Source organism: Burkholderia guangdongensis (assembly GCF_013403875.1).
Taxonomy (GTDB): domain Bacteria; phylum Pseudomonadota; class Gammaproteobacteria; order Burkholderiales; family Burkholderiaceae; genus Burkholderia; species Burkholderia guangdongensis.
On record NZ_JACBNX010000023.1, the window covers coordinates 1 to 56619 of the forward strand.

Annotated in this window: 53 protein-coding genes (1 of these 53 only partly in view); 20 read left to right on the plus strand and 33 right to left on the minus strand. The window is 67.9% G+C overall.

Annotated elements, in window-relative coordinates; genetic code table 11:
- Window positions 1–229: 229 nt before the first annotated feature.
- Window positions 230–943 carry a phosphonate utilization associated transcriptional regulator gene (locus HZI36_RS20865; protein WP_179404566.1) on the minus strand — a complete coding sequence of 238 codons (714 nt, stop codon included), beginning with the start codon at window positions 941–943 and terminating at the stop codon, window positions 230–232.
- 85 nt (window positions 944–1028) lie between these two features.
- Window positions 1029–1811, minus strand: a complete 783-nt coding sequence (locus HZI36_RS20870) for a DeoR/GlpR family DNA-binding transcription regulator (protein ID WP_179404567.1) — start codon at window positions 1809–1811, stop codon at window positions 1029–1031.
- 325 nt (window positions 1812–2136) lie between these two features.
- On the opposite strand from HZI36_RS20870, the gene HZI36_RS20875 reads away from it, so the two are divergent.
- Window positions 2137–4614 (plus strand): GcvT family protein, encoded by a 2478-nt coding sequence (locus HZI36_RS20875; RefSeq protein WP_179404568.1) that lies wholly within the window; start codon window positions 2137–2139, stop codon window positions 4612–4614.
- On the opposite strand, the gene HZI36_RS20880 is transcribed toward HZI36_RS20875, so the two are convergent.
- The 11 genes from HZI36_RS20880 to HZI36_RS20930 form a co-directional block, all read right to left on the minus strand.
- Window positions 4615–6270 carry a Na/Pi symporter gene (locus HZI36_RS20880; protein ID WP_179404569.1) on the minus strand — a complete coding sequence of 552 codons (1656 nt, stop codon included), beginning with the start codon at window positions 6268–6270 and terminating at the stop codon, window positions 4615–4617. It abuts the gene before it with no gap.
- Between the two features lie 49 nt (window positions 6271–6319).
- Window positions 6320–7120, minus strand: coding sequence for an ABC transporter permease subunit (locus tag HZI36_RS20885; protein WP_179404570.1), 801 nt, complete (start codon window positions 7118–7120; stop codon window positions 6320–6322).
- Window positions 7104–7988: a 2-aminoethylphosphonate ABC transporter permease subunit gene (locus HZI36_RS20890; RefSeq protein WP_179404571.1), complete on the minus strand. Its 885-nt coding sequence runs from the start codon at window positions 7986–7988 to the stop codon at window positions 7104–7106. The genes HZI36_RS20885 and HZI36_RS20890 overlap by 17 nt, the downstream gene beginning before the upstream one ends.
- Window positions 7981–9135, minus strand: a complete 1155-nt coding sequence (locus tag HZI36_RS20895) for an ABC transporter ATP-binding protein (protein WP_179404572.1) — start codon at window positions 9133–9135, stop codon at window positions 7981–7983. Before HZI36_RS20895 ends, HZI36_RS20890 begins: the two co-directional genes overlap by 8 nt.
- The gene (locus HZI36_RS20900; RefSeq protein WP_179404573.1) at window positions 9135–10166 is read right to left on the minus strand and encodes a 2-aminoethylphosphonate ABC transporter substrate-binding protein; all 1032 of its coding nucleotides are present in this window, start codon (window positions 10164–10166) and stop codon (window positions 9135–9137) included. Before HZI36_RS20900 ends, HZI36_RS20895 begins: the two co-directional genes overlap by 1 nt.
- 87 nt (window positions 10167–10253) lie before the next feature.
- Entirely contained in the window at window positions 10254–11702 is a 1449-nt protein-coding gene (gene phnY, locus HZI36_RS20905; protein WP_218884141.1) for a phosphonoacetaldehyde dehydrogenase, read from the minus strand.
- 81 nt (window positions 11703–11783) lie between these two features.
- Window positions 11784–13055, minus strand: a complete 1272-nt coding sequence (gene phnA / locus HZI36_RS20910; RefSeq protein ID WP_179404575.1) for a phosphonoacetate hydrolase — start codon at window positions 13053–13055, stop codon at window positions 11784–11786.
- A gap of 11 nt (window positions 13056–13066) precedes the next feature.
- Window positions 13067–14224 (minus strand): 2-aminoethylphosphonate--pyruvate transaminase, encoded by a 1158-nt coding sequence (locus HZI36_RS20915; RefSeq protein ID WP_179404576.1) that lies wholly within the window; start codon window positions 14222–14224, stop codon window positions 13067–13069.
- Between the two features lie 160 nt (window positions 14225–14384).
- A complete protein-coding gene (locus HZI36_RS20920) occupies window positions 14385–15230 on the minus strand; it encodes an EamA family transporter (RefSeq protein ID WP_179404577.1) in 846 nt (281 codons plus the stop codon).
- 7 nt (window positions 15231–15237) lie between these two features.
- A complete protein-coding gene (locus HZI36_RS20925) occupies window positions 15238–16020 on the minus strand; it encodes a DeoR/GlpR family DNA-binding transcription regulator (RefSeq protein ID WP_179404578.1) in 783 nt (260 codons plus the stop codon).
- Between the two features lie 139 nt (window positions 16021–16159).
- Window positions 16160–16489, minus strand: coding sequence for an H-NS family nucleoid-associated regulatory protein (locus tag HZI36_RS20930; RefSeq protein ID WP_179404579.1), 330 nt, complete (start codon window positions 16487–16489; stop codon window positions 16160–16162).
- A gap of 231 nt (window positions 16490–16720) precedes the next feature.
- On the opposite strand from HZI36_RS20930, the gene HZI36_RS20935 reads away from it, so the two are divergent.
- Together HZI36_RS20935 and HZI36_RS20940 are read left to right on the plus strand one after the other, a co-directional pair.
- Window positions 16721–17503, plus strand: a complete 783-nt coding sequence (locus HZI36_RS20935) for a 2-keto-4-pentenoate hydratase (protein WP_179404580.1) — start codon at window positions 16721–16723, stop codon at window positions 17501–17503.
- Between the two features lie 173 nt (window positions 17504–17676).
- Entirely contained in the window at window positions 17677–19065 is a 1389-nt protein-coding gene (locus HZI36_RS20940) for a fimbrial protein (RefSeq protein ID WP_179404581.1), read from the plus strand.
- A 67-nt stretch (window positions 19066–19132) separates the two neighbouring features.
- Here the strand turns inward: HZI36_RS20940 and HZI36_RS20945 are convergent, their stop codons facing one another.
- Together HZI36_RS20945 and HZI36_RS20950 are read right to left on the minus strand one after the other, a co-directional pair.
- Window positions 19133–19621, minus strand: a complete 489-nt coding sequence (locus HZI36_RS20945) for an aminoacyl-tRNA deacylase (RefSeq protein ID WP_179404582.1) — start codon at window positions 19619–19621, stop codon at window positions 19133–19135.
- Window positions 19622–19721: 100 nt separating this feature from the next.
- On the minus strand, window positions 19722–20696 hold the full coding sequence (locus tag HZI36_RS20950; protein WP_179404583.1) for a cysteine synthase A: 975 nt from the start codon (window positions 20694–20696) through the stop codon (window positions 19722–19724).
- Window positions 20697–21009: 313 nt separating this feature from the next.
- Between HZI36_RS20950 and HZI36_RS20955 the strand changes: the two genes are divergently transcribed.
- Both HZI36_RS20955 and HZI36_RS20960 read left to right on the plus strand, forming a co-directional pair.
- Window positions 21010–21495, plus strand: coding sequence for an adenosine-specific kinase (locus HZI36_RS20955; protein WP_179404584.1), 486 nt, complete (start codon window positions 21010–21012; stop codon window positions 21493–21495).
- 223 nt (window positions 21496–21718) lie between these two features.
- Entirely contained in the window at window positions 21719–22006 is a 288-nt protein-coding gene (locus tag HZI36_RS20960) for a YciI-like protein (protein ID WP_179404585.1), read from the plus strand.
- Window positions 22007–22024: 18 nt separating this feature from the next.
- On the opposite strand, the gene corA is transcribed toward HZI36_RS20960, so the two are convergent.
- Complete coding sequence (corA, locus tag HZI36_RS20965; RefSeq protein ID WP_179404586.1) at window positions 22025–23002, minus strand: magnesium/cobalt transporter CorA; 978 nt, start codon at window positions 23000–23002, stop codon at window positions 22025–22027.
- Window positions 23003–23156: 154 nt separating this feature from the next.
- Between corA and cydX the strand changes: the two genes are divergently transcribed.
- Window positions 23157–23306, plus strand: a complete 150-nt coding sequence (gene cydX / locus HZI36_RS20970) for a cytochrome bd-I oxidase subunit CydX (protein ID WP_179404730.1) — start codon at window positions 23157–23159, stop codon at window positions 23304–23306.
- Entirely contained in the window at window positions 23303–23917 is a 615-nt protein-coding gene (locus tag HZI36_RS20975) for an AAA family ATPase (protein ID WP_179404587.1), read from the plus strand. Before cydX ends, HZI36_RS20975 begins: the two co-directional genes overlap by 4 nt.
- 135 nt (window positions 23918–24052) lie before the next feature.
- Here the strand turns inward: HZI36_RS20975 and HZI36_RS20980 are convergent, their stop codons facing one another.
- Complete coding sequence (locus HZI36_RS20980) at window positions 24053–25153, minus strand: saccharopine dehydrogenase family protein (RefSeq protein ID WP_179404588.1); 1101 nt, start codon at window positions 25151–25153, stop codon at window positions 24053–24055.
- Between the two features lie 247 nt (window positions 25154–25400).
- Between HZI36_RS20980 and HZI36_RS20985 the strand changes: the two genes are divergently transcribed.
- The 4 genes from HZI36_RS20985 to HZI36_RS21000 all read left to right on the plus strand — a co-directional run bounded on the left by HZI36_RS20985 (window position 25401) and on the right by HZI36_RS21000 (window position 28914).
- Complete coding sequence (locus HZI36_RS20985) at window positions 25401–26183, plus strand: COG4705 family protein (protein ID WP_179404589.1); 783 nt, start codon at window positions 25401–25403, stop codon at window positions 26181–26183.
- A 53-nt stretch (window positions 26184–26236) separates the two neighbouring features.
- Window positions 26237–26734: a hypothetical protein gene (locus HZI36_RS20990; protein ID WP_246327164.1), complete on the plus strand. Its 498-nt coding sequence runs from the start codon at window positions 26237–26239 to the stop codon at window positions 26732–26734.
- Between the two features lie 78 nt (window positions 26735–26812).
- On the plus strand, window positions 26813–27478 hold the full coding sequence (locus tag HZI36_RS20995; RefSeq protein WP_179404590.1) for a response regulator transcription factor: 666 nt from the start codon (window positions 26813–26815) through the stop codon (window positions 27476–27478).
- Window positions 27454–28914, plus strand: coding sequence for a sensor histidine kinase (locus HZI36_RS21000; protein WP_179404591.1), 1461 nt, complete (start codon window positions 27454–27456; stop codon window positions 28912–28914). The genes HZI36_RS20995 and HZI36_RS21000 overlap by 25 nt, the downstream gene beginning before the upstream one ends.
- 88 nt (window positions 28915–29002) lie before the next feature.
- Here the strand turns inward: HZI36_RS21000 and HZI36_RS21005 are convergent, their stop codons facing one another.
- The gene (locus tag HZI36_RS21005) at window positions 29003–29467 is read right to left on the minus strand and encodes an Lrp/AsnC family transcriptional regulator (RefSeq protein ID WP_179404732.1); all 465 of its coding nucleotides are present in this window, start codon (window positions 29465–29467) and stop codon (window positions 29003–29005) included.
- A 295-nt stretch (window positions 29468–29762) separates the two neighbouring features.
- Between HZI36_RS21005 and HZI36_RS21010 the strand changes: the two genes are divergently transcribed.
- Both HZI36_RS21010 and HZI36_RS21015 read left to right on the plus strand, forming a co-directional pair.
- A complete protein-coding gene (locus tag HZI36_RS21010) occupies window positions 29763–30296 on the plus strand; it encodes a Spy/CpxP family protein refolding chaperone (protein ID WP_179404592.1) in 534 nt (177 codons plus the stop codon).
- Window positions 30297–30466: 170 nt separating this feature from the next.
- Window positions 30467–30901: a PGDYG domain-containing protein gene (locus HZI36_RS21015; RefSeq protein WP_179404593.1), complete on the plus strand. Its 435-nt coding sequence runs from the start codon at window positions 30467–30469 to the stop codon at window positions 30899–30901.
- A 24-nt stretch (window positions 30902–30925) separates the two neighbouring features.
- Here the strand turns inward: HZI36_RS21015 and HZI36_RS21020 are convergent, their stop codons facing one another.
- The 8 genes from HZI36_RS21020 to HZI36_RS21055 form a co-directional block, all read right to left on the minus strand.
- Window positions 30926–31288, minus strand: coding sequence for a DUF3022 domain-containing protein (locus tag HZI36_RS21020; RefSeq protein ID WP_179404594.1), 363 nt, complete (start codon window positions 31286–31288; stop codon window positions 30926–30928).
- 13 nt (window positions 31289–31301) lie between these two features.
- Complete coding sequence (locus HZI36_RS21025) at window positions 31302–32090, minus strand: YhfC family intramembrane metalloprotease (RefSeq protein WP_179404595.1); 789 nt, start codon at window positions 32088–32090, stop codon at window positions 31302–31304.
- A 54-nt stretch (window positions 32091–32144) separates the two neighbouring features.
- Window positions 32145–33188 carry a substrate-binding domain-containing protein gene (locus HZI36_RS21030; RefSeq protein ID WP_179404596.1) on the minus strand — a complete coding sequence of 348 codons (1044 nt, stop codon included), beginning with the start codon at window positions 33186–33188 and terminating at the stop codon, window positions 32145–32147.
- A gap of 212 nt (window positions 33189–33400) precedes the next feature.
- Window positions 33401–34372: a 2-hydroxyacid dehydrogenase gene (locus tag HZI36_RS21035; protein WP_179404597.1), complete on the minus strand. Its 972-nt coding sequence runs from the start codon at window positions 34370–34372 to the stop codon at window positions 33401–33403.
- Between the two features lie 3 nt (window positions 34373–34375).
- Window positions 34376–35656, minus strand: a complete 1281-nt coding sequence (locus tag HZI36_RS21040) for an MFS transporter (protein WP_179404598.1) — start codon at window positions 35654–35656, stop codon at window positions 34376–34378.
- 32 nt (window positions 35657–35688) lie between these two features.
- Window positions 35689–36687 carry a sugar kinase gene (locus HZI36_RS21045; protein WP_179404599.1) on the minus strand — a complete coding sequence of 333 codons (999 nt, stop codon included), beginning with the start codon at window positions 36685–36687 and terminating at the stop codon, window positions 35689–35691.
- 89 nt (window positions 36688–36776) lie between these two features.
- The gene (locus HZI36_RS21050; protein WP_179404600.1) at window positions 36777–37541 is read right to left on the minus strand and encodes a TIM barrel protein; all 765 of its coding nucleotides are present in this window, start codon (window positions 37539–37541) and stop codon (window positions 36777–36779) included.
- 193 nt (window positions 37542–37734) lie between these two features.
- Entirely contained in the window at window positions 37735–38628 is an 894-nt protein-coding gene (locus HZI36_RS21055) for a LysR family transcriptional regulator (RefSeq protein WP_179404601.1), read from the minus strand.
- 112 nt (window positions 38629–38740) lie between these two features.
- Here HZI36_RS21055 and HZI36_RS21060 point away from each other — a divergent pair, with 112 nt between their 5' ends.
- Both HZI36_RS21060 and HZI36_RS21065 read left to right on the plus strand, forming a co-directional pair.
- Window positions 38741–39802: a YeiH family protein gene (locus tag HZI36_RS21060; protein ID WP_179404602.1), complete on the plus strand. Its 1062-nt coding sequence runs from the start codon at window positions 38741–38743 to the stop codon at window positions 39800–39802.
- Window positions 39803–39908: 106 nt separating this feature from the next.
- Window positions 39909–41642: a ClcB-like voltage-gated chloride channel protein gene (locus HZI36_RS21065; RefSeq protein WP_179404603.1), complete on the plus strand. Its 1734-nt coding sequence runs from the start codon at window positions 39909–39911 to the stop codon at window positions 41640–41642.
- A 38-nt stretch (window positions 41643–41680) separates the two neighbouring features.
- Here HZI36_RS21065 and HZI36_RS21070 read toward each other — a convergent pair whose 3' ends face one another.
- The gene (locus tag HZI36_RS21070) at window positions 41681–42301 is read right to left on the minus strand and encodes a TetR/AcrR family transcriptional regulator (protein ID WP_179404604.1); all 621 of its coding nucleotides are present in this window, start codon (window positions 42299–42301) and stop codon (window positions 41681–41683) included.
- A gap of 179 nt (window positions 42302–42480) precedes the next feature.
- Between HZI36_RS21070 and HZI36_RS21075 the strand changes: the two genes are divergently transcribed.
- Genes HZI36_RS21075 through HZI36_RS21085 form a run of 3 tightly spaced genes read left to right on the plus strand, consistent with a single transcriptional unit; the run spans window position 42481 to window position 48202 of the window.
- The gene (locus HZI36_RS21075; RefSeq protein WP_179404605.1) at window positions 42481–43608 is read left to right on the plus strand and encodes an efflux RND transporter periplasmic adaptor subunit; all 1128 of its coding nucleotides are present in this window, start codon (window positions 42481–42483) and stop codon (window positions 43606–43608) included.
- A complete protein-coding gene (locus HZI36_RS21080) occupies window positions 43605–46712 on the plus strand; it encodes an efflux RND transporter permease subunit (RefSeq protein WP_179404606.1) in 3108 nt (1035 codons plus the stop codon). The genes HZI36_RS21075 and HZI36_RS21080 overlap by 4 nt, the downstream gene beginning before the upstream one ends.
- 2 nt (window positions 46713–46714) lie before the next feature.
- Window positions 46715–48202 (plus strand): efflux transporter outer membrane subunit, encoded by a 1488-nt coding sequence (locus tag HZI36_RS21085; RefSeq protein WP_179404607.1) that lies wholly within the window; start codon window positions 46715–46717, stop codon window positions 48200–48202.
- A 7-nt stretch (window positions 48203–48209) separates the two neighbouring features.
- On the opposite strand, the gene HZI36_RS21090 is transcribed toward HZI36_RS21085, so the two are convergent.
- Together HZI36_RS21090 and HZI36_RS21095 are read right to left on the minus strand one after the other, a co-directional pair.
- A complete protein-coding gene (locus HZI36_RS21090; protein ID WP_179404608.1) occupies window positions 48210–49403 on the minus strand; it encodes an ABC transporter ATP-binding protein in 1194 nt (397 codons plus the stop codon).
- Between the two features lie 95 nt (window positions 49404–49498).
- Complete coding sequence (locus tag HZI36_RS21095) at window positions 49499–50602, minus strand: polyamine ABC transporter substrate-binding protein (RefSeq protein ID WP_179404609.1); 1104 nt, start codon at window positions 50600–50602, stop codon at window positions 49499–49501.
- Between the two features lie 252 nt (window positions 50603–50854).
- Between HZI36_RS21095 and HZI36_RS21100 the strand changes: the two genes are divergently transcribed.
- On the plus strand, window positions 50855–51058 hold the full coding sequence (locus HZI36_RS21100; protein ID WP_179404610.1) for a DUF1289 domain-containing protein: 204 nt from the start codon (window positions 50855–50857) through the stop codon (window positions 51056–51058).
- A gap of 71 nt (window positions 51059–51129) precedes the next feature.
- Here HZI36_RS21100 and HZI36_RS21105 read toward each other — a convergent pair whose 3' ends face one another.
- Entirely contained in the window at window positions 51130–51711 is a 582-nt protein-coding gene (locus HZI36_RS21105) for an OmpW/AlkL family protein (protein ID WP_425485281.1), read from the minus strand.
- Between the two features lie 266 nt (window positions 51712–51977).
- Window positions 51978–53414, minus strand: coding sequence for an aldehyde dehydrogenase family protein (locus HZI36_RS21110; protein ID WP_179404733.1), 1437 nt, complete (start codon window positions 53412–53414; stop codon window positions 51978–51980).
- 420 nt (window positions 53415–53834) lie between these two features.
- Here HZI36_RS21110 and HZI36_RS21115 point away from each other — a divergent pair, with 420 nt between their 5' ends.
- A complete protein-coding gene (locus HZI36_RS21115; protein ID WP_179404612.1) occupies window positions 53835–54200 on the plus strand; it encodes a hypothetical protein in 366 nt (121 codons plus the stop codon).
- A gap of 89 nt (window positions 54201–54289) precedes the next feature.
- Here the strand turns inward: HZI36_RS21115 and HZI36_RS21120 are convergent, their stop codons facing one another.
- Both HZI36_RS21120 and HZI36_RS21125 read right to left on the minus strand, forming a co-directional pair.
- Window positions 54290–55882: an ABC-F family ATPase gene (locus HZI36_RS21120; protein WP_179404613.1), complete on the minus strand. Its 1593-nt coding sequence runs from the start codon at window positions 55880–55882 to the stop codon at window positions 54290–54292.
- A 76-nt stretch (window positions 55883–55958) separates the two neighbouring features.
- Window positions 55959–56619, minus strand: partial view of an AsmA family protein gene (locus HZI36_RS21125; RefSeq protein ID WP_179404614.1) — the 3' end only. It continues 1553 nt past the right edge of the window; 661 of the gene's 2214 nt are visible here — the last part of the coding sequence; its start codon lies off the right edge, out of view; its stop codon occupies window positions 55959–55961.

Below are 56619 nucleotides of genomic sequence, written 5' to 3' on the forward strand. Positions count from 1 at the left end.
ACTTCATGCATCGTCATCGTGATCGTCCCAGTCGCGTTCATCGCCGGCGCTCCCTGAGGGGTGTCGGCGATCAACCTACAGGCCAAAACACGACATTTTTATTTAGCGGAAACGCGACATCTGAACTTGGGACCTACACACAAAACGTCCATAATTGGGATTATGTAAAATCAACCAGCCACGCGAAAACCAACGGAAAGCTCGCCGCGCCCAACGCGCGTCACGCACGCTACGCGCGCGCGACCTGCTCCGTTGCCGGCAACCCGTGCTCGTGCGCGCGACGCATCCGTGCGAGCCCATGCGTGACGTGCTCACGCACCAACTCGACCGCGCGCTCCGCGTCGCCGTTCGCGAGCGCCTGCACGATCTTCTCGTGCTCGCCGACGGAGATCGACAACGCATCCTTCTCGGACTCGATCGCGGCCTGACGCAGCAGCCCGAGCTGCCGCACGAGGCGCCGGTACGTGTCGGTCAGATGCGTGTTGCCGACGCCAACGACCATCGCGTCATGGAACTGCACGTTGAGCTCGGTATAGCGCGTGACGTCATGCGCCTTCGCGGCCGCCTTCATCGACTGGATGACGCCCTTGAGCACCTTCAGCGTATCCGGTGAGATCCGCTGAGCGAGCGCGCGCGCGACCGATTCGTCGAGCATCGCCCGGACTTCGTAGATCTCCTCGGCCTCGCGCAGCGGCACGACACGCACGGTCACGCCGCGATTCTTCTCATTGCGCAGCAGACCCGCCTGCTCGAGCGCCCGGAATGCCTCGCGCACCGGCCCGCGCGACACGTTCAGCTTCGTCGCGATCTCGACTTCGTTCAGCTTCTCGCCAGGCGTATATTCGCCGGACACGATCGCGCGTTCGAGCATGTCCTGCACGATCATCGCGAGCGACTGGCTTTGCAGGAGTTCGATGGCGTTCAGCGCGTTCGAGGCAGTCATAGTCGGACAGGCAGCAGCGCTGCGGTCAAATTGAAAGGCGCCAGATCGGCAGTTCAACGAGATATACGCTCGCCCAAACAGATTGTCAACAGTTTTCAGTCATCAAAAATCGAGGGAGACGCACGTCGAGACCCGCAGCCGCGAAAATCTGGCCAAGCGCCGGCGTGGGCGCCTGATCGGTGATCAGCAAATCGAACGCATCCGCTCCAAACGCATGGACCAGTGCACTGTGTCCGAACTTGGCATGATCCGCCGCCACGATCCGCTGCTCTGCCTGCGCAAACGCCGCGAGCGAATACGCGACATCCGCGGGTAAAGAATCCATGAAGCGCCCGTCGGCATCGATCGCGGTGACCGAGACGATCGCGAAGCGCACATGGAACTGGCGGATAAAGGCCAACGCGCTTTCGCCGACCGAGGCGGAGTCATCCGGACGCAGTTCACCGCCGGCCAGAAATACGCGGTTGTCGCTGCAAGGCGCCAGGATGCGCGCGATTTCAGCCGAATTGGTCACGACGGTCAGCCGCGAGTGCGACCTCAGCGCCTCGGCGATATGCACGCAGGTACTGCCGCCGTCGAGGATCAGCGAATCCCCCTCCTTCACGAGCTCGACGACACACGACGCGATCGCCTGTTTCGCGTCGCGGTTGTGCATCATGCGCCGCTGAAACGGCGCCTCGTCGAGACGGTCCGGCAGCATGATGCCGCCATGAACTTTGACGAGCAGTCCGTCGGCGATCAACGGCCTGATATTGCGACGAATCGTTTCATCGGAGACAGCGAACGTCTCGGCCAATTCGGAGATCGTGCAAGTCTGATTCGCTCGCACAATGCGCAAGATTTCAGCTTGCCGTTGTACAGAGAACATGAAGACGCACAAACATGGCTGAGATACGCGGAGTGTATCAAACGCGCACGCCGCATATGGCATCCATCCCCTCAAATTCCACACATTAAACGGCGCTATTTCGTTAGTTTATGTGGATTTGCATCTGCACCATGACCGGAGAACGCCGAATCCGGCGCCAGGCACCCTCACCTTCCCAGCCTTCTTTTTGCCATCGAGCACTACGGCGACGTGATCCACCGCGTCATCCCGGTCTCAGACGATCGATGTTGTATTATGTTGTTTTGTGTTGCAGACTGACTGAATAGCCTCGCACATCAACACGAATCCACACGGAGATTGTCATATGCCCCCCATTCCACAACATGCTCGAGTGGTGATCATCGGCGGCGGGATCGTCGGCTGCTCCGTGGCGTATCACCTGACCAAGATGGGCTGGTCTGACGTCGTCCTGCTCGAACAGGGGCAACTTTCGTGTGGCACGACGTGGCACGCGGCGGGCCTCGTCGGTCAACTGCGCGCCCAGGAAAGCATGACGAAGCTGATCCGGTATTCCACGTCCCTCTACGCGGAACTCGAGCGCGACACGGGGCTGGCCACCGGCTGGAAACCGTGCGGGTCGTTGTCGGTCGCGCGAACGGCGGAGCGCATGACCCAGCTCAAGCGCACCGCCGCGGTCGCGCGAGCGTATGGCGTCGCCTGCGACGTGATTGGTCCCCATGAAGCCGGCGAGCTGTGGCCGATCATGCGGACCGACGACTTGCTCGGTGCCGTCTGGCTGCCGGGAGACGGCAAAGCCAACCCGACCGATCTGACGCAGGCACTCGCGCGCGGCGCACGGATGCGTGGCGCGCGCATCGTGGAGAACAGCCGCGTGACGGCGATACAGACGCGGCAGACACCGGCCGGGCGCGAGGTAACCGGGCTGAACTGGCGTAACAAGGCCGGGGAAGAAGGCGCCATCCACGCGGAAATCGTCGTCAATTGCGCCGGCCAGTGGGCGAAAGCGGTCGGACGGATGGGCGGCGTGACGGTGCCGCTGCATTCCGCCGAGCACTATTACATCGTGACCGAACGCATCGCCGGCGTGCATCCCGATCTGCCGGTCATGCGCGATCCGGACGGCTATATCTACTTCAAGGAGGAAGTCGGCGGGTTGGTCATGGGCGGCTTCGAACCCAACGCCAAGCCGTGGGGCATGAACGGCATTCCCGAGAATTTCGAGTTCCAGCTGTTGCCCGACGACTGGGATCAATTCGAAATCCTGATGGAAAATGCGCTGCAGCGCGTGCCCGCGCTCGAGACCGCGCAAGTGCGGCAGTTCTACAATGGTCCGGAATCGTTCACCCCGGACAACAATTTCATTCTCGGTGAGGCGCCGGAGCTGCGGCGCTTCTTCGTCGGTGCAGGCTTCAATTCGATGGGCATCGCGTCGGCCGGGGGCGCCGGCATGGCGCTCGCCGAATGGATCGTCAACGGCGAACCGACGATGGACCTGTGGCCGGTCGACATTCGCCGCTTCGCGCGATTCAACGGCAACGACACCTGGCTGCACGATCGCGTGAAGGAGACGCTCGGCCTGCACTACGCGATGCCCTGGCCCAATCGGGAGCTCGATACCGCCCGCCCGTTCCGCCGCTCGCCGCTGTATGCGCTGCTGCGCGACGACGGTGCGTCATTCGGCAGCAAGATGGGTTGGGAACGCGCGAATTTCTTCGCGCCGAGCGGCTCCGCGGCGCGCATCGACTATGCGTTCGGCCAGCAGAACTGGCTGCCATGGAGCGGCGACGAGCATCGTGCGTGCCGCGAACGCGTGGCGCTGTTCGACATGACGTCGTTCTCCAAATTTCTCGTCAAGGGACGCGATGCCGAACACGTGTTGCAGCGTATCGTCGCCAACGACGTCGCGGTCGAACCCGGCACGACCGTCTATACCGGCATGCTCAACGAGCGCGGCACCTACGAATCCGACTTCACGGTGACGCGAATCGCCGCGCACGAATATCTGATCGTGACCGGCTCCGCCCAAACCGTTCGGGATTTCGACACGATCGAAAAACAGATTCCGACCGACAGGCACTGCACGCTGGTCGACGTCACGGGTCAGTACGCGGTACTCGCCGTGATGGGCCCGCGTGCACGCGACTTGCTGCAAAGCGTGTCGAAAGCCGACTGGAGTCACACCGCCTTTCCATTCGGCCAAAGCCGCGAGGTCGACATCGGTTACGCGACCGTGCGTGCAACACGCATGACCTACGTCGGCGAGCTTGGATGGGAACTCTACGTGCCGGTCGAGTTCGCCGTCGGCGTGTACGAAACATTGCATGGCGCGGGCGCCCGGTTCAGTCTCGTCAACGCGGGCTATTACGCGATCGAGTCGCTGCGCATCGAAAAGGGCTATCGCGCATGGGGCCGGGAGCTCACCCCGGACTGCAACCCGTTCGAAGCCGGCCTCGCGTTCGCGTGCAAACTCGACCAGGACATTCCGTTCCGCGGCCGTGACGCATTGCTGAAGCTGCGTGACACGCCCATCACGCGACGCATGGTGATCCTCACCGCGGAAGGCGCGCCCCACGCGATGCTGTGGGGCGGCGAAGCGATCCTGCGCGATGGGAAGCCCGTGGGCTTCGTCACGTCGGCGGCATACGGGCACACGCTGGGCTGTCCGGTGGCCATGGGCTACGTGGCCTGCCCCGACGGCGCCGCGGACGCGGCGTACCTGCGCGCCGGTCGTTACGAAATCGATCTGGCGGGCGAGTTGCTGCCCGCTACCGTTCACCTGAAAGCGCCGTACGACCCGCTGTCCGAACGTGTCAGGAACTGATCACCTGCCCCGGCTCGCGACCGGCTCGCCCTCCTCGCTGCCCGTGCCGTATTCGAGCAGCGGATAAGCGAGCGCACAGATATGCGACTGGATCCGCACGAGGTCGCGCAGCACATCGAGATGCAGCGAGCTCGACGCGATGCTGTCGGGCTTGCCCTCACGCAGCCGTTCGAGGTGGCGGTCGCGCGCGCGGCGCTCCATGCTCCGCAACGCCTGTTTGTCCGCAATCAACTGCGACGCGGTTTGCCGGCGGCCCGACAACAGCAGCGTCTGGGCCCGGTGGTAGCTGTCCATCACCGACTGGTGCATCGCGCGCAGTTCCTCGACCCCCTCGTCCGAAAAACTCACCTGCGCCTTGATCTTCCGCTGCGCGAGATCCATGAGATTCTTGTCGACGATGTCGCCGATATGTTCGAGGTTGATCACCCAGGTCATGGTCACCGATGCCCAGTGCCGCTCGCCCTCCGAAAGCGGCTCGCGGGTCACCTGGGTCACGTAACGCTTGATCTCGTCGTGCAGCGTGTCCACGGCATCGTCGCGACCGGCGATATCGCTCGCCGCGCGGCGGTCGTTCGCGAGCAGCACCGGCACGCTGGTGCGCAGCATCATCTCGACGATCTCGCCCATCCGGATCACCTCGCGCGTCGCACACGCGAGCGCTTGCGACGGCTCATGCAGCACGGCTTCGTCGAGATAGCGCGGCGCGTTGGCGTCGTCCGCCACGGCGGGCGCGGGCAACAGGCGTTCGAGCAGGCGCGCGACCGGCTCCAGCACGCCGATGAAAAGCATCGCGATCGCCACGTTCAGCCCCGTATGGAAGTCGGCGATCGCGCGCCCCGGGTCATCGTAGAAGCCGCTGAGCAGCCGCGCGAGCGGCCCGCACAGCGCCAGCAGCGCAACGCACACGCCTCCGCGCATCAGCAGGTTGCCGGCCGGCAGGCGCCGGCGGCTGCGATCGTCGCCCCGGGCCGCCTCGAAGTACGGATTGAGCGCGCTGCCGACGTTTGCGCCGAGCACCATCGCGACCGCCGTATCCATCGGCACGGTATGCAGGTTCGCGAGCGACATCACGAACAGCACGACCGGAATGCTCGAATGGGCCGCCCATGTCAGCACGCACGCGAGCGCCGCGTTGAGCACGGGCTCGCCGGACAGCGCGCCGAGCACCGTGCGCAGCGCGGGCGCCGTTTCCGCCGGCTGCACGGTCGCGACGAGCAGCGTGAGCGCGAGCAGCATCAGGCCGAGCCCGATCGATGCGCGACCGACATCGCGGTTGCGCGATCCCTTGCCCTTCTCGAACAGCACCAGGCCGGTCAGCAGGCAGACCGGCGAGATCCAGCTCAGGTCGAGCGAGAACGCCTGCACGATCAGCGTCGAGCCGACATTCGCGCCCAGCATCAACGCGAGCCCCGTGACGGGCCGCATCAGCCCGCGCGCGGCGAACGACGACGTGATCATGCCGGTTGCCGTGCTGCTTTGCAGCGCGCCGGTGATCGCGAGCCCGGCGCAGAACGCGTTGAAGCGACTGCCGAGACTCCTGGCCATGAAGCGCCGCAGCGACGCGCCGAACGCGCGCATCAGCCCCGACTCGACCATATGCAGGCCCCAGGTGAGCAGCGCGACGCCGCCTGCGAGATGAAGCGCAATCAGAACCACCGGTCCCTCCGTTCAGATCCCGTCGCCGGCGCGCGCCCGCGCGCGGCGCTCAACCTCGTACCATCGCGCGGGTGGAAATGCGCGAGAGCCCCATCAGCACCACGAGCGTGCCGGCGCCGAGCACCATCGTGAGCGTCGCCGCGTCGAAGATCGCGCCGCGGTCCGACAGCGCGAAGATGCCGACCGGCAGCGTGACCCAGCCCGGCGGGTAGATCATCAGCGTGGCGCCGAGCTCGCCCATCGACATCGCGAAGCTCAGGCTGAACGACGCGATCAGGTAGGGTGCGACGAGCGGCAGCGTCACCCGGGTCAGTTCGTAGAACGGCCGCGCGCCGAGGCTCTCGGCCACCTCGCCGTATTCGGGCGCGACGCGCGCGAGCCCCGCGGCCACGTTGCCGTAGGTGAACGCCGAGATGAGCAGGAAGTGAGCGACGAACACGATCGTCGCGGTGCCGTTGAGCAGCAGCGGCGGCTGGCTGAACGCCACGAGCAGCCCGAGCCCGATCGACACCGACGGCACCGCGCTCGGCACGAAGAAGATCACGTCCAGCACGCGGCGCCGCAGCCCCCTCATCCGTCGCAGCGCGAGCGCCGCCCACGTGCCGCTCACGAGCGCCGCGGCGCTCGCGGCCACGCCCGTCATCACGCTCACGCGCATCTGGCTCGCCGAATCGGCGTGCAGCACGCGCGCATAGTGCTCGAGCGTCAGGTGGCTCGGCAGAATGCCGTTCCACTGCCCGCTGATGCTCGCGAGCGCGATCATCGCGATCGGCAGCCCATAGACCACGCAGAACAGCACGGCCGTGCCGCCCCACGTCAGCATGCGTCCCCATCTAGCCCAGACCAGCACGGCGACCTCCGCAAAATGACACGACCATCCGGTAGCAGGCGTAGAGCCCGAGGGACAGCGCGATGTTGACGACGGCGATCACGCAGGCCGTGGTGTAGTCGAACTCCTGGATCGCCTTGTCGTAGATCAGCAGCGGCAGCGTGATCACGTCCTTCGCGCCGATGAACAGCACGATGCCGAACTCGTTGACGGTCAGCAGCAGGCACAGGCTGCCGCCCGCCAGCAGCGCGGGCAGCGCGGCCGGCAGGATGATCTGCCGGATGATGCGCAGCGGCCGCGCGCCGAGGCTGCTCGCCACCTCGATCTGCGCGCCGTCGATCTGCGAGAAGCTCGCGAGCAGCGGTCGCATGATGAACGGCGTGTAGACCGTGATCTCCGACAGCACGACGCCCCATTGCGAGTACAGGAAGTCGAGCGGCGGCAGCGTCAGGTGGAACGCCTGCATCAGCGACTGGTTGAGCAGCCCCGCCGAGCCGTAGACGAACGTGAACGCGAGCGCGACGAGAAACGTGGGCAGCGCGATGAAGGTATCGATGAGCCGGCCGACGAAGCGCGCGCCCGGAAACGGCACGAACGCGATCACGAGCGAGAACACGAAGCCGAGCACGAGGCAGCCCGCCGACGCCGACACCGCGATCGCGATCGTGTGGTAGAGGCCGCTCAGGAACTGCCGCGAGCGCAATACCTGCTCGAAGTTCGCGACGGACAGCACGTGCTGGTCCCCGCCGAGCGCCTGCAGCGCGATCAGCCCGAACGGATAGAAAAACAGCACCGCGAGCACGGCGAGCGGGGGCGCGATCCACCAGTCCCGCAGCCCGGCGGCCGGCGCGCCCGCGCGCGCCGGCGGTGCGATGACGATATCAGCCATGGCCGTCGGCCTCCGGTACGAGCGTGACGTCCGCCGGGTCGAAATGCACGGCGAGCGCCGTCCCGGGCTCGGGCGTATCGGTGAGCGGCGCGCAGGTGAGGCGCAGCGTTTCGCCGTCGACGTCGAGCACGATGTTGTGCAGTTCGCCGAGCCACTGCACGCTGCGCACGATGCCCGTCATCCGGTTCGCCTGCGGCGCGCGCGGCGCGAAATGCAGATCGTGCGGCCGCACGCACACGTAGCACGCGGCGCCCGCCGCAAGCCCGTGATGATTGCGGCCTTCGAGCCACTGGTCGCGAAAGCGCACGCGCGCGCGGCCGTCGGCGAGCGGCTCGAGCTGCTCGACCGGCAGCACGTTCGCGCGGCCGAGGAACTCGGCGGCGAAGCGGTTCGGTGGATGGCGATAGAGCCCCTGCGCGTCGCCGTAAGCGATCAGGCGGCCGTCGCGCATGATGCCGATGTGATCCGCCAGCGTGAGTGCCTCGGTCTGGTCGTGCGTCACGTACAGCACCGTGAGCGACGGCAGGTTGCGGTGCAGCTTCGCGAGCTCGTCGAGCATCGAGCGGCGGATCTGCGCGTCGAGCGCCGAAAGCGGCTCGTCGAGCAGCAGCACCTGCGGGCGGATCGCGAGCGCGCGGGCGATCGCCACCCGCTGCTGCTGGCCGCCCGACAGCTCGCGCGGGTAGCGCTTCGCGTACTTCGCCATGCCGACGAGGCCGAGGCATTCGGGCACGCGCTCATGGATCAGGTCCGCCGCGGCGCCGCGCGCGCGCAGCCCGAACGCGACGTTGTCCTCGACCCGCATGTGCGGAAAGAGCGCGTAGTTCTGCACCACCATGCCGATGTTGCGCGCATACGGCGGCAGCCGCGTCACGTCGCGGTCGCCGATGATGATGCGCCCGGCGCTCGGCTGCACGAAGCCGGCGACGGCGCGCAGCGCGGTCGTCTTGCCGGAGCCCGACGGACCGATCAGCGCGACGATCTCGCCCGGCTTCACGGTGAGCGTCAGCGACTCCAGTATGGTCTGGCTGCCGTAGGCCACCGACACGCCCTCGAAGCCGATGCCGCTCGCGCCTGACGCGACGACGGCCGGCTCTGCGGAGGCGCGCTGGCGCGGCCTCCTCTCCATGGTCATCGTATTTGCCATCAGTCGCTCGAAATCGCCTGGTTGTAAGCGGCCACGTCCGGTTGCAGGTCGTGCAGGACCTGGCTCCAGTCGGGTTGCCAGATGTCGACGCCTTGCAGCATCGTGTTCAGCGTGCGGAAGTTGTTGTCGGCCGGATGCACGTCGGTGCGCACCGGGAAGCCGTACGCGACCTTGCTGACGCTCTCCTGCGCGCTCGCGCTCAACAGGAAGTCGATCAGCTTCTTGCCGTTCGCGGTGTGCGGCGCGCCCGCGACGAGGCCGACGTAGTACGGCAGCGCGAACGTGGTGCGCCTGCCGTCGGGGCCGGTCGGGAAGAACACCGCGATGTTCGGGTTGTCGTGCATCTGCGTGAGGTTCATCTGCATGTCGCCGTTCGCGACGTACAGCTCGCCCTTGTTGACGAGCGCCGTCAGCTTGCCGGTCGACGCGGACGGCCCGAGGTTGTTGGCCTGCAGCTTGTGCAGATACGCGAAGCCGGCCGGCTTGCCGCCGAACGCATGGAAAGTCTGCAGCATGAGCGCGGTGCCGTCGCCGGCCTGGCCCGGTGTCGAGTACTGGATCTTCTGCTTGAACTGCGGCGCGAGCAGATCCGCATAGGCCTTCGGCGGCGTCTTCAGCACCGCCGTGTTGTAGATGAAGTTCGGGTAGTTGCCGACCATCGCGACGAACATGCCCTTCGGGTCCTTGTCGCGCGCGTCGATCTTGTCGGCGCCGGCCGGCGTGTACGACTGCAGCAGGCCGTCTGCGGCGGCTTTCTGCATGAAGGGCGGCAACGTCACCAGCACGTCCGCCTGGGTATTCGACTTCTCCTTGCTCAGACGGTCCACCACGCCGCTCGAACCGGCCTCGATGTACTGGACCTTGATGCCCGTCGCCTTCGTGAAGGCGTCGAATTCGTCGCCGAACCAGCTCGGCGAGCCGTCGTGGAGACCGTCCGCGCTATAGATGGTCACGACATCGGACTGCGCATACGCGGAAGCCGCGGCAACGGCGAATGCACAGGCCGCCGCGGTCATCAGTAGAGTCTTCATATCCACCCTTCCTTTCGTTGAGTTCGGATCCGCGCGGCGCCGGGAACCCCGTCCCGGACGGCGCGCATTCGCAGGCTTACGCCCACGTCACTCCCACGGCATCGACCAGGTTCTTACGTTCGTAAAGCTCTTCATCGCCTCGGACATCCCCTCCTTGTAACCATTGCCCGAATCCTTGATGCCGCCGAACGGCGACATTTCCGTCCGATACCCCGGCACCTCCCACACGTTCACGGTGCCGACTTCCAGCTCCCTGACGAAGCGCGTCGTGTAGTCGAGCCGGTTCGTGCAAATGCCCGACGACAGCCCGAACGCGGTCGAGTTCGAAATGCGGATCACCTCGTCGATCGCGTTCGGCACGCGGATGATCGGGATCACCGGGCCGAAGGTCTCCTCGCGCACGAGCTCACAGTCGTACGGCACATGATCGACGACGGTCGGGTGGAACAGCGCGCCGTCGCGCGGCGCGCCATGCAGCACGCGCGCGCCTTGCGCGACGGCGTCGGCGACGCGGCGCTCGAACAGTTGCGCCGACGCCTCGTTGATCACGGTGCCGACGTCGACCGTCGGGTCCATCGGGTCGCCGCACTTGAGCTTCTTCGCATGCACGAGCACGCGCTCGACGAACGCATCGGCGATGCTCTCGACCACGAGGATGCGCTTGACCGCCGTGCAGCGCTGCCCTGAGTTCTTGGTCGCGCCCGTCACGGCGAGCTGCGCGGCGCGGTCGAGATCGGCGTCCTCCATCACGATCAGCGGGTCGTTGCCGCCCAGCTCGAGCACCGTGCGGCGGTAGCCGGCGTGCTGCGCGATGTATTTGCCGACCCGCACCGAGCCCGTGAAGGTGACCAGGTCGCAATGCGGATCCGTGATCATCGCGTCGCCCATCGTGCGCGGATTGCCGGTGACGACGCTCAGCATCTCCGGCGGCAGGCCGGCTTCGTACAGCACGTCGGCGAGCGCGAGCGCCGTGAGCGGCGTGAGCTCGGTCGGCTTGAGCACGACGCGGTTGTTGGTCGCGATCGCGGGCGCGAGCTTGTGGCTCACCATGTTCAGCGGATGATTGAACGGCGTGATCGCCGAGATCACGCCGAGCAGCGGCAGCCGCGTCGTGAAGATCTTGCGGTTCTTGCCGTTCGGGCTGATGTCGCACGCGTAGATTTCGCCGTCGTCCTTGATCGTGAGCTGCGCCGCGAACGACCACACGTCGTACGCGCGGCTCGCCTCGTAGAGCGAATCCCTCCAGCACAGCCCCGATTCCGCGGTGATCAGGCGCGCGAAATCCTCCTTGCGATCGCGCAGCGCCTCGGCCGTGGTCTGCAGAATGCGCTGACGCTCGAAACGCGTGAGCCGCGGCTTCGCCGCATGCGCGGTCGCGAATGCCTGTTGCACGTGCTCGGGGCGACCGGCCGGCACGGTGCCGACCACCTCGTTCGTATACGGATTGAAAACCTCGATCACTTCGTCGGTGGCGACGTGCCGGCCGGCGATGCGCATCGATTCCTGCCTGACTGCGGGTTTGGTCATGACGTTCATCGAATACCTCGTTCAACGATCGGGTAAATCACGCGCGCCGTCGCGTGCGCCACGCGTGGGCATGCGGGCATGCTGGATGCGTTATGCGTCGGCGGTCTGCAGCGTGTGATTGAGCGCGACGTCGAAGATGTCGAAGTTGCGCAGCGCGCGGCCCGCCGGCCAGTCGGTCTTGCGGTTGACGATGAGCGGCACGTCCTCTTCCGAGAGCCCGCCGTGCGAACGCAGCGGCTCGGTGAGACCCGACAGGTCGTGACGCGCGGCGCTCGTGCCGAACACCTTGCCGCGCGCGCCGATCACGACGAGGTCGCCGATCCGGTCGGGCGGCAGCTCGAAGCGCTCGCAGGCCTCGTCGCTCGTGAGCGCGAGCTCGACGCCGTCGGTGGCGCGCAGCCGCTCGAGCAGCGATGCCGCGTCGGCCGCGCCGACGCCGTCGGGCAGATAAACCGTCGCGAACGAGCCGAGCGCGCCGTGATGCGCGACGTACGGATCGGTGATCGGCAGGATCACGCGCGCACGGGCATTGCCGGTCCACTCGTCGAAGCGATCCTGCAGATAGAGCACGTCGGGCGCACCGTCCGAACGGTGCTTGTCGTTCATCCCGTGATCGGCGGTGATCGCCAGCACGCAGCCGGCCGCGTCGAGCGCGCCGACGTAGCGGTCGAACATCGCATAGAAGTCGTTGGCCTTCGGCGAGCCGGGCGCCGCCTTGTGCTGCACGTAGTCGGTCGTCGACAGGTACATCAGGTCGGGCCCGAACGTGTCGAGCAGCTTCACGCCCGCCGCGAACACGAACTCGGAGAGCTCCGCCGAGTACACGTCGGGCAGCGGCTTGCCGACGTACGCGAGCACGTCGCCGAGGCCGTTGCCCGCGCGCGTCGCCTGGTCGGCCTTCTCGGCCGAGAACGCGATCGCGCGGCCGCTCGCAAAATCGAGCCCGTTGCCGAGCAGCGTGCGCAGCTTGTCCTTCGCGGTGACGACGGCGACCTTCGCGCCGATGTCATGGAACGCCTGAAAGATCGTCGGCGCGCGCAGGAAGCGCGCGTCGTTCATCATCACCTCTTCGCCGCTCGCGCGGTCGTAGAAATAGTTGCCCGCGATGCCGTGCACCTTCGGCGGACGGCCGGTGACGATCGACAGGTTGTTGGGGTTCGTGAAGCTCGGAATCACGCACTGGGCGATGCGGTTCGTGCCCGTGCGCAGCAGCTTCGCGAGATGCGGCGCCCGCCCCGCCGCGACGGCTTCCTCGATATAGGCGGGCGCGGAACCGTCGAGGCAGATCACCACGACGGGCTGGCCCGGCAAGCGGTATTCGCGACCGTTCACGGTCACCACGGCGTCTTGCAGCGTACTCATCGCTCTCCCCTTTACGCGGTTTTCGCGACGTCGCCGGTGATGCCCATTTCCTCGAGCACCTCGCCGATCGCGGCCAGCGCCGCGCGCATCTCGCGCTCGCCGATGCGGCCGATGCAGCCGATGCGGAACGAATCCGCGACCGTGAGCTTGCCCGGATAGATCACGTAGCCGCGCGCTTTCAGGTTGTCGTAGAAGCGCTGAAACACGAAGCGCGGATCGTCCGGCATATGGAACGTGACGATGATCGGCGCCTGCAGCGCGTCGGGCAGCAGCGGCTGGAAGCCGAGCGCGCGCATGCCGTCGAGCAGGATCCGGCAATTGTTGCGATAGCGCGCACCGCGCCCGGCGACGCCGCCTTCCGCGTCGAACTCGTCGAGCGCCTGGTGGAACGCGACGATCACGTGCGTGGGCGGCGTAAAGCGGTACTGGCTGGTCTTTTCGATATTGCTCGACTGATCGTGCAGGTCGAGCACGAGGGTCGTCGCGTTGCCCTGGGTGCGCGCGAGCGCGTCGCGCCGGCAGATCACGAAGCCGAGCCCCGGCACGCCCTCGATGCACTTGTTCGACGACGCGGCGACGGCGTCGATATGCATCGCCCGCACGTCGACCGGCAACGCGCCGAACGCGCTCATCGAATCGACGAGGTAGCCCTTGCCGTACCGCGCCGCGAGCGCGCCGATCCGCGCGATCGGGTTGAGGATGCCCGCCGTGGTCTCGCAGTGGACCGTGAACACGTGGGTGATCGACGGCCGGGACGCGAGCAGCGCCTCGACCTGGGCGAGATCGGGCGGCGTGTCCTCGGGCGTTTCGTGCACGACGGTCTTGCGCCCGGCGATCTCGAGAATCCGCTTCGCGCGCTTGCCGTACGCGCCGTTGATCAGCACGAGCACCTCGCCGTCGGCCGGCACGAACGTGGTGAGCATCGCCTCGACGGCAAACGTGCCCGAGCCCTGCATCGGCACGGTCACCCATTCGTCCCCGCCGTTCGCAATCGCGGCGAGGCGCTTGAGCACCGAGCGGTTGATCTCGATGAAGTTCGCGTCGCGCGAACCCCAATCGTGAACCATCGCGGCCTTGACGGTGCGGGACGTGGTGAGCGGGCCAGGGGTCAGCAGCAACGGATCGCCGGTTTCAGACACAGCCGGCGATGAATATGGGGAACGGCTCATCGACTCTCTCCTTGCGGTGGATTCTGGTCATGCGCGAGTGCTTGAAACCCACTCTAGAGCACGCAACAAAAACAGTCAATATGCCAAAAATTGCAACATAGACATTTGCAAACGGAGGCGCGTGATGGGTCGGACGCGGGAGGGTTCGAAGAACAGCGGGTCAAAAGAGCCGCAGCAGCGCCAGCCCGGCAACCGTCAGCGTGGCAGCGACCGCCCGCACGCGGCTGAACGGCTCTTTCAAGATGAATACGGCGATGAAACCGGCGAACACCACGCTCGTCTCGCGCACCGCCGCGACGAGCGCGATGGGCGCGACCGTCATCGCCCAGATGACGGTCCAGTACGCGACGAGCGCCATCGCCCCGCCCGCGAAGCCGGGCAGCAGGAAGCGCCGCATCGGCGCCATGCCGGCCAGCCCGTAGCGGCACACGCACAACGCCGGCATCGGGAGCGCGTCGACGACGAACAGCATCGCGGCATACGCATTGGCGTCTCCGGCCGTGCGCGCGCCCATCCCGTCCACGACCGTGTAACTGGCGATCATCGTTGCGGTGAGCAGCGCGAAGCCGAGCGCGGCGCGGTTCTGCCCGGCCGGATGACGATGACCGCGCAGCGACAGCAGCGCGACGCCGACGCCGAGCAGCGCGATGCCCGCGACGCTGCCGGCGCTCAACGTCTCGCGCAGCGCCGTGAGCGACACGAGCGCGGCGATCAAGGGCGCCAGGCCGCGCGCGATCGGGTAGATCTGCCCCATGTCGGCGCGCCGGTACGCTTCGCTGAGGCTGACGTAGTAGCCGAGATGGAGGGTCACCGAAGCGGCCACCCACGGCCACGCGGCGCGCGGCGGCAGGCCCGTCACGCACAGCGCGGGCACGGCGATCACGCCGCAGGCGATGCACAGCAGCGTCATCGCGAGAAACGGATCGAGCCGCACCTTGATCATCGCATTCCAGCCGGCATGCAGCACGGCGGCGCAGAGCACCGCGAGAAAGACGGGAAGCGTCATCGGCGTTTCAGCTCCGGTGATCGGCGACGATGATCTCCCAGCGTTGCTCGTCGAACGCGCGGGCGATGCGCGCGGGCGGCAACGCATCGACGATCAGCCCCGCGATCTGCGGAACCGGCGCGATCCGCACGGGGGTGCCGCGCTCGAACTTGCTGTGATCGGCGAGCACATAGACCTTCTTGCCCGATTTCATCATCAGATGCCGCTGCTCGGCCGCGAGCCGCGTGTAGTCGGTGAGTTCGCCTTCGGGCGAAATCCCGCCGACGCCGAGAAACACGAGATCGACGCGGAAATGGCTGAGCGCCGCCATCGTTTCGACGCCGAACGCGGCCTCGTCGTTCGGATCGATGTCTCCGCCGAGCGCGATGACCTTCACGCGCGGCGTGCGGCACAGCAGCAGCGCGATCGGCAGGCTGTTGGTGATGACCGTGAGGTCGCTGTGGCTGCCCAGCGCGGCCGCGAGGCTGAGCGTGGTCGAGCCCGAGTCGATCAGCACGACCATGCCGTTGTCGACGAGGCGCGCGGCGGCGGCGCCGATCGCCGCCTTGCCCGCGGCGTTCGCGGCCTCGCGCGCGGCGAGCGACGGTTCGTCGACGGACCGCTTCGCGGCGCCGCCGTGCACGAGATTCGCGTGGCCCTGGCCGGCGAGCAGCTTCAGATCGCGGCGGATCGTTTCGCGCGACACGCCGAGCGTCGCGGACAGATCCGCCACGCTCACCGAACCGGCCGCGTCGAGGCTTTGCAGGATGTAGTCGACCCGGTCAATGGCGAGCCGGCGAGTCACGGTCATGGAAGATTGCGCAGGTGATCAGAGCTCGAGTGGAGTCGGGTGGCACGCCACATTCAACGCCACGATAGATCACAAAATAACACAAAACGCCACGATAAACCGCATGTGGTGTCGGATACCGCCAGTATCCGAAGGACGCTTACCGACTGTCCCCCGGCCACCACGGTTCGGCGGCCGGCCGGATCAGATAGTCGTCCAGGTTCTTGCCCTCCAGCCATTTCGGGCAGGCGCCGCGGCCCGTCCACGATCGGCCGGACGACGGATCGTAGTATTTGGCCGGCAGTTTCTTCGGCTTGTCCTTCACGAAGCCGGCCGCGCGCAGCAGTTCCGTTTCCGTGATCCCGTATTCCCTGACCTGCTCGCGAATCGCGGCCAGCGCGGCCGCCTTTTCTCTCACCCGGGCTTCCTCGAGGAGCAGGTTGACGTGGCCGAGTTCCTTCTGGAGTGCGTGGATTTTGCTGGTTGTCACGTGAGGTGTGCCTTCATCGATAGCGCCAACGCATTTGCCGGACAAACCTCTTCGTTGTCCGGCAAATACGGAAAATAAGCCGCGATTGTAGCAGCCGATAGTGCGACGGCCACCTGCCGATCGCCTATCCGCGCGGCGACGGCGGGATCGTGTTGCGACGAGGCGCTATCATCGTTCCCATAGCCCTCTCATTGCCCGCTTCCCGCACGCCCACACTCCGCGAAAAACGACATGACGAATACACCCGAACACGTGGACAGCGCCGCACGACACCTCGTCGCGGCCCGTCGCGCCGGCGTCGCCGGCCCGCTGCTGCCGGACGACTGCCGGCCCGACGACATCGAAACCGCACTGGCGATTCAGCGTCGCGTCGCCGAATTGCTCGACGAGCCGATCGGCGGATGGAAATGCTCGGTGCCGCCGCCGGAACGCGTCGTCGTCGCGCCGATCTTCGCATCGACGATCCGTGCGTCGGGTGCGCCGTTCCCGGTCGTTGCCGATGCAACGAATGCGGCGAACGCGGCGATCGTCCGGATCGAGCCGGAAATCGCGTTCGTGCTCGATCGCGATCTGCCGCCGCGCGACCCGCCATACGGCGAAGACGACGTGCGCGGCGCGATCCGCGAGGTCCGCCTCGTGCTCGAAGTGCTCGGCTGCCGCTACGCGGATCCGTCGCGCGCGACGGTGCCGGAATTGCTCGCGGACGGACAGTTCAACCAGGGATTGTGCGTCGGGCCGGTCGTGCGCGACGGCCTGAGCGCGACGCTCGACACCATCGCGCTCGCGTTCGAAGGCGGCGTGAACCGCTCGATCGACGGCCATCATCCGGACGGCCATCCGCTCAAGCCGCTGCTGTGGCTCGTCAATTTCCTCGCTTCGCGCGGCGAATCCGTTCGGGCGGGCCAGATCGTGACGACCGGATCGTATGCCGGCGCGATCGACGTGCCGCTTCGCCAGCGTCTGACCGTGCGCTTCGGCGAACTCGGCAGCCTCGCGGTGGAGCTGGTTACCTGAGCCCCCACGCTCAAATTTGATACAAATCAACGGCCGCGCCGGCATATATTACATAAACATTACAGCGTTGATAGAATCGGCACTTTGTTCGACCGTGGCTTCCGGCGGCTTTGTTGTGCCCATGTTTCGTGCTGCCCCGATCGACCGCAACCCGACGGCAGATTCCCGATTCCATGACCGACCGCTCCACGAACCGCCATTCGCTCCCGGCCCGACGCCTGCTCCATGCACTGCTTACGATGCTGGCGCTCGCGGCCGGCATCGTCGCACCGACGCCTGCATTCGCGACCTGGCCCACGACCGGCTGCTTCAAGATCACCGCCCTGACGGCCAACCTGAACTCGCCGTACTACACGGAGCCCGGCACCATCGCGAAACGCTGGGCCGGCGCAGCCGACGTGGCCGGCAAGAACGCGTATCCGATGACGGTCCAGATCACGAATTTCTATCCGAACGGCACGCTGATCGGCAGCGGCGTCGCGTCGTCCAACGATCTCGGCTACGAAGGCGTCGGCAGCTACAGTTCCGAGCAGGTGCTGTTCCGTTGTTCGCCGGATTCGGCCGGCGCGATGTACGAATACTTTTCGACGAACGGCGACAACACCACCGCCGGCAAAACCGAAATCAGCAGCAAGACGGGCATCACCGGTTCTTACACGTTCCCCTCTCCCGACATGGCGTTCCGCGTGACGAACCTGACGACCGGCCAGATCGTGTCCCGCTACTGGCAGGCCCGGCCGCTCGCCGGCCTGGATACCGACAGCCAGGGCTGGTTCCTCGTGAAAGCGAAGAACTTCAGCCAGTACAAGGTCGACCTCTATCAGTGCAAGGGGTGCGGCGCCTATTTGTCGAACAATCAGCCGATCGCCTATGTCGCGTTCATGGGTGGCGCGACCGGCAGCGTGATCAACAAAGGGCTGTACCCCGGCGCCGACCACAATACGAACTGGACCGGCTGGCACGACACGTGGGTCGGCGCGGTCAACCCGCAGCCGTCGCTGATCAAGCGCACCGGCCAGACCACCTGCGCGGTGCTCAACACCACGCCGTTCGTCCGCTTCCCGGTGATCACGGCCGCGGAGCTGGAGCGTGGCGGCTCGCGGCAGATGCCGGTCAAGATCGACATCCAGTGCGAAAAAGCCTTCCTGCCGAGCTGGAGCGGGAATCAGCCGAGGCAGACCGCGATGGGCATCCTGGTTCGCTCGGCGAATGCGCAAAGTGCGATCAATGCAGGCCTGAAAACCGCGGGGACCGGCGTGCGTTATCTGCTGTCGAACGGCTACGGCGTCGATCCGAGCGTCGCGCGCGGCGTCGGCGTCAAGCTGTCCCGGCCGGACGGCAGCGTGGTGAATTTCCTGACCAATCGCTACACGACGATGGGCGGCGCCAACGACGGCTGGGAGCCGGCGCTCGACGACGCGATCCGGGGCGGCCAGGACGACAACTGGGTCTACTACTCACGCACGCTCAATGCGACGTTCCAGGCGTTCGCGCCGGGTCAAACGGCCGTGACGCTCGGGCGCTACAACGCCACCGCGGAAGCGGTGATCCAGATTCAGTGATCCGCGGCGGCTGGGCCGCTCGGGCGGGTGCCGATGCAAACCCGCCACGCGCGCCGGCCGCGTGCGGTCACGATGCCATCATCCCCTGCATCCGGTGCGAGAAGCGCGCGCGCTCGGCTGCATCCATCAGCGACAGGAACGCGTCGCGGTCCATGTGAATCAGCGCTTCGTGGTCCCCGGCCTCGAAATAGATGTCGGGCTGCTGCGCGAGCGTCTCGTCGAGGAACGTCGGCATCCCGTATGCCATGCCGATGGGCGGCAGCGCGCCGGCGTCGCAGTCCTTGAACAATTCGCGCAGCTCGGGCTCCTTCGCGAGCACCAGACGGCGACCGGTCTGGGCCCAGAGCTCGGACAGACGTACCGCATGCGTCGTCGGCAGCACGGCCGCGACATAGCCTTCCGCATCTTCGAGCAGCACGGTCTTCGCGAGACGATCGCCGGGGATGTGCGCGGCGGCGGCGGTTTCCATGCTCGAGTGACTATACGGATGACGAACGACCTCGTACTGCGAGGCCTTCTGGCGCAGGCAATCCTGCAGGGTGGCGGACATCGACATGGCACACCTCACCGAATGAACGTGAAAGAGCGAACGCGTGGCGCTCGCGCCGGATTCATCCAGCATAGGTCGCATTCGCGCGCGATGGGAGGGGCTACCTTCACGCGGGCTCGAGCCCTCTTTCGCGCAGCCAGTCCAGGTTGAAGAGCCGCGCGCGATAGATGTCGCCGCGGTCGCAGAGCAGCGTCACGATCGTGTGACCGGGCCCCATCTGCCGTGCGACCTGGACGGCCGCGGCGACGTTGATCCCGCTCGATCCGCCGACGTACAGCCCCTCTTCGCGCAGTAGCCGGTAGACCATCGTTACGCACAGCTGATCGTCGATTTGCACCGCGTCGTCGATCTGCGTGCCTTCGAGATTCGCGGTGACGCGCGTCGAGCCGATGCCTTCGGTAATCGAGTTTCCGTCCGCCTTGATCTCGCCCGTTTTCACGAAGCTGTAGAGCCCGCTGCCGCGCGGGTCGGCGAGCACGATCCGGATCGCGGGATTGCGCTCCTTCAGATAGCGACTCACGCCGGCGAGCGTGCCGCCCGTGCCCGTCGCGCAGACGAACGCATCGATCGTGCCGGCCGTGTCGCGCCAGATCTCGGGGCCGGTCGTTTCGTAATGCGCGTGGCGGTTGACGAGATTGTCGAACTGATTGGCCCAGATCGCGTTGTCGAGCTCGGCGGCGAGCCGCCCCGCGATCTTCTGATAATTGTTCGGATCCTTGTACGGCACCGCCGGCACCGGACGGACGTCGGCGCCCAGCGTGCTCAGGATCGCCATTTTTTCCGGCGATTGCGTGTCGGGAATCACGATCACGCAGCGATAGCCGCGTGCCGCGCACAGATGCGCGAGGCCGATGCCCGTATTGCCGGCCGTGCCCTCGACGACCGTGCCGCCCGGCTTGAGCGCGCCGCGTTGCTCGGCATCGCGGATGATGTAGAGCGCGGCTCGATCCTTGACCGAACCGCCCGGGTTCATGAACTCGGCCTTGCCGAGAATCTCGCAGCCGGTCTCGGCGCTGAGCGTCGCGAGCCGGATCAGCGGCGTCCGGCCGATACAGTCGACGAAACCCTGTCGCACGTCCATGACCGCCTCCTCTCCTGCCCCACCGGCAGCGGTCCGTCCCACATCGGGAAGCATAGGCGAAATGTGCCGGCGCGCGCGGCGCTTTCGCCGCGAAGTCGCGCGTACTAAGCTGAAAACCGGCGAGGCCAGCATTCGCCACCTACCCGACGAGGTCTGAAATGAAACGACCCCCACGCTCACTACGTTCGCTGCCCCCCAAGGGGGCGGTCAGCCGTCCACGGCCGGCTTTGCAAAGCCGGCCGGCTGCGCAGGCACGGAGCGATGCTCCGCGAATTCCCTGCTCCGCCCTTGGGGCGGCCCGGCGGAGGCTGACATGAATCTCCTGACCGTCGCGATCGACAAGCCCGAGACCGTCAACGTCATTCTCGGGCAGACGCATTTCATCAAGTCCGTCGAGGACATCCACGAGGCCCTCGTCGGCACCGTGCCCGGCATCCGGTTCGGGCTCGCGTTCTGCGAAGCGTCCGGCAAACGCCTCGTGCGCCGCTCGGGCACCGACCCGGAACTCGTCGAGCTCGCGTGCCGGAATGCAAGCGCGATCGGTGCCGGACACGGCTTCATCGTGCTGCTCGGCGACGGGTTCTATCCGGTCAACGTGCTGAACGCGATCAAGGCGGTGCCCGAGGTCTGCCGGATCTATTGCGCGAGCGCGAATCCGGTCGAGGTCGTGATCGCGGAAACCACGCAGGGACGCGGCATTCTCGGCGTCGTCGACGGCGCTTCGCCGCTCGGCGTCGAAAACGACGACGACGTGCGCTGGCGCAAGGATCTGCTGCGCAGCATCGGTTACAAGGCGTGAGCCCCCTTTCTTGAAGACTTCGCGCTCGATGCAGGGCGGCCCGAGGTCAGCAGTTAAATGGTCGGTGACGGATGATAACTGACCGTTAGTTGCAATTTAAGCGGCGACTTCCGTCACTATCGACACGACGCGCAACTCTCCTATACTCGCCGATAGCAACCGGCCCGACGGCCAACCGCACCTCGCTGCGCCCGTCGCCCGCCGATGCCGACAGGAGCCACGCATGCACTTCCAGTTGATCTACGATCTCGTCGACGATTATCTGTCGCGCCGCGAGCCGTTCCGCGCCGAGCACCTCGCGCTCGCGCACGCCGCCACCGAACGCGGCGAACTCGTGCTCGCGGGCGCGTTCGCGGAACCCGCCGACCAGGCGGTGCTCGTGTTCGAGGCTGATTCGCCGGCGGTGGCCGAATCGTTCGCGCGCGCCGACCCGTACGTGCAGAACGGCCTCGTCAAGGCGTGGCGCGTGCGTCCGTGGCGCGTCGTGGTCGGCAAGCACGCGCCGCGCTGAAGCCGCGCGCGGCCGCCGCTACAGCCACCCTGCCCGCCTGAAGCGCCATAGCAGCAGCAAGTCGGTCACGACCATCGCGCCGATGCAGATGTAGAAGCCGTATTTCAGGTGCAGCTCCGGGATGTTGTTGAAGTTCATCCCGTAAATCCCGGCGATCGTCGTCGGGATCGCGAACAGCGCGGCGAACGAACCGAGCCGCTTCGTCACCTCGCTCTCCGCGAGCGAGATCATCCCGAGATTCACCTGGATCGCGGTCACGACCATCTCGCGGCGCCCTTCGATCGTCCGCACGATCCGCTGCAGATGATCGTAGACGTCGCGAAAATAATGCTCCATCCCGCTGCACACCTGTGGAATGCGGCCGCCCGTCAGCTTCGCGAGCGGCTCGAGGAGCGGCGCCGTGTGCTGGTGGAGCATCACGAGCCGGCGCTTCAGCAAATAGAGATCCTCGATGATCGCGCGCGCCGCCGACGGCGACGCTTTCGCGAAGATCCGGTCCTCGAGCGCCTCGAGTTCGGTGCCGAGCGCTTCGAGCGCCGGGAAGTAACGGTCGACGACCTGATCCATCAGCGCGTAGAACACGAACGCCGAGCCTTCGCGCAGCAGATGCGGCTCGTGTTCGCAGCGCTTGCGCACGTCGCGGAAATCCTGTTCCGCGTGGTGGCGGATCGACAGCACGTAGTTCGGGCCGACGAACACGTTCAGCTCGCCGGGCTGGAATTTGCCGTCGCCGTCGAGCTCCATCGTATGCAGCACCGCGAACAGCGAATCGCCGTATTCGTCGATCTTCGGCCGCTGATGGCCGTTGCGGGCGTCATCCAGCGCGAGCTCATGCAGCCCGAACTCGTCGCCCAACCGCGCGAGTTCGTCGGCGCTCGGGTCCTTCAGCGCGACCCAGACGAAGCATTCGGGCTGGGCGACATAGGCGCTGATCGCGTCGACGTCGATATCGGCCAGCTTGCGGCCATCCTGGTATGCAGCGCAATTGATCAGCATGGTATTCGTCGGATTGCGGGTATCGGGCGCAGTTTACCGGTTTGCCCCGCACCGGCCCATCTGCCGTTCGGCCAGCTTGCGCCGCGCGGCGAGATTGGTCATGATCGTCTGCATGCGCCGCGGTTCGCCGTGGCCGACCGTCAAGGAGGTGGCTATGTGGTATTTCTCGTGGATACTCGGCATCGGCGTCGCGCTCGGATTCGGCATCATCAATGCGATGTGGCTCGAGGCGAGCGGCACGTTCCCGCTCGACGCGAAGGCGCGCGACGCGGCCCGGTCCGCAACGGGGAGCCCGGGTACGTGACGCATCTCGTGTTTTTCTGCGGCCATGCCGGCACCGGCAAGACCACGCTCGCGAAGCGGCTGATCGGGCCGCTGATCCGCACGACCGGCGAAGCGTTCTGCCTGCTCGACAAGGACACGCTGTACGGCCGCTACAGCGCCGCGGCGATGGGCGCGCTCACCGGCGATCCGAACGACCGCGACAGTCCGCTCTACCTGCGGCTCCTGCGCGATCCCGAATACCAGGGGCTGCTCGACACCGCGCGCGACAATCTCGAACTCGGCATCAGCACGCTCGTCGTCGGCCCGCTGTCGCGCGAAGTACGCGACCGGCGCCTGCTTGATCGCGCGTGGCTCGGCATCGGCCCCGACGTCCGGCTGACGATCGTCTGGGTTCATACGTCCGAAGACGAAGCGCATCGGCGGATCGTCGCGCGCGGCAACCCGAACGACGCGTACAAGCTCACGCACTGGGACGCATATCGGCAGCGCCGCTTCGTGCCGACCGGCGGCGAGTGCGACGGCCTCGTGATGTTCGACAACACCGCGCCGACCGATGCCGACATCGACGCGCTGCTGCATCAAATCGCGCCGCCGCCGCCGCGTGCGATCGTGCCGCCGCTGCCCGCGTAAGCGCAGTGACATACGCAGTGACATACGCAGTGACAAGCGCAGTGACAAGCGCAGTGACGCCGGGCGGCATCGCGCACGCCCGGCGTCACTGTCGCTCCCGCGGCCCCGGGCCGCGGATGGCCGCCCCGCCCCGGGTTACGCGAGCGCGTGCACCGGCTCGAGCGTGCCGCCTTCGTAGAGCTTGCCGAAGCGGTTCGCGAGGAACGCCTTCAGCGGCACCTGCTCCTGGCGGATGAAGCCGCGTTGCGGCAGCACGTTCTCGCGGAACAGGTCGAGCACCGCGCACATCGCGCCGGCGGTCGTGATCTGGATCGCGCTCATCCGCATCCCGCAGACGTCCTTCGCGAAGATCTTGCGCGTGAACACGTCCTGCACGAGCTGGCCGCGCTTCATCCCGGTCACGGTCACGAAGACCAGCACGACGTCCTGCATCGTCGACGGTACCGCGCGGCGCATGATCGACTTCAGCGTGTCGCGGTCGCTCGACAGACGCAGATCCTCGAGCAGGAACTGCACCAGATCGCGGTGGCCCGGGTAACGGACCGACTTGTAGTCCAGCGTTTCGACCTTGCCCGACAGCGTCTCGCACAGCGTGCCGAGGCCGCCCGACGTGTTGAACGCTTCGTATTCGGTGCCGTCGAGCGAGAAATGCTCGAGCCCTTCGAGCGGCTGCACCCATTGCTGGCGGCCGTCGCGGATCGCCTCGCACGGCTGGCAGTATTCGTTGATCAACCCGTCGACGCTCCACGTCAGGTTGTACTTCAGCGCGTTGGTCGGATATTCGGGCAGCGCGCCGACGCGCATCTTCACGTCGCGCACCTCGTCGAAGCCTTTCACGAGCTCGTGCGCTGCGATGCCGATGAAGCCCGGCGCGAGGCCGCACTGCGGCATGAACGCATGGTCGGCGCCGTCGCCGAGCTCGCGGATCGCGTGCGTCGCGCGCACGTCCTCGGTCAGGTCGAAATAATGAACGCCCGCGGCCTTCGCGGCAGCCGCGACGTTCACGGCCAGGTAGTACGGCAGTGCGTTGACCAGCGCATCGAAGCCCTTCACCGCTTCGCGGATCGCATTCGCGTCGGCCGAATCGACGCGCTGCGTCGCGATGCCTTCGCGCGCGAGCTTCGCGAGCGCGTCCGCATCGCGGTCGAACGCAACGACTTCGTAGTCGCCGGTTTCACGCAGCATGTGCGCAATGGTGTGGCCGATCAGACCTGCGCCGACGATGGCGATTTTCATGCGTCTCTCTCCTGGATCATGGGTTTGGTTGGTGTGACGCGTTGCGCCATGCCACACAGTTTAGGGACGCTCGACATCCGTTCCTAGACGAAAAATGATGCGAAACGACCTGTTGTTTCGACGTTTCGTCGATCAATTTCGACGAAACGTCGAAAGCGAAGCCGAGCCGGCCCGCGCACCTCTATGGATCAGCTAAGTTTGCGTGGTCAGACTGCATGCCCTTACCGCACTTCCCGGAGGCACCGGCATGCAATCCCTTTCCGCAAGGCCCGCCGCGCGCTGGCTGAACAAGGTTCCCGACGTCACACTCGCGTTCTGGATCATCAAGATCATGTCGACCACGGTCGGCGAAACCGGCGCGGATTTTCTCGCGGTCAACGCCGGCTGGGGCCAGGGCGTCACGCGCGCGCTGATGGCGGCGCTGCTCGCGGCCGCGCTCTTCCTGCAGCTGCGCACGCGCCGCTATACGCCGTGGATCTACTGGCTCACGGTCGTGCTCGTCAGTATCGTCGGCACGCAAATCACCGATCTGCTCACCGACGGGCTCGGCGTCAGCCTGTATGTCAGCACCGGCGCGTTCGCGATCGCGCTCGCGGCGATCTTCGCGATCTGGTATCGCGTCGAGCGCACGCTGTCGATCGCCTCGGTCGACACGCCGCGGCGCGAACTGTTCTACTGGGTCGCGATTCTTTGCACGTTCGCGCTCGGCACCGCGGCGGGCGACCTCGCGACCGAAGCGCTCGGCCTCGGCTTCTCGCTCGGCGCGGTGTGCTTCGGCGCGCTGCTCGCGGCCGCCTATCTCGCGTGGCGATCGGGCGTGAACGCGGTCCTGACGTTCTGGATCGCGTACGTGCTGACGCGACCGTTCGGCGCGTCGCTCGGCGATCTGCTCACGCAGTCCCGCACGTACGGCGGCTTCGGGATGGGCTCCGCGTCGACGAGCCTGCTGTTCCTGTCCGTGATCGTGCTGCTCGTCGCCGCGGCGCAGATCGGCGCCGGCAATCGCGCCCGCGCGGACGCCGCCGAATGAGCGGCATCGCGCTTCGGCCGTCTCCATCATCCCATTTGAATCGAGGATCTCTCATGCTCAATACGACTCCGCTTTCCAGCCTGTTTTTCAGCCCGTTCTCCAGCCGGTTTGCCCGCCTGTTCGTCGCGGTGTCCGCGTGCGCCGCGCTCGGCCTCGCCGCCGGCTGTTCGAAGCACGCGGACGGCGCCGCTCAGACCACGTCTGCCACGTCCGCCGCATCCGCCACTCAGGCCGGCACGCCCACGAGCGCGTCGAAGCTCGGCAATCTGTCGCAGTTCCGCTCGATCGCGTCTGACGTATCCGGTCTCGTCGCGAAGGGCGACCTCGCCGGCGGAAAGACGCGCATCAAGGATCTCGAAATCGCGTGGGACGAAGCCGAAGCCGGCCTGAAGCCGCGCGCGGCCGACGACTGGCACGTGCTCGACAAATCGATCGATCGCGCGCTCGCCGCGCTGCGCGCCGATCATCCGACGCAGGCCGACTGCACGGCCGCGATGACCGATCTGCTGCATACGTTCGACCGGGTCGCCGGCCAGCGTCCGGGCGCTTGAGCGTGGCGACGCGTGACGCGTGACGCGCCGCCGCGAATCGCATAGGCTCACGTCAAGCGTCACGCAAACGGAGCCTGCATGCGGATTCTGCTCGTCGAAGACGACCCGATGATCGGAGAAGCGGTTCACGCCGCGCTGAAGGACGCGTCGTATGCGGCGGACTGGGTCACGGACGGCGCGCACGCGTCGACCGCGTTCGCCACGCAGCAGTACGACCTGATCCTGCTCGATCTCGGCCTGCCCGGCCGCGACGGGCTCGACGTGCTGGCCGGCATCCGCGCGAAGGACAGCACGGTGCCGCTCATCGTCGTCACCGCGCGCGACGGGCTCGACGACCGGCTGCGCGGCCTCGACGGCGGCGCCGACGACTACGTCGTGAAACCGTTCGAGATGGCCGAGCTGCTCGCGCGGATCCGCGTCGCGATCCGGCGTCGCGCGGGCTCGGCCGCGCCGGTGCTCGGCAACGGCGTCGTGTCGCTCGACCCGGCGACGCGGGAGGCCGAGGTCGAAGGACGCGCGCCGGTGCAATTGTCGAACCGCGAGTTCTCGCTGCTGCGCGCGCTGCTCGTGCGCCCCGGCGCGATCCTGTCGCGGCGCGAGCTCGAGGACCGCATCTACGGCTGGGGCGAGGAAGTCGAAAGCAACGCAGTCGAATTCCTGATCCATTCGCTGCGTCGCAAGCTCGGCAGCGCGGTCATCAAGAACGTCAGGGGAGTCGGATGGATGGTGTCAAGAAGCGGCTGAACGAATCGATCCAGTTCCGCCTGTCGGTCGCGCTGTCGCTCGCGATCCTGTTCGTCGCGACGGCCGCGGCCGCGTTCGCGTTCTCGTCCGCGTACGACGAGGCGCACGAACTGCAGGACGACATGCTGCGCCAGACCGCGACGCTGCTCGATCGCCAGAGCGCGCGGTCGCCCTTGCCGTCGCCCTTGCCGTCGGTCTCTCCCGCGCCGCGTCCGGCAGACGCCGGCCGCGCGCAGGAAAGCGACGAAGCGCCGCGGCTGATCGTCGCGCCGCTGCCTCGCGGCGGCCAGCCGGCCGCTGGCGCTGGCGCTGGCGCTGGCGCTGACGCCGGAGCCGGCGCCAACGTCAGCGTCAACGCGAGGCTCGCGGCGGCCGCGGCGCTGCCCGACGGGCTGCACACGCTCCGGGCCGGCGGCGAACCGGTCCGCGTGCTCGTGCGCACGCTCGCGAACGGCGAGCGCATCGCGATCGCGCAGGACGCGGGCGTGCGCGACGACGTCGCGCGCGAAAGCGCGTGGCGAACCGCGCTGCCGCTGCTGATCCTCGTGCCGATCCTGCTCGTCGTCGTCGCCGATCTCGTGCGCAAGATGTTTCGCCCGATCGCGGAGCTGTCGGCCGAGCTCGACGCGCGCGGCGAACACGATCTGCATCCGGTGCGGACCGATCGCATCCCGATCGAGGTGCGGCCGTTCGTCGTCGCGATCAACCGGATGCTCGCGCGCGTCGCGCAGTCGGTCGACGCGCAGCGCCGCTTCGTCGCCGACGCCGCGCACGAATTGCGCTCGCCGCTGACCGCGATCTCGCTGCAGGCGGAGCGACTCGGCGACGCGGACCTGCCCGCCGATGCGCGCACGCGGCTCGCCACGCTGCGCGGCGGGCTCGAGCGCAGCCGCCATCTGCTCGATCAGTTGCTCGCGCTCGCGCGGATCCAGGCGGTGCCGGCGCGGCCCGCCGAAGCCGTATCGGTGCGCATCGCGTTTCGGCGCGTGCTCGAAGACCTGTTCCCGCTCGCGGACGCGAAGCAGATCGACATCGGCGTCGAGGACGGACCGGACCTGCTGGTCGGCGTCGACGACGTCGAGCTGATCGCGCTCATCCGGAATCTCGTCGACAACGCGATCCGCTATACGCCGCGCGGCGGCCGCGTCGATCTCGCGGTGCACGCGGACGGCGACGCGCACGCGCGGCTGAGCGTCGCCGATACCGGGCCCGGCATCGCGCCGCACGAGCGCGCGCGCGTGTTCGACCCGTTCTATCGCGTGCCCGGCAGCGAGACGGTCGGCTCGGGCCTGGGGCTGTCGATCGTCGGAACGATCGCGCAGCGCATCGGCGCCGGCGTCGAGCTGGCGTATGCGGACGAACGCGCGCAACGCGGCCTGCTGGTCTCGGTGCGCGTTCCGCTCGGCCGGCCGCGCCGCCCGGCGTCGCCACGCTGAGCCCGGCGCTATTCGGGGCTATCCGGCTCCATTCAATGCATCCAGTGCGACCCGGCCGCCTGTACCGGTGAATCCCGCGCTGCCCGCCTCACCCGCCGATCGTTCCGCGATCGATCTTCCTCGAGAGGATGATCGACGTCGTCGTGCGCTCGACGCCTTCGAGCGTGCCAATCTGGTCGAGCAGATCGTTCAGGCGCTCGGGCGAATCGGCGCGCAGCCACGCGACGTAGTCGTACTCGCCGCTGACCGCGCAAAGGAGCTGCACCTCGGGCATCCGGTCGAGCCTGCGCAGCACGTCCTTCCCGAACTTCGGCGTGAGGATGATGCCGACGTACGCATAGATGCTCGCATCGAGCACGTCCTGGCCGAGCCGCACGCTGTAGCCGGCGATCACCTGCGTGCGCTCGAGCCGCGCGATCCGCGCGACGACCGTCGTGCGCGCGACGCCGAGCTGCCGCGCGAGATCCGCGACGCTCGCGCGCGCATTGGCTTGCAGCAGCGCGACGAGCTGGCGGTCGAGGTCGTCGAGTTGGTCGAGGCGAGGTGGACGCATGGCGCGGGTGGTCATCGAAATGTCGCGATGATAGCGCCGAACGTTCGCGCGCCCAATCGCCGATGCGTAGCGCCCACGCGACGATGAAGCTCAGCCAGATCTGCGGCATAACGTCGCCGAGACGTCGCCAGGAAGCCCCCAACACGGCGCCAACGCGGCGATTTCGATTCGTTTCGGTTGTAAGCAGTTGTCGCATCCGCGCCGAAATCGGGCCAGACGTGCTACTAATCGGGGCATGCGAAACGAAAGGCGCGCCCGGCGCGTCCGCTCGCGTCCCTCACCACGGAGAGCCGTCATGAAGAAAATCTCGCTCACCCTCACTCTCGCGGCGCTCGCGCTGTCCGCCAGCGCCTTTGCCCAGACCTCGACGTCTGCTCAGCCCGCGTCCGCCGCCGCGCCGGCCGCCGCGTCCGCGCAGCAGGCCACGCAGCACGCGGCGCGCCGCGAAGCGCGCATCGAGGAGCGCATCGCGTATCTGCACAGCCACCTGAAGATCACGCAGGCGCAGGAGCCGCAGTGGAAGACGTTCGCCGACACGATGCGCGAGAACGGCGAAACGATGGGCCACCTTTACCGCGAGCGGATGGCCTCGAAGAGCGGCACCGCCGTCGACGACATGAAGCAGTACGCGGAGATCGCGCAAGCGAACGCCGACGGCGCGAAGAAGCTCGCGGACGCGTTCGAGCCGCTGTACACGAGCTTCCCGGCCGACCAGAAGGCGCTGGCCGACTCGACGTTCAACAACTGGCGCCACACCGAGCATCACCACGGCCCGGCGAAGCACAAGGCGGCGCCCGGCGCGGCCGCGAGCGGCGCCGCCGCGAACTGACGCGGCATTCGCGCGGCGCGCGACATCACGACGCCGGGCGCGGCGGCCGAACACGCCGCCGCGCCCGGCGTCTGCACACTGGCGCGTTTTCGGGCTAAGCTATCGCGCCTTTTCCGGCTTTTTTTCACTTTTTTCCTGCCTCCGCGCGCTTTTTCCCGCTTCCGACCGCCATGCCCGAACTCGCACCACTCGATCTCCGCTCCGATCCGCAGGCCCGGCGCGTCGTCAAGGACGAAACCGTCACGGTCGCGTTCGCGACCGCCGACGGCGAACTGATGAGCCTCGAAGGCCTGAACCGCTATGTAGCCGGCGACGCGCTGATCACCGGCTCGACCGGCGACCGCTGGGTCGTGTCGCGCGCGCGCTTCGACGCGAAATACCTGCCCGCCGATCCGGCGCTCGCGCACGGCACGCCGGGCGCATACCGAAACCGTCCGGCGGTCGTGCTCGCGAAGCGGATGGACGCGCCGTTCTCGATCGCGCGCTCGGCCGGCGGCGACACGCTGCGCGGCGCGGCCGGCGACTGGGTGATGCAGTACGCGCCCGGCGACTACGGCGTCGTCCAGGCGCAGCGCTTCGCGCAGGTCTATCGCGACGCGGACTGACGCGCACCGTCGCGAGCGGGCCGCTCACGCGAACTCGTCGCCGAGCGCGATCTCCGCATCGCGCGACACCGCCTCGCCGCTCGCATGCCGCTCCTCGAGCGAGCCGAGCATCGCCTCGACGTAAGCGTGCAGCACCGCATGGCTGCGCGCGCGCAGCGCGGGCCGCATCGCGACGTAACGCGCGAATGCGGCCGGCGCGATTCGCACGTCGAGCGTCATCCGCTTCGGCGTCGATCCGAAACGCATCGCGAGCCACTGCACGGACAGGAAGCGGCCGGCGTCGTCAGTCGCTTCCACGAAGCGCGTCTGCTCCGGGAACAAATCGCTGATCACGCGCGCGAGCGCGTCGAACTCGGCGCTCGGGCATGCGTATTCGTACTCTTCCATCCCGACTCTCCGGTCACGCCGCCGCGCGCGGCGGACGGCAAAGCTTGACGAGCACACCGACCAGCAGCGCGGCCAGCACGAAATACACCGCCTCGATCCACGCGGCGGGCACCGCGCGAATCTGATAGAGCATCGCGGGCACGTCCGCGAGCGCATGCAGCACGATCGCGAGCGGCAGCACCGCGCGCGACCCGGCACGCACGCCGCGCCACATCAGCACCGACAGCGCGACCTGCAGCACGAGCGCCGCCGCGCGCTCGAGCACGAGCATCGCGATCGACGGCACCGACAGCGTCGACAGCATCACGTGAATCCGCAGCAACGCCTGATCCGGCAGGCTCGCGAGCTGCGTGTCGAGCTCGCCGCGGTTCGCGAGCCAGGCGAGGTACGCCCACTGCCCCCACACCAGCACGCCGACGAACCAGGCCTCCACGCCGCCGTGGCCGAGCCCGTAGCCGATCGCGCGGCCATCGCCGGACGATGCGCCGTAACGGCGGGTCAGGAAGCGCAGGCCGAGATAGCGGCCGACCTCCTCGAACACGCCGGCCGCGAGCGCGCCGTACGCGACGAACGCGGCCGGATACGTAAGCCAGCCACCAGCCGGCGCGCTGCTCAGCACGACACCGTGCAACGCGCGTTCGAGAATCATCGCGAACAGCGTGAACACCGCGATGCCGACGATCGCGTCTCGGCGGTCAAGCGCGAGCGGCTTGCGCAGGAAACGGAACAGAACGATCGGCAGCAGCGCGATGATCAGCGTGGCGGCGATCAGCACCACCAGCGTGACGGGGGCGACAATCATGAAACTCCTTGTTCGAGGCTGCGCACCGGACGCGGTGCGTGCCCCGGATGATACTCAGCCCGCGGTCGACGCGCGCGCGATCAGCTCGCCCGGCAGCAGCGCGACGCGCACGTCGCCGGCCGCGCCGTCGATCCGCTCGTGCACGAACTCGACCGCCTTGTAGCCGATGTCGTAGGTCGGCTGGCGGATCGTCGTGATGCCGATCAGCTCCGCCCATTCGGGATCGTCGATCGACAGCAGCGCCGCGCGCGTCTGCCATGCGGCGCCGAAGCGCGCGTGCAGGTGCCGCGCGAGCGCGAGCGCGACGGGCGCGTTCGCGGCAAAGAGCGCCGCGCGGCCGCCCGCGCGCAACGCGGCGTCGATCCGCGCGTCGACGTCGGCGAGCGCGGCGTCGAGCGCCGCCGCATCCGTCGTATCGAGCACGACGGTCGGCGGCACCGGCCGCCCCGCAGTTGCGAGCATCGCGCGGAACGCGGCCTCGCGCTGGCGGCGCGAGCTCACCTGCTCGAACGGCTGCACGACGAAATGGATCGACGCGAAGCCGCACTCGATCAGATGACGGATACCGGCTTCGATCGCCGCGTCGTTGTCGAGGCCGATCAGGTCGGCCTCGAAGCCCTCGACCGTGCGATCGACGAGCACGGCTGGAATGCCGCCGCCGCGCAGCGGGCGCAGCACGTCCTCCTCGGCGCCGAGCGCGTTGACGATCATGCCTTCGACGCGATAGGTCGTCAGCAGCTGCAGATAGCGGCGCTCCATCTCGACCTCGTTCGCCGCGTGGCAGATTAGCGGCATATAGCCGAGCGCGTGGCACGCGGCCTCGACGCCCTGCAGCACTTCGACGGTATACGGATTGGTCAGGTCGGCCGCGAGCATGCCGAGCAGCCGGTTGCGGCCGCGCTTCAACCCGCGCGCCATCTGGTTCGGCCGGTAGTTCAGGCGTGCGATCGCCGCCTCGATCCGCTGGCGCAGATCCGCGGACAGCACGTTCGTCTCGCCGTTCAGATAGCGCGACACGCTGGTCTTGCCGGTGCCGGCCTCGCGGGCGACATCGCTGATCGTCGCGGGACGGGGCGTGGACGGGTGCGGATCGGTCACTGTCGTGCCCCGTGCCGTACGATCCGCGCCGGGCGAGCGGACGGATTCTGGTCGTTCGATGCGAAAGCCAACTGTAGGTGTCTCCTGTCTACGCGGGCGAACGGACGGCCGCCGGGCGGCCGCGCGTTCGGCGACGCGCGGCCGATCATAACGCAGCCGGCGGCCTCGCACCAAGACCGCCGGCTCTACACCGTCCCCATTCCACCGGTGCGTCAGCCCGCGCGCGCGGTCAGCACGTCGGGATTCACGACGTTCACGCGCAGCGTGCCCGCGAGCGCGCCGACCAGATTCTCGGCCGCGCAGCGCGCCATCGCATGACGCGTCTCGTGGGTCGCCGAGCCGATATGCGGCAGCGCGACGACGTTTTTCATCCGCAACAGCGGCGAGTCGGCCGACAGCGGCTCCGTCTCGTACACGTCGAGCCCGGCGCCGCGAATCCGGCCCGCGGCAAGCGCGTCGATCAGCGCGGCCTCGTCGACGACCGGCCCGCGCGACGCATTAATCAGGATCGCGCCCGGCTTCATCTTCGTGAACGCCGGCGCGCCGATCAGGTGGCGCGTGTCGGGCGACAACGGCACCTGCACGCACACGAAATCAGCCTCGGCGAGCAGTTCGTCGAGCGTCACGCGGCGCGCGGCGAACTGTGCTTCGGCTTCGACGTTCGCCGAACGGTTCGTGTACAGCACGCGCATCCGGAAGCCGAGCGCCGCGCGCCTCGCGACCGCCGCGCCGATCCGGCCGAGGCCGACGATCCCGATCGTCTTGCCCTGCACGTCGGTGCCGTACAGGTCGGGGCCGATGCTGCGCTGCCAGTGGCCCGCCCTCACCCATTCGGCCAGCTCGACGACGCGCCGCGCGGACGCGAGAATCAGCGAGAACACGGTGTCGGCCGTCGATTCGGTCAGCACGTCGGGCGTGTGCGCGAGCACGATGCCGCGGCGCGTCAGGTCGGCGACGTCGAAGTTGTCGTAGCCGACCGAGATCGTCGACCACGCCTTCAGGCGCGGTGCGCGATCGAGCAGCGCCGGCGGAATCTTCAGGCTCGCGCCGATCGCGCCATCGGCGTCGGCGAGCGCCTGGGCGAGCGCGTCGGGGCCATCGGCCTGCACGACGTCCGCGTGCTCGCGCAGGTACGCGAGAACGTCAACGGGCAGCGGCTTGTACGCGACGATACGAGGCTTCATCGTTCATTTTCCATGGATCGGCGCGGCGAGCGGATGCGCATCGCGCGCCTGGGGTTTGACGGACAGCGTGAGCACGACCGACGCGACGAGCGCGGCGCTCATGAACGCATACGACGCGGTCGGCGAGCCGGTCGCGCCGTTCAGATAGCCGACCACGTACGAGCCGACGAACGAGCCGAGTGCGCCCATCCCGTTGATCAGCGCCATCGCGCCGCCCGCGACGTTCTTCGGCAGCAGCTCCGGCACGATCGCGAAGAACGGGCCGTACGGCGCGTACATCGCGGCGCCCGCGACGACGAGCAGCGCGTACGAGATCCAGAAGTGCGTCGAGCCGAGCGCGTACGACGCCGCGAACGCGGCCGCGCCGACGAGCAGGAACGGCCACACGAAGCCGCGGCGCGAGCCGACCTTGTCCGACGCCCACGACGCGACGAGCATCATGATCGTCGCCGCGAGGTACGGCAGCGCGGACAGCCAGCCGGTCTCGACCATCCCGAGCGACGAGCCGTTCTTCACGATCGACGGCAGCCACAGCACGAAGCCGTACACGCCGATGCTCCAGCAGAAGTATTGCGCGCACAGCTTGACGACGGCCGGCGAGCGGAACGCCTCGCCATAGTTGCGCATCGGCTTGATCGCCGCCTGTTCGGCGACGAGCGCGGCGTCGAGGTCGCGCTTTTCCTGATCGGTGAGCCAGGTCGACTGCGCGGGCTTGTCCTGCACGAGGCACCACCAGCAGACGGCCCAGACGATCGCCGGCACGCCTTCCGCGATGAACATGTGGCGCCAGCCGAACGAGTGCACGAGATAGCCGGACACGACCGACATCCACAGCACGGTGACCGGATTGCCGAGGATCAGGAACGTGTTCGCGCGCGAGCGCTCGCGCTTCGTGAACCAGTTGCTGATGTAGATCAGCATCGCGGGCATCACCGCCGCCTCGACGACGCCGAGCATGAAGCGGATCACCATCAGCGACGGGATGTTGCTGACGATGCCGGTCAGCGCCGCGCAGCCGCCCCACAGCACGAGGCTCCAGAACACGAGCTTCTTCACGCTGCGGCGCTCCGCGTAAATCGCGCCTGGAATCTGGAAGAAGAAGTAGCCGAGGAAGAACAGCGCGCCGATCAGCGACGACAGTCCCTTGCTGATCCCGAGATCCTGGTTGATCCCCGCCGCCGCCGCGAACCCGTAGTTCGCGCGATCGAGATAGGCGAGGCTGTAGGTGATGAAGACGATCGGCATGATCGTCCACCAGCGTCGTACTGCGAGATTGGCTGCCATGGTGGTGTGTCTCCTGGTGCTTAATGCACGGCTTAATGCACGATATCCAGCGCGATGTTCGGCATGGTATGGGGTGCGGCGGCGGTTCCTTCGAGCCGGTCGAGCGCCGCGCGGGTCGGCAGCCCTTCCGAGTCGCCGATCACCTGGATCGCGAGCGCGCCGATCCGGTTGCCGCGCGCGACCGCGTGCTCGACCGGCTTGCGTTCGAGCAGCGCGCTGATCACGCCGACCGCGAAGCCGTCGCCGGCGCCGACCGTGTCGATGACGCGCTCGACGCGCTCGCCCACGATCGTGCCTTCGCGGCCGTCGGCCGTGCGGAAGTACGCGCCGGCCGCGCCGAGCTTGATCACGACGCCGCGCGCGCCCTGATCGAGGTAGAACGCCGCGATGTCGGCCGGCGTGTCGCGGCCGGTCAGCTGGCGGCCTTCCGCGAGGCCCGGCAGCACCCAGTCGGCGAACGCGGCGAGTGCGTTCAGCGTGCGCGCCATCGCGTCGGCCGACGGCCACAGCGTCGGGCGCAGGTTCGGATCGAACGTGATCGTCCGGCCGGCCGCGCGCATCTCGGTCGCGAGATGGAACGCGAGCTCGCACGACGACGCGGAGATTGCCGGCGCGATGCCGGTCAGATGCAGATGGCGCGCGCCGAGCACGTAATCGGCGACGTAATCGTCGCGCGACAGGTGGCTCGCGGCCGAGCCCTTGCGGAAATATTCGACGGTCGGGTCGCTGCCGTCGTCGTTGCGCGACTTCAGCTGGAAGCCGGTCGGATGACGATCGTCGATCGTCACGCACGACGCGTCGATCCCTTCGTGCGCGAGCGTGTCGAGCACGTAGCGGCCGAACGAATCGCGTCCGACGCGGCTCATCCAGCCGACGTTGAAGCCGAGGCGCGCGAGGCCGGTCGCGACGTTCAGGTCCGCGCCCGCGATCCGGCGCGTGAACTGGGTCGCCTCGGCGAGCGGGCCCGGCGCGGTCGCGACGAACATCGCCATCGCTTCGCCGTAGGTAACGACATCGAGTTGCCTGGTCATGGGGGTGTGCTCCTCCGGATCCTTCGTGCTGTTTGTCCCGCTGTTTGTCCCGCTGCTTGTCCCGCTGCTTGTCCCGCTGTTCCCGTCCATCAGGCGGCTTCGAGCCACGCGACGCGATCGCGCGCGTCGCCCGCGCAATCGGCGGCGTCGAGCGGAAATTCGATGCCGCGCGGCACGTCGTGCGGCAGTTGCGCGAGCACCGCGGCGACGAGCGGATCGCGCGGGGCGGGTGCGACCGCGAACATCCGCGCGCCGCTGCCTTCGACGGCCTTGCAGTGGATGTATTCGACGTACGGCGCGAGCGCGAGCGCGGCGTCGAGCGGCGCTTCACCGGGCCACTGCCAGTTGCCGATGTCGAACGTCATGCCGAGCGCGCCGGCGGCGCCCGCCGCGTCGAGCGCGGCGAACAGCGCGCGAAACTGCGCGAGCGAGCCGCCGAGCGCGAGCTGGCCGTTCTCGACCAGCACGCGCGCCCGGGCGCCACGCGACAGCGCGACGAGCGTGTCCGCGTGCGCGTCGCCGGCGAAACCGCCGAGCTGGAATTTCACGAAGCGCGCGCCGAGCGCGTCGGCTTCGGCTAGCGCGCTCGTCAGCGCGGCGGCGTCGAGTGCGCCGGCGTCGGTATAAAGCGTCGCGGGCGTCGAGTAGACCGACCACAGCCCGGCGTCGGCCAGCGCGCGGCCGAGCGCCGCGAGCGCGTCGGCCGACGCGTCCTGCTCGCTCGCGAACAGCTCGCGCCGCACCTCGAATCCGGCCGCGCCGGACGACGCGGCCGTCCCGACGCATCCGAGGTGCCCTTCCCGCCGCACCCGGTCGATGCCGAACGCGCTCGCCACGATCACGATGTCTGCCATTTCTGCCCTTTTTCCCGGATTGGAACCGGTTCCATTCAGATGAAACGCATGGTGCGCTTCGAAAGAACCCTACGCCATAGAGGAAATCCCTAGCCCGTGAAAACCGCCGGCAGTCGGCAGCCTGCGCGTCGCCGCGACAGGTCCGGCCGCGCGGCGACGCGTCAAGACCGGCTGAGTGCCGGCGCGGCGCGCGTCACGGCGCCGGCTGCGACATGCACATGTCGAGGAAGCGCGCGGCGACGCGCGACGGCGCGCCGCCATGCGGGACGAGGATCGAGAAATGCCGCGTGAGCGGCGCGGGCGCGAACGCGCGCATCGCGAGCGCGGCGTCGTCGTGGCGCAGCGACATCGCGGACACGAAGCCGACGCCCATCCCGGCCCGCACCGCCTCCTTCACCGCCTCGACGCCGGCGATCTCGAGCGCGACGCGCATCGGCGCGCCGGCCTGCGCAAACGCGAGCTCGACGAGCTGGCGCACGCCCGAACCCGCCTCGCGCAGCACGAGCGGATACGCGGCGAGCGAGTCGGGCGTCAGCCCGGCCGCGCCGGCCGGCGCCGCGAGCGGATGGCCGACCGGCACGATCGCGACGATCTCGTCCTCATGCCACGGATGCACCGCGGTGCCGGGCGGCAGCGCGGCGCCGGCCGGCCCTTCGATCAGCGCGATGTCGAGCGACGGCAGCGCGGCGACGACTTCGGACGTATTCCCGCTCATCGTCTGGATCGCGACGCGCGGCGCGACCGGCTGGAACGCGGCGATCAGGTACGGCAGCAGATAGCTGGCCGGCGTGGTGCTCGCGCCGATGCGCAGCGTGCCCGCGTCGAGCCCGCGCACCGCGTCGCGATACGCGCGCGCCTGCGCGTAGGTTTCGCGCAGCACCCGCGCGTACTGCGCGAGCTGCTCGCCGACCGGCGTCAGGCGCACGCCGCGGCCGTCGCGCTGATACAGCGGCTCGCCGAACTCGTCCTGAAGCTGGCGAAGCTGGCCCGACACGGCCGGCTGCGACAGATGCAGCGCGAGCGCCGCATGACTGATGTTCAGATGCTCGGCGACGGCCGCGAAAGTTATCAGTTGATCCGGGGTCATGGCTGCAAATTATCGGCGTGCCGGATAGTTTATGTCACAAATCACAATTTTTCATATCGATATACGGAAATTAGGATTGGGACATTGCATCGAACACGAGAGAGCCGCCGCCATGTCCACCGTCGCCACACCTCATGCCGCTCATGCCGCGCCGTCGATGCGTGGCCAGCTGAACGGCTTCCTGTTCGTCGCGCTGTTCGCGGTCGCGGTCACGCGCCTCGCCGCCCTGCCCGCGATCGCCGGCCTCGGCCTCTCGCCGCTGATCGTCGGCATCGTCGCGGGGGCGTTGTACGGCAACGCGCTGCGCGACGGCATGCCCGCGAGCTGGGCCGCCGGCATCAACTTCTCCGCGCGCAAGCTGCTGCGGATCGCGGTCGCGTTCTTCGGGCTGCGCGTGAGCCTGCAGGAGATCGCGCAGGTCGGCCTGCCGGGCCTGACCGTGTCGGTGCTGATCGTCACGAGCACGCTCGCGATCGGCACCTGGGCCGGGATGAAGCTGATGAAGCTCGACCGCGACGCGGCGATCCTGACCGCCGCCGGCAGCGCGATCTGCGGCGCGGCCGCCGTGCTCGCGTTCGAATCGACGCTGCAGTCGAAGCCGCACCAGAGCGCGATGGCGGTCGGCAGCGTCGTGCTGTTCGGCACGCTGTCGATGTTCCTGTACCCGCTCGCGTATCACGCCGGCTGGCTGCACCTCGACGCGAACGGTCTCGGCCTGTACTTCGGCGGCACGATCCACGAGGTCGCGCAGGTGGTCGGCGCGGCGAGCGACGTCGGCCCGCAGGTCGTGCACACCGCGACGATCGTCAAGATGACGCGCGTGATGCTGCTCGTGCCGGTGCTGCTCGCGCTCGGCGCGTGGCTCGCCCGCTCGAAGGCCGGCGCCGCCGGGACGGGCGCGCGCAAGGTCGCGGTGCCGTGGTTCGCGCTCGGCTTCGTCGGCTGCGTGATCGTCAACTCGCTGAACGTGCTGCCGGCCGCCGTCACGCAGGGCGTCACCGCGCTCGACACGTTCGCGCTGACGATGGCGATGACCGCGCTCGGCATCGAAACGCGCGTCGCGCAGATCCGCGCGGCCGGCCCGCGCGCGCTGACGACGGGCCTGATCCTGTACGCGTGGCTCGTGTTCGGCGGCTACGGGATCACGTGGGCGGTCGAGCGCTGGCTTGGCTGAGCATCGCCCGCGCTCCGCTTCGCGCGCCGCGCCCACGGGATCCGACCCGAGGGCGCGGCGCAATGCTATTCTTCGCCTCGGTTCGTTTCGTCACCCGCTCGCCGCCGTGCTCTCGTTCCTGCTCAAGCTGCGCACCCGCGCACAGACGCTGTTCCGCCTCTCCGACGCCCACACGATGCTGATCTGGTCGGTCATCGTCGGCATCGGCGGAGCATTCGCCACCATCCTGTTCCGCGAAGGGATCGGGCTGATTCAGCACGCGCTGTCCGGCACGAGCGGCAGCTTCATTCAGATGGCGCGCCGCCTGCCGTGGTACGTGCGCTTCTGGCTGCCGGCCGCCGGCGGTCTCGTCGCGGGCTTCGCGCTGCTGCTGGCGACGCGCGGCGCATCGACCACGAAAAAAAGCGACTACATGGAGGCGGTCGCGCTCGGCGGCGGCGTCGTGCCGGTGCGGCAGAGCGTGTGGCGCAGCGTGTCGTCGCTGCTGACGATCGGCACCGGCGGCTCGATCGGCCGCGAAGGCTCGATGGTGCAGCTCGCCGCGCTCGCCGCGTCGCTCGTCGGCCGCTTCGCGAACTTCGATCCGCCGCGGCTGCGCCTGCTCGTCGCGTGCGGCGCCGCGGCGGGGATCACGTCCGCGTACAACGCGCCGATCGCGGGCGCGTTCTTCGTGTCGGAGATCGTGCTCGGCGCGATCTCGATGGAGAGCTTCGGGCCGATGGTCGTCTCATCGGTCGTCGCGAACATCACGATGCGCGAATTCGTCGGCTACAAGCCGCCTTACCAGATGCCGGTGTTCCCGGCCGTGACGGGCTGGGAAGTGCTGCTGTTCGTCGTGCTCGGCCTGCTGTGCGGTGCGCTCGCGCCGCAGTTCCTGCATTTCGTCGACGCCGCGAAGAACCAGTTCCGCCGGCTGCCGCTGCCGCTGCCGGTGCGGCTCGCGCTCGGCGGGCTGATCGTCGGCGTGATCTCGGTGTGGGTGCCCGACGTGTGGGGCAACGGCTACAGCGTCGTGAACCAGGTACTGCATTCGCCGTGGACCTGGCAGGCGCTCGTCGCGGTGCTGGTGTTCAAGGTGCTCGCGACCGCCGCGACCGCCGGCTCCGGCGCGATCGGCGGGATCTTCACGCCGACGCTGTTCGTCGGCGCGATCTTCGGCTCGCTGTTCGGGCTCGGGATGCATGCGCTCTTCCCCGCGCACACGTCCGCGGCCTTCGCGTACGCGATCGTCGGAATGGGCGCGTTCCTCGCGGGCGCGACGCAGGCGCCGCTGATGGCGATTCTGATGATCTTCGAGATGACGCTGTCGTACGAGGTCGTGCTGCCGCTGATGGTGTCGTGCGTCGTCGCTTATTTCGTCGCGCGCGCGACCGGCACGACGTCGATGTACGAGATCACGCAGCACCGCTACCGCGACGAGGAGGAGCGGATGCGGCTGCGGGCCACGCAGATGCGCGAGCTGATCCAGCCCGCGCAGACCGTCGTGCCGCTCGCGGCGAGCGTCGCGGACATGACGCGCGTGTTCCTCGAATACCCGGTGAAATACCTGTACGTGACCGACGACGCCGGGCGCTTTTGCGGCGCGGTCGCGCTGAAGGACATCACGTCCGATTTGCTCGAGAAACGTGAGACCGCGCACAAGACCGCGGCCGACTACACGCACACGCCGTTCCCGCTGCTGAAGCCGAACATGCCGCTCGGCACCGCGCTCGAGCTGTTCATGGGCTTCCAGGGGGAACGGCTGCCGGTGATCGAGAGCGATGCGGAGCCGACGCTCGCGGGCGTCGTCTACAAGACGTCGTTGCTCGACGCGTACCGGAAGATGACCGGCGGGGACTGACGCGCGCCGCCGGCCGCATCAGCTCACGTCAGATCACATCACCCGGGCGCGCGCCCGAACACGACCCTCGCGAAGAATCCCTCGAGCACCGCCTGCGCGGCGTCGGCCGTCACGTTCTGCGGATCGGCGGTGTAGTACGCCTGCACGCCGTCGCAGAGGCTCATCAGCCCGAGCGCGAGCGTCTCGGCGGGCAGCAGCAGCGGCGTGCCCGAGCGCGCGGCGAAATCGCGGATGTACTCGGCCAGTTGCACGCGCTTTTCCTGCAGGAACGCGTTGAAACTCACGCGGAACTTCGGATCGCGCGCCGCCTGCAGCTTCGCCTCGACCCACAGCAGGAACGACGGATCGTTCAGGAAGCGCTGGCTGTAGTACTTGAGCACGGCCGCCTCCATCTGGTCGCGCGAACGGCTGCCGTCGAAAATCTGCCGCAGCTCCACCTGCACCGACGCGTGATCGCGCTCGAGCAGCGTCAGCAGCAGCTCGGCCTTGCCCTTGAAGTTCGAATAGAACGCGCCGCGCGTATAGCCGGCCGCCGCGGCCACGTCCTCGACGCTCGCGGCGACGTAGCCTTTCTTCAGAAAAATCGCGTGCGCGGCATCCAGCAGGCGCTCGCGCGTCTGGTCCTTGCTCTGTTCCCGGGTGAGGCGCATCGGTTTCATGCCGCGCAGTCTAGCGCATTCGCGGAATAAATTCACCTTTGCACTTGGATACAGGTGTGAATTAGAATTCATTCCAGTTTTCGAAAGAAAGACCCGCGTGCGAAACGCGCGTGCCGCGCCCTGCGGCGCGGCGCCGTCGTGCGCGGACGCATCCCGCCCTTTCCTCGCCTGGGGGTTTCGTGAATCGTCCCGGTTCCCGTGTCGCGCTGTCGTTATGCGTGGCGCTCAGCGTCGCCGCCTGTCATCCGAAGGCGTCCGCGCCGCCCGCCGCGCGCCCCGTCGTCGCGCTGCCCGTTCAGGCCGACGGCCACGCACCCGCACAGACGCTGCCCGGCGACATCCAGCCGCGCTACGCGACACCGCTGTCGTTCCGCATCGCGGGCAAGATCGTCGAGCGCACCGTGCGGCTCGGCGACACCGTGAAGGCCGGCCAGGTCGTCGCGCGGCTCGATCCGTCCGACGTCGCGAAGAACGCCGCGAGCGCGCAGGCGCAGCTCGACGCCGCGCAGCACCGGCTGAGCTTCGCGAAGCAGCAGCTCGACCGCGACCGCGCGCAGGCGAACGAGAACCTGATCGCGACCGCGCAGCTCGAGCAGACCGAGGATACGTACACGTCCGCGCTCGCGCAGCGCGACCAGGCGCAGCAGCAGGCCGCGCTCGCGAAGAATCAGCTCCAGTACGCGACGCTCGTCGCCGATCACGCGGGCACGATCACCGCCGAGCAGGCGGACACCGGCCAGAACGTGTCGGCCGGACAATCGGTGTATCAGCTCGCATGGTCGGGCGACGTCGACGTCGTCAGCGACGTGCCCGAAGCCGCGCTCGCGTCGCTCGCGCCGGGCCATGCGGCGACGGTCACGCTGCCGTCGCTGCCCGGCCGCCGCTTCGCCGCGAAGGTGCGCGAAATCGCGCCGGCCGCCGATCCGCAGAGCCGCACGTATCGCGTGAAGCTGTCGCTCGAGCAGCCGGACGCGGCGGTCCGCCTCGGCATGACCGCGAACGTCGCGTTCGACGGCGCACCGGCCGCCGGTGGCGCCGCTACAGCCAGTGAGGCCCCGAGCTACACGCTGCCCGCGACCGCGCTGTTCCACGACGGCACGCAGCCGGCCGTGTGGGTCGTCCGCGCGAAGGACGACACGCTCGAGCTGCGGCGCGTCGCCGTCGTGCGCTACGGCGAGCGCACGGTCACGATCTCGGGCGGCCTCCAGCCCGGCGAGCGCGTCGTGCTGCAGGGCGTGCACACGGTCAGCGCCGGCGAGAAAGTCCGCGCGATCGCGCCGCTCCATCCGGAGGACGCCGCGTCATGACCGCCGTCCGCGAAGAAGGCCGCTTCAACCTGTCCGCGTGGGCGCTGCGGCACCAGGCGCTCGTCGTCTACCTGATCGCGCTCGCGACGCTCGCGGGCATCTTCGCGTACACGCACCTCGCGCAGTCCGAAGATCCGCCGTTCACGTTCCGCGTGATGGTGATCCGCACGTTCTGGCCCGGCGCGAGCGCGCGCCAGGTGCAGGAGCAGGTCACCGACCGGATCGGCCGCAAGCTGCAGGAAACGCCCGCGATCGACTTCCTGCGCAGCTACTCGCGCCCCGGCGAATCGCTGGTGTTCTTCACGATGAAGGACTCGGCGCCCGTGAAGGCCGTGCCCGAGACCTGGTACCAGATCCGCAAGAAGGTCGGCGACATCGCCTACACGCTGCCGCCCGGCGTGCAAGGCCCGTTCTTCAACGACGAGTTCGGCGACGTCTATACGAACATCTACACGCTCGAAGGCGACGGCTTCTCGCCCGCGCAACTGCACGACTACGCGGACCAGCTCCGCACCGTGCTGCTGCGCGTGCCGGGTGTCGACAAGGTCGATTATTTCGGCGATCCGGGCCAGCGGATCTTCATCGAGATCGACAACGCGCGGCTCACGCGGCTCGGCATTTCGCCGCAGCAGATCGCGCAGGCGCTCGGCGCACAGAACGGCGTCGCGGAATCGGGCACGCTGACGACCGCCGACGACCGCGTGTTCGTGCGGCCGAGCGGCCAGTACGAGCGCGTCGACGCGATCGCCGACACGCTGCTGCGCATCGGGGCACGCACGTTCCGGCTCGGCGACGTCGCGACGGTCAAGCGCGGCTACGACGATCCGCCCGTCACGCAGATGCGCATGAACGGCCACGCGGTGCTCGGCATCGGCGTCACGATGCAGCCGGGCGGCGACGTGATCCGGCTCGGCAAAGCCCTCGACGCGCAGGCGAGCACGCTGCAGGCGCAGCTTCCGGCCGGCCTCAAGCTGACCGAGGTATCGAGCATGCCGCATGCGGTCGCGCATTCGGTCGACGATTTTCTCGAGGCGGTCGCGGAGGCGGTCGGGATCGTGCTCGTCGTCAGCCTGATCTCGCTCGGGCTGCGCACCGGGATGGTCGTCGTGATCTCGATTCCGGTCGTGCTCGCGGTGACCGCCCTGTTCATGTACCTGTTCGACATCGGGCTGCACAAGGTGTCGCTCGGCACGCTCGTGCTCGCGCTCGGGCTGCTCGTCGACGACGCGATCATCGCGGTCGAGATGATGGCCGTGAAGCTCGAGCAGGGCATGAGCCGCGCGCGCGCGGCCGCGTTCGCGTACACGAGCACCGCGTTCCCGATGCTGACCGGCACGCTCGTCACCGTGTCGGGCTTCCTGCCGATCGCGCTCGCGAAGTCGAGCACCGGCGAGTACACGCGCTCGATCTTCGAGGTGTCGGCGATCGCGCTGATCGCATCGTGGTTCGCGGCGGTCGTGCTGATCCCGCTGCTCGGCTATCACCTGCTGCCGGAGCGCAAGAAGGAAGCGCATCTGCCGGACGACCACGAGCACGACATCTACGACACGCGCTTCTACACGCGCCTGCGCGGCTGGATCCGCTGGTGCATCGAGCGGCGCTTCGTCGTGCTGGTGATCACGGTCGCGCTGTTCGTCGCCGCGCTGATGGGCTTCTCGCTGGTGCCGCAGCAGTTCTTCCCGAGCTCCGACCGGCCCGAGCTGCTCGTCGACCTGCGGCTGCCCGAAGGCGCGTCGTTCGACGCGACGCTGCGGCAGGCGAAGCGCCTCGAGCAGACGATCGCCGGGCGTCCCGAGATCGATCACGCGGTGAACTTCGTCGGCAGCGGCGCGCCGCGCTTCTACCTGCCGCTCGACCAGCAGCTGCAGGTGCCGAACTTCGCGCAGTTCGTGGTCACCGCCAAGTCGGTCGCCGATCGCGAAAAGCTCGCGCGCTGGCTCGAAACGACACTGCGCGAGCAGTTCCCGGCCGTCCGCTGGCGGCTGTCGCGGCTCGAGAACGGGCCGCCCGTCGGCTACCCGGTGCAGTTCCGCGTGAGCGGCGACGACATCGCGACCGTGCGCGGAATCGCCGAGAAAGTCGCGGCGACGATGCGCGGCGACGACCGCACGCTCAACGTGCAGTTCGACTGGGACGAGCCGGCCGAGCGCTCGGTGCGCTTCGAGCTCGACCAGCAGAAGGCGCGCGAGCTGAACGTGACGTCGCAGGACGTGTCGAGCTTCCTCGCGATGACGCTGTCGGGCACGACCGTCACGCAGTATCGCGAGCGCGACAAGCTGATCGCGGTCGACCTGCGCGCGCCGAGCGCGGACCGCGTCGATCCGGCGAAGCTCGCGGGGCTCGCGCTGCCGACGCCGAATGGCCCCGTGCCGCTCGGCTCGCTCGGCCGCTTCGTGCCGACGCTCGAATACGGCGTGATCTGGGAGCGCGACCGCCAGCCGACGATCACCGTGCAGTCGGACGTGCGCGCCGGCGCACAGGGGATCGACGTCACGCATGCGATCGATGCGAAGCTGAACGCGCTGCGCGCGACGCTGCCGGTCGGCTATCAGGTCGAGATCGGCGGCTCGGTCGAGCAGAGCACGAAGGCGCAGGCATCGATCAACGCGCAAATGCCATTGATGGCGATCGCGGTGTTCACGCTGCTGATGCTCCAATTGCAGAGCTTCTCGCGCGTGCTGATGGTCGTGCTGACCGCGCCGCTCGGGCTGATCGGCGTCGTCGTGACGCTGCTGCTGTTCCGGCAGCCGTTCGGCTTCGTCGCGATGCTCGGCGTGATCGCGATGTTCGGGATCATCATGCGCAACTCGGTGATTCTCGTCGACCAGATCGAGCAGGACATCGCGGCCGGGCACGGCCGCTTCGACGCGATCGTCGGTGCGACCGTGCGGCGCTTCCGGCCGATCGTGCTGACCGCCGCCGCCGCCGTGCTCGCGCTGATCCCGCTGCTGCGCTCGAATTTCTTCGGCCCGATGGCGACCGCGCTGATGGGCGGGATCACGAGTGCGACCGTGCTTACGCTGTTCTATCTGCCGGCGCTGTACGCGACGTGGTTCCGCGTTAAGAGCGGCGAACGCGACGCAAGTGCCGCGTCGGGAGCCTGACGATGAAGCGCACGATGATGTTGCCGAACACGAAAACGCTGCGCGCGGCCGTCGGGCTGTGCCAGGCCGCCACCCTCGCCGCCCTCGCCGGCTGCTCATGGTTCGCGCCGAGCGGCGCGCCGCCCGCGATGCCGACGCCCGCGCATTACGGCACCGTGCCGCAGGTCGCGCAGACGGTCGCCGCGCACGGCGTCGCGCAACAATTCGAAGTCGGCGCGCAGCCGGTGCCCGACTGGTGGAAACAGTACCGGTCGCCCGCGCTCGACGCGCTCGTCGACGAAGGGCTGCGCAACAGCCCGACACTCGCGGCCGCCGAGCACAGCCTGACGGCCGCGCGCGAGCAGTTGCACGCGCAGGTCGGCGGCTCGCTGCTGCCGACGATCGACGCGGGCGGCCAGGCCGCGCGGCAGCGCGCGCTCGGCGTGCCGATTCCGAAGCTCGGCGCGCAGACGCTGCTGTACGACACGTTCGTCGGCCAGCTCCAGGCGCACTATACGATCGACCTGTTCGGCGCCGCGCACTTCGCGAACCGCGCGCTCGAGAAGCGCGTCGACGTCGAGGCGTTCCAGCTCGATTCCGCGCGGCGCGCGCTGGCTGCGAACATCGTCGTCGCGGCGATCACATCGGCGGCGCTGCACGAGCAGGTGGATACGACCACGCGCGCGGTCGCGCTCGCGAATGCGCAGGCGCACGACGCCGAGCGCCGCTACGCGCTCGGCGCCGCCGCGCGCGCGGATCAGCTCGGCGCGCAGCAAAGCGCCGCGTCGCTCGCCGCGACGCTGCCCGCGCTGCGCCAGCAATGGCAGTCGGCACGCCACGCGCTCGCGGTGCTGATCGGCCGCACGCCGGACCAGGCGCCCGACGATGTCGCGCTCGCCGATCTGCATCTGCCCGAGCAGGTGCCGGTGGTCGTGCCGTCGGATTTGCTGCGCAGCCGCCCCGACATCCGCGCGGCCGACGCGACGCTCGCCGCCGCGGCTGCCGAAGTCGGCGTCGCGACCGCGCAGATGTTTCCGCAGCTGTCGCTGTCGGCGTCGATGGGACAAGGCGGCTTCAGCTGGCCGATGCTGCTGTCGGGCGCGGGCGCGATCTGGAGCGCCGGCGCGTCGCTGTCGCAGCCGCTCTTCCACGGTGGCGCGCTGCTCGCGCAGCGCCGCGCGGCGAACGCGAACTACGACGCGGCGGTCGAGCAGTACAAGCAGACCGTGCTCGCCGCGTTCCAGAACGTCGCGGATACGCTCGCGTCGCTCGACAACGACGCGCAGGCGCTCGACGCGTCGAGCCGCGCGGCGCTCGCCGCGCAAGGCGCGTTCGACGATGCGTCGGCGCGCGTGCGGCTCGGCGCGCTGCCGCCGTCGGCGGCGCGCGCGAGCGAGTTGCAGTACCGGAATGCGCGGCTCGACGAGATTCGCGCGACGGGGGCGCGGCTCACGGATACCGCGCGGCTGTTTCAGGCGATGGGGACGCCGCCGGCGCAAACGGGGGCGTGATCGTCGATCACGACGTCAGCACCACCCCCGCCGACGCAGTCCACCGCACATGAATCTCGTCGCCGATCCCCGGCGAATCGAGCTCGGCGATCGCGACGCTCGGCACGTTCGCGACGACGATCTTCCCCGAATCGAGCTTCACGTGATACAGAGAATAGCCGCCCATATACGCGACGTTCGCGATCACGCCGTGCGCCCAGTTGTACGTGCCGTCGGCCGGCTTGCGCGCGAGCGCGATGCGCTCCGGACGCACCGACACCGTGACCGGCATCCCGAGCGGCCCGGACACCCCGTGGCTCACGTACATCCGGACCGGCAGCTCCGGCGACTCGATGTACACGTGGTCGGGCTCGTCCTCGACGACCGTGCCGTCGAACAGGTTCGTCGAGCCGATGAACTCGGCCGAGAAGCGGCAGTTCGGATATTCGTAGACTTGGTTCGGCGTGCCGATCTGCACGATCTCGCCTTCGCTCATCACCGCGAGGCGGTCGGCCATCGTCATCGCCTCCTCCTGGTCGTGCGTGACCATGATGCAGGTCACGCCGACCTTGCCGAGGATGTTCACCAGCTCCATCTGCGTGCGCTGGCGGATCTGCTTGTCGAGCGCGGACATCGGCTCGTCGAGCAGCAGCAGCTTCGGCCGCTTCACGAGCGAGCGCGCAAGCGCGACGCGCTGCTGCTGGCCACCCGACAGCTGATGCGGCTTGCGCTTCGCGTACTTGCTCATCTGCACGAGCTCGAGCGCGTCGGCGACGCGCTCCCTGATCTCGTTCTTCGGCGCGCCTTCCTGCTTGAGCCCGAACGCGATGTTCGCCTCGACGCTCATGTGCGGAAACAGCGCGTACGACTGGAACATCATGTTCACCGGCCGCTTGTACGGCGGCATCTGCGCGAGATCCTCGCCGTCGATCAGGATCTTGCCCGACGTGACCGATTCGAGGCCCGCGAGCATCCGCAACAGCGTCGACTTTCCGCAGCCCGAGCTGCCGAGCAGCGCGAACAGCTCGCCCTGACGCACCGTCAGGTTCACGTGGCGCACCGCTTCGGTGTCGCCGAATTTCTTCACGACGTCGGCGATCTGCACGAAGTTGTCGACGCGCGAATCGGGGCCATTCGACGCGACTGAAGGCGCGGCGGAAGGCGCCACGGAAGGCGCCACGGAAGGCGCGACCGCGGCCGGCGCACTCGACTGGCTATTCATGATCTGCTGCTTCTCCGCGATGGCTGCGTTGGAGACGGACGAAGCCCCCGGGGCTACCAGGGGCTTCACGGTTGCTGCCGATGCCGCGACGCGCGTCAGTGGCCGGTCTTCAGCTCAGTCCACAGCCGCGTTTCGAGACGCAGGATCTCGGGCGGCAGCGGCTTGAGCAGGAACAGCGTCTTCACGACGTCGGCCGGCGGATAGACGGCCGGATCGTTCGACACGTCGGGTTTCACGTACTTGCGGGCTTCGGCGTTCGCGCTCGGGTAGTAGACCGCGTTCGTGATCGCCGCGTGGACCTTCGGATCCTCGATGTAGTTGATCCACTGCAACGCGGCGTCCTTGTCCTTCGCGTCCTTCGGGATCGCCATCACGTCGAACCAGACCGGCGCACCGCCCTTCGGAATGTAGTACTCGATCTTGTACGCACGCTTCGCGTCGAGCGCGCGATGCTTCGCGATCACGACATCGCCCGACCAGCCGAACGCGAAGCACACGTCGCCGGCGACGAGATCGTTGATGTAGCCCGACGAGTTGAACTGCGTGATATACGGGCGGATCTTCTTCAGCACCTGCAGCGCGGCCTGATAGTCGGCCGGGTTCGTGCTGTTCGGATCCTTGCCGATGTAATGGAGCGTCGCGGCGAACACGTCGGTCGGCGCGTCGAGCATCGACACGCCGCAGGTCTTCAGCTTTGAAATGTTCTCGGGCTTGAACAGGATGTCCCAGTTGTCGAGCGGCACCGACTTGCCGAGGAGCGCCTGCGCCTTCGTCACGTTGTAGCCGAGGCCCGTCGTGCCGTACGCCCACGGCACCGCGTACTTGTTGCCCGGATCCGCACCGGCGACGAGCGCCATCAGTTGCGGATCGAGATTCTTCAGGTTCGGCAGCTTCGACTTGTCGAGCGGCGCGTAGATGCCGGCCGCGATCTGCTTGCCCGCGTAGTTGCTGGTCGGCACGACGATATCGTAGCCGGAGCTGCCGGTCAGCAGCTTCGCCTGCAGCGTGTCGTCGCTGTCGTAGTTGTCGTAGCGGACCTTGATGCCGGTCTGCTTCTCGAAGTTCGGGATCGTGTCCTTCGCGATATAGTCCGACCAGTTGTACACGTTGAGCTGTGTATCCTTCGCCGCCGCCGATGCCGCCAGTGCCATCGCGCAGAGCCCCAGCGCCGCTGCCCGGCCCGCCACCTTCGCTTTCATCCCGTTCTCCCGTTCCGGAACCCGCCGGACCCCGTGTCCGCCGGTTGTCTGTGCCGCCATGCACGGTGCGCACGCCCGCGCCGCCATGTGCGGCCAATTTTATCGGGTTATCGCCGCGTGTCCATCGAGAATATCGGGCCGCCCGGAACGCCGCGGCGCGGCCACCGCGCGCCCGGCTGCCGCGCGGCGGCAAGCGCGCCGCCCGCATGCTTTAAGATAGCGCCTTGCCCACCGCTCCGACCGACCGTTCCGATGGCTTCCAATCTTCACGACCTGCCCGACAGCCCGTGCATCGGCGTCTGCTCGACCCTCTTCGACGAAGTCTGCAAAGGCTGCGGCCGCACCGCCGGCGAAGTGTCGAACTGGGTGTTCCTGAGCGACGACGAAAAGCGCGTGGTCTGGGAGCGCATCAAGCGCGAAGGCACCGCGATGCGCTTCCAGTACGACAAGCTCTGATTTCGATACCCCAAAAAAAGGGCGGCATGCATACAGCCATGCCGCCAACCCCAACTTCAACCCTTGCTCGCTTAGAACTTCATCCCGACGCCCACGCCGACGACCAGCGGATCGATATGCAGCGTGCCGAGCGGCTGACCGCCAAGCGACGCGTCGGTGCCCATCCAGATCTTCTTGACGTCGACGTTCGCGAAGAGCCGCTTCGTCACCTGCACGTCGACACCGAACTGCAGCGCCGGCCCGATGCTGTTCCGCTTGATCGCGATCGGCTCCCCACCCGCGTGCAGCCCGTTGTTGTAGAAGTACGTGTAGTTGATGCCCGCGCCGGCGTAGGGCCGCACGCGCCCCGACGGATTGAAGTGATACTGGAGCAGTAACGTCGGCGGCAGCACGTTGACGCCGCCGAGATCGCCGATGCTCGACGTCAGCCGATGGCGCGACGTGCCGAGGATCAACTCGACGCCGATCGAATCGCGGATCATGTACGTGAGATCGAGCTCCGGCACGATCGCGTTGTTCACGCCGACCTTGAGCGCCGACAGCGTGTCGCTGCCGCGCTCGGCGGGCTGGATGCTGATCGCGCGCAGCCGCACGAGCAGATCACCCTGGCCGATCCCGTCGCCCGGCGACGCCGCGCGCGACAGCACCGGCATCGTGAGAATGCTCGTCGCGCAAAGCGCCGCGGCTATCCTGAATCGAATCGATTTCTTTACTTCACGCATGCTGCTGAATCCCCGTTGAACTGCGTTCATTCTCGTCGCGGGGATCGGGGCCGGGTTTGACGTCCGTCAAACTGCGTCCGGCGTGAGGCGGTTTGTCGCAGGGCGATTCGATCGCCGAAAAAAAGCACGCCGAAGCGTGCCGTTCTCGATGCCCGATGCGGGCGACGGCGCAACGCGCCGCCCCCGCCGCGCCCGCTTTACATGGGTTTCTGCGCGCGCAGTTGCATCGACTTGTATTCGAGATATTCCTCGAGCCCGTAGACGCCGTTCTCGCGGCCGTGCCCCGACTGCTTGTAGCCGCCGAATGGCGCGGCCATGTTCCACGCGCCGCCGTTGATGTCGACCTGGCCGGTGCGGATCCGGCGGGCGACGCGCATCGCGCGCTCGTCGCTGCCTGCCCAGACCGCGCCGCCGAGCCCGTACGGCGAATCGTTCGCGATCCGGACCGCGTCGTCCTCGTCGCGATAGGTGATGATCGACAGCACCGGCCCGAAGATCTCCTCCTGAGCGATCGTCGCCTTCGCATCGACGCGGCCGAACACCGTCGGCTTCACGAAAAAGCCCTTCGCGATCCCGTCCGGCAGGCCGGGGCCGCCGGTGACGAGCTCCGCGCCCTCGTCGATGCCGCGCTGGATAAAGCTCTGCACGCGCTGCTGCTGCGCGGCCGACGCGAGCGCGCCGAGCCGCGTCGCGTCGAGCCGCGGATCGCCGGCGACGTACGCTTCGGCCGCCGCCTTCGCGAGTGCGCGCGCTTCGTCGTAGCGCGACTCGGGCACGAGCATCCGCGTGTGCGCGGAGCAGGTCTGGCCCGCGTTCAGGAAGCACGCGTTGACCGTGCCCTTGACCGCCGCCGCGAAATCCGCGTCGTCGAGGATCACCGATGCGGACTTGCCGCCGAGCTCGAGCGCAACGCGCTTGACGCTCGCCGCGGCGAGCTCCGACACGCGCTTGCCGGCGCGCGTCGAGCCGGTGAACGACACCATGTCGACGTCCGGATCGGTCGCGAGCACTTCGCCGACGACGGGCCCGTAACCGCAGACGAGGTTGAACACGCCGGCCGGCAGCCCGGCGTCGTGGATCGCCTCCGCGAGCATGAACGCGTTCAGCGGCGCGATTTCCGACGGCTTCAGCACGACGGTGCAGCCGGCCGCGAGCGCGGGTGCGACCTTCAGCGTGATCTGGTTCAGCGGATAGTTCCACGGCGTGATCGCCGCGACGACGCCGACCGGCTCGCGCACGACGAGCGAGTTGCCGACCTGCTCGTCGAACGTGAAGGCCTCCGCGTATTTCGCGTACGCGTTCCAGTTGTAGATCGGCGCGCCGACCTGAATCGCGCGCGACAGCTTGATCGGCATCCCGACCTCGCCCGTGATCGACTGCGCGAGCGCTTCGCTCTTCGCCTGCAGGTTCTCGGCGATCTTGCGCAGATACGCGGCGCGGGTGGCGGGCGGCGTCGCGGCCCAGCCGTCGAACGCGGCGCGCGCGGCGCGGATCGCGGCCTGCGCGTCGGCCGGCGCGCCTTCCGGGATCCGGCCGATCACGGCCTCGGTGCCGGAATCGATCACGTCGATCGTGCCGGTGCCGGCCGGCTTCACCCATGCGCCGCCGATGTAGAACTGGTCGTAGATTTGCATCGTCATGTCCTTTGTCTCCTGTCGATCAGAGCGAGCGCTTCAGCGCTCGCGCCGGACCCATGCACGGCCCTGCGCAACGCGCAAAGCGGTCGACCGGCGCGCACGCGGCAAAGCGCCGACTCCGGTCCCACACCAAGCCGGGAGCGGACATTTTAGCGAGCCCGCCCGAAGCGTGCCGCGCCGCGCGCGGCGAACCGGCGCGGCGCGGGATCCGGCACCGGTTTTCGGGCCTCGGGCCTCGGGCCTCGGGGCAGCACGACGCGCCGGGCCTCGCGCGCCCGAGCACGCCGCGGCGGGCGATCGATCGGTGGCGGCGCGGATTGCGCGCCGCAGCGCACGGCGTACTATGTCGTACATAATCGGAGTCGAGGCTCGGCGCGCGGCCGCGCGCCGGACTCCGCGACCTACCTGAGCGCCATCATGACCGACGCACATCCCACTCTCAGCTCACGCGAGCGACTGGAGCTGCTCTGCTGGCTCACCTGCGGCAATCTGGGCGCGTTCTATCTGAACGAATCATGGCCCGATGCGGCGTTCCAGGTGCAGGCCGCGCATCGATGGCTCGACCGCCACCAGCGGCATGCGGACTGGCTCTCGATCGCGAAACTGTCCGCGCTCGCGCAGGACATCGCGAAGCGGCACGCGGGGTTCGTCGACGCCGCGTGGGCGCGGGATGCGGTCGAGGAAATCGTCGACACCGACGATCTGAATCCGGACGCGAAGCTCGTGCAGTGGGTGTTCGACGATTGCTGCAAGGCGCTCGAGGATCATCGGCTGGCGGATTGACGGCAGGCCGCCAACGGCAAAAAGCCCATCCGGCGAACTTCCCGGATGGGCTTTTTTCGAACCGACCGTTCGGGCGGCGCGGGAGACCGTCAGGCCTGCCCTTGGCTCGTCAGGAAATCCTCGTAATTCCCGCCGAAGTCGACGAGCTCGCCGTCGGTCTTCACCTCGATGACCCGGTTCGCGAGCCCGCTGACGAATTCACGGTCGTGCGACACGAAGATCAGCGTGCCCTCGAACTTCTCGAGCGCGATCTGCAGCGACTCGATCGACTCCATGTCCATGTGGTTCGTCGGCTCGTCCATCAGCAGCACGTTGTGGCGGCCGAGCATCAGCTTGCCCCAGATCATCCGGCCCTTCTCACCGCCCGACAGCACCTTCACCGACTTCCGGATGTCGTCCGCCGAGAACAGCAGGCGGCCCAGCGTGCCGCGCACCATCGTCTCGTCGTCGCCTTCCTTGCGGTACTGGTCGATCCAGTCCATCAACGTGACGTCGCTCGGGAATTCCTCGTAGGTGTCCTGCGGCATGTAGCCGACGTTCGCGTTCTCCGCCCACTTCACGGTGCCGTGATCGAGCGTGAGGTTGCCGAGCAGCGAGCGCAGCAGCGTCGTCTTGCCCGCGCCGTTCTCGCCGATGATCGCGATCCGCTCGCCCGGCTGCACCGACAGGTTGAAGCTCGAGAAGATCGTGCGCTCGTACTTCTTCGTGATCGCATCCGCGACGACCGCGATGTTGTGCAGCTTCTTCTCGAACTCGAAGCGGATGAACGGGTTCTGCCGCGACGACGGCTTGAATTCCTCGATCTTGATCTTGTCGATCTGCTTCGCGCGGCTCGTCGCCTGACGCGCCTTCGACTTGTTCGCCGAGAAGCGGCGCACGAAGTCCTGCAGTTCCGCGACGCGTTCCTTCGCGCGCGTGTTCGCGGCGGCCTGGCGCTCGCGCGCCTGCGCGGACGCGAGCATGTAGTCGTCGTAGTTGCCCGGCCAGACCTTCAGCGTGCCGAAGTCCATGTCGGCCATGTGCGTGCACACCGCGTTCAGGAAGTGGCGATCGTGCGAGATGATGATCATCGTCGAGTTGTACTGGTTGAGCGTGTCTTCCAGCCAACGGATCGAGTTGATGTCGAGGTTGTTGGTCGGCTCGTCGAGCAGCAGCACGTCCGGCTTCGAGAACAGCGCCTGCGCGAGCAGCACGCGCAGCTTCCAGCCCGGCGCGACGTCGCTCATCGGGCCGGTGTGGAATTTCTCCTCGATGCCGATGCCGAGCAGCAGCGCGCCCGCGCGCGCCTCGGCATCGTAGCCGCCGTATTCGGCGAACTTCGCCTCGAGCTCGGCCGCGTGCATGTAGTCGTCGTCCGTCGCGTCCGGGTTCGCGTAGATCGCGTCGCGCTCGGTCATCGCGGCCCACATCTCGGTGTGGCCCATCAGCACGACGTCGAGCACGCGCACGTCCTCGTACGCGAACTGGTCCTGGCGCAGCTTGCCGAGGCGGACGTTCGGCTCGAGCGCGACGTTGCCGCCGCTCGGCTCGAGATCGCTGCCGAGGATCTTCATGAACGTCGACTTGCCGCAGCCGTTCGCGCCGATCAGGCCGTAGCGGTTGCCCTCGCCGAACTTGACCGAGATGTTCTCGAACAGGGGCTTCGGCCCGAATTGCATCGTGATGTTGGCGGTAGAAAGCACGGCTGATCCAGAAAATGAGAGGGTGATCGACGGTAAACCCAATATTTTAACAGGAGTCGGTGAAACTCTGCCCGCGTCACTTCACGGCCCTGGCCGCCGCGATCGTCTTCGCCGGTGCCTGGGCCTGCGCGAACAGCTGCGCGCACGGCACGTCCTTCGTGTTGCTCGGCGCGATCAGCGGAATCAGTGCCGCGAACGGGTTGATCAGCCCGAGCCCGATCATCGCGCCCGCGCGCAGCGCGAGCGCGCCCGCGTCGACGCCGACGTCCGGATTCTTGAACGTGCCCTTCACGTACAGCGGCGAGCGCAGCGAAAAGATCCGGAAGCCCTTCGTATGCGGATGGACCTTCAGGTTCATCGATTCGTCGCGTAGGCTCACGGTACCATCGACGTTGATCAGCGCGTCGTCGGTGTCGAGCGCGAACACCTTCGAATCGAGCAGCCCGTTGTTCGCCTGGAAATCGACCGCCGCGCAGTTGATCTGCACGTCCTTGCCGCCGAACAGCTTCTCGTAGACGACGTTCGCGACGTTCAGCCCCGCCGCCTCCATCAGCAACCGGCTGATCGCGCCGTTCGTGACGACCGCCTTCACCTGGCCGGTCGCGGTCGCCGCGAGCGCGGCCGGCGAATTGCCGGTCGCCGACAGCGCCGCGTCACCGTTGATCTCGCCGAGCGCCGACTGCATCACCTTCTGCGACGGGAACAGCTGCTTGAGCTTCAGGTGCCGCGCGGCGATC

Excerpts from the sequence above, each read along its gene's own strand:
- cydX (WP_179404730.1), top strand. The coding sequence starts at position 23,157 with ATGTGGTATTTCTCGTGGATACTCGGCATCGGCGTCGCGCTCGGATTC.
- HZI36_RS20895 (WP_179404572.1), bottom strand. The coding sequence starts at position 9,135 with ATGGCAAATACGATGACCATGGAGAGGAGGCCGCGCCAGCGCGCCTCC.
- HZI36_RS20980 (WP_179404588.1), bottom strand. The coding sequence starts at position 25,153 with ATGAAAATCGCCATCGTCGGCGCAGGTCTGATCGGCCACACCATTGCG.
- HZI36_RS21040 (WP_179404598.1), bottom strand. The coding sequence starts at position 35,656 with ATGGCAGCCAATCTCGCAGTACGACGCTGGTGGACGATCATGCCGATC.
- HZI36_RS20925 (WP_179404578.1), bottom strand. The coding sequence starts at position 16,020 with ATGACCGTGACTCGCCGGCTCGCCATTGACCGGGTCGACTACATCCTG.
- HZI36_RS20990 (WP_246327164.1), top strand. The coding sequence starts at position 26,237 with ATGCTCAATACGACTCCGCTTTCCAGCCTGTTTTTCAGCCCGTTCTCC.
- HZI36_RS20955 (WP_179404584.1), top strand. The coding sequence starts at position 21,010 with ATGAATCTCCTGACCGTCGCGATCGACAAGCCCGAGACCGTCAACGTC.
- HZI36_RS21085 (WP_179404607.1), top strand. The coding sequence starts at position 46,715 with ATGAAGCGCACGATGATGTTGCCGAACACGAAAACGCTGCGCGCGGCC.
- HZI36_RS20915 (WP_179404576.1), bottom strand. The coding sequence starts at position 14,224 with ATGAGCCGTTCCCCATATTCATCGCCGGCTGTGTCTGAAACCGGCGAT.
- HZI36_RS21070 (WP_179404604.1), bottom strand. The coding sequence starts at position 42,301 with ATGAAACCGATGCGCCTCACCCGGGAACAGAGCAAGGACCAGACGCGC.
- HZI36_RS20995 (WP_179404590.1), top strand. The coding sequence starts at position 26,813 with ATGCGGATTCTGCTCGTCGAAGACGACCCGATGATCGGAGAAGCGGTT.
- HZI36_RS20920 (WP_179404577.1), bottom strand. The coding sequence starts at position 15,230 with ATGACGCTTCCCGTCTTTCTCGCGGTGCTCTGCGCCGCCGTGCTGCAT.
- phnA (WP_179404575.1), bottom strand. The coding sequence starts at position 13,055 with ATGAGTACGCTGCAAGACGCCGTGGTGACCGTGAACGGTCGCGAATAC.
- HZI36_RS20935 (WP_179404580.1), top strand. The coding sequence starts at position 16,721 with ATGACGAATACACCCGAACACGTGGACAGCGCCGCACGACACCTCGTC.
- HZI36_RS21080 (WP_179404606.1), top strand. The coding sequence starts at position 43,605 with ATGACCGCCGTCCGCGAAGAAGGCCGCTTCAACCTGTCCGCGTGGGCG.
- HZI36_RS21015 (WP_179404593.1), top strand. The coding sequence starts at position 30,467 with ATGCCCGAACTCGCACCACTCGATCTCCGCTCCGATCCGCAGGCCCGG.
- HZI36_RS21115 (WP_179404612.1), top strand. The coding sequence starts at position 53,835 with ATGACCGACGCACATCCCACTCTCAGCTCACGCGAGCGACTGGAGCTG.
- HZI36_RS21055 (WP_179404601.1), bottom strand. The coding sequence starts at position 38,628 with ATGACCCCGGATCAACTGATAACTTTCGCGGCCGTCGCCGAGCATCTG.
- HZI36_RS20985 (WP_179404589.1), top strand. The coding sequence starts at position 25,401 with ATGCAATCCCTTTCCGCAAGGCCCGCCGCGCGCTGGCTGAACAAGGTT.
- HZI36_RS21035 (WP_179404597.1), bottom strand. The coding sequence starts at position 34,372 with ATGAAGCCTCGTATCGTCGCGTACAAGCCGCTGCCCGTTGACGTTCTC.
- HZI36_RS21110 (WP_179404733.1), bottom strand. The coding sequence starts at position 53,414 with ATGCAAATCTACGACCAGTTCTACATCGGCGGCGCATGGGTGAAGCCG.
- HZI36_RS20945 (WP_179404582.1), bottom strand. The coding sequence starts at position 19,621 with ATGTCGATGTCCGCCACCCTGCAGGATTGCCTGCGCCAGAAGGCCTCG.
- HZI36_RS20940 (WP_179404581.1), top strand. The coding sequence starts at position 17,677 with ATGACCGACCGCTCCACGAACCGCCATTCGCTCCCGGCCCGACGCCTG.
- corA (WP_179404586.1), bottom strand. The coding sequence starts at position 23,002 with ATGCTGATCAATTGCGCTGCATACCAGGATGGCCGCAAGCTGGCCGAT.
- HZI36_RS20900 (WP_179404573.1), bottom strand. The coding sequence starts at position 10,166 with ATGAAGACTCTACTGATGACCGCGGCGGCCTGTGCATTCGCCGTTGCC.
- HZI36_RS21100 (WP_179404610.1), top strand. The coding sequence starts at position 50,855 with ATGGCTTCCAATCTTCACGACCTGCCCGACAGCCCGTGCATCGGCGTC.
- HZI36_RS21025 (WP_179404595.1), bottom strand. The coding sequence starts at position 32,090 with ATGATTGTCGCCCCCGTCACGCTGGTGGTGCTGATCGCCGCCACGCTG.
- HZI36_RS21005 (WP_179404732.1), bottom strand. The coding sequence starts at position 29,467 with ATGCGTCCACCTCGCCTCGACCAACTCGACGACCTCGACCGCCAGCTC.
- HZI36_RS21060 (WP_179404602.1), top strand. The coding sequence starts at position 38,741 with ATGTCCACCGTCGCCACACCTCATGCCGCTCATGCCGCGCCGTCGATG.
- HZI36_RS20890 (WP_179404571.1), bottom strand. The coding sequence starts at position 7,988 with ATGGCTGATATCGTCATCGCACCGCCGGCGCGCGCGGGCGCGCCGGCC.
- HZI36_RS21045 (WP_179404599.1), bottom strand. The coding sequence starts at position 36,687 with ATGACCAGGCAACTCGATGTCGTTACCTACGGCGAAGCGATGGCGATG.
- HZI36_RS21020 (WP_179404594.1), bottom strand. The coding sequence starts at position 31,288 with ATGGAAGAGTACGAATACGCATGCCCGAGCGCCGAGTTCGACGCGCTC.
- HZI36_RS20950 (WP_179404583.1), bottom strand. The coding sequence starts at position 20,696 with ATGGACGTGCGACAGGGTTTCGTCGACTGTATCGGCCGGACGCCGCTG.
- HZI36_RS21090 (WP_179404608.1), bottom strand. The coding sequence starts at position 49,403 with ATGAATAGCCAGTCGAGTGCGCCGGCCGCGGTCGCGCCTTCCGTGGCG.
- HZI36_RS21095 (WP_179404609.1), bottom strand. The coding sequence starts at position 50,602 with ATGAAAGCGAAGGTGGCGGGCCGGGCAGCGGCGCTGGGGCTCTGCGCG.
- HZI36_RS20865 (WP_179404566.1), bottom strand. The coding sequence starts at position 943 with ATGACTGCCTCGAACGCGCTGAACGCCATCGAACTCCTGCAAAGCCAG.
- HZI36_RS21105 (WP_425485281.1), bottom strand. The coding sequence starts at position 51,711 with ATGCCGGTGCTGTCGCGCGCGGCGTCGCCGGGCGACGGGATCGGCCAG.
- HZI36_RS20960 (WP_179404585.1), top strand. The coding sequence starts at position 21,719 with ATGCACTTCCAGTTGATCTACGATCTCGTCGACGATTATCTGTCGCGC.
- HZI36_RS21010 (WP_179404592.1), top strand. The coding sequence starts at position 29,763 with ATGAAGAAAATCTCGCTCACCCTCACTCTCGCGGCGCTCGCGCTGTCC.
- HZI36_RS20870 (WP_179404567.1), bottom strand. The coding sequence starts at position 1,811 with ATGTTCTCTGTACAACGGCAAGCTGAAATCTTGCGCATTGTGCGAGCG.
- phnY (WP_218884141.1), bottom strand. The coding sequence starts at position 11,702 with ATGAACGTCATGACCAAACCCGCAGTCAGGCAGGAATCGATGCGCATC.
- HZI36_RS21000 (WP_179404591.1), top strand. The coding sequence starts at position 27,454 with ATGGATGGTGTCAAGAAGCGGCTGAACGAATCGATCCAGTTCCGCCTG.
- HZI36_RS21050 (WP_179404600.1), bottom strand. The coding sequence starts at position 37,541 with ATGGCAGACATCGTGATCGTGGCGAGCGCGTTCGGCATCGACCGGGTG.
- HZI36_RS20875 (WP_179404568.1), top strand. The coding sequence starts at position 2,137 with ATGCCCCCCATTCCACAACATGCTCGAGTGGTGATCATCGGCGGCGGG.